Here is a 53854-nt window from a genome sequence, read left to right as displayed (position 1 = left end):
TACCATCACGGCGAACTGCGCCAGACCCTGCTCGACGCCGCCGCCGACTTGCTTGCCAACGGTGGCATCGACGCCGTCGGCATGCGCGAGATCGCGCGCCGCGCCAGTGTCTCGCACGCAGCGCCCTACCGCCACTATGCGAGCCGCGAAGCCTTGCTGGCCGACCTCGCCGCAATCGGCTTCGAGCAGCTCGCGGCCCGCTTTGCCGCGCTGCCGCCGCTGGCGACGCCCGACCGGCGCCTGGTCGACATGGCGCGTGCCTACGTCGACTTCGCGCGGCAACAGCCGCAATTGTGGCGGCTCATGTTCGGCAACGCCCTCGACAAGCTCGAGTATCCAGCCCTGCTCGAGGCCTCACGCCTTGTGCTGGCGACCTTGCGCGCGACGGTCGAGGCGCTTGGGGTGCCGGCCCCGGCGACACACCAGACCCTGGCCGCCTGGGCCTTCGCGCACGGTGTGGCGCGGCTCGTCCTCGATCATCGTCTCGATGCCCACCTGGACACGCCGATCGACGCCGACGCGCTCGTGCAGGAGGCTGCACGGATCTTCCTGCGCGGCCTGCGCACGCCGTGACCAATCGTCACAACCGGTACATGCGCGCAGCGCTACAGTCGCCCAGTTCCTGACAGCGCGGAGGTTCCATGTACTGGTTATGGATGTTCGTGATCGGCCTGCTGGTCGGCATCGTCGCCAAGTTCCTCATGCCGGGCCGCGACCCGGGCGGCTTCATCGTCACCGGCCTGCTCGGCATCGGCGGCATGTTCGTTGGCGGGTTCCTGTCCAACCTCGTGTTCGGTACCGGTGCGATCGGTGGCCCGATCCAGCCTTCCGGCTTCATCGGCGGCGTGATCGGCGCACTGATCCTGCTGGCCATCTACCGCGCGGTGAAGCGCCGCGCCTGAACCGGCGGGGCGCTGCGCCAACGCGCGGCGCCCCTCCAACCGCCTCAGCGCGCCTTGAAGCCGGCGGCGTCGAGCGCGGCGTTCCACTGCTCGATGCGCGGCTGCTGCGCCGCGAGCAGAGTGCTGGCATCGCCCTCGATGCGGATCGACTCGATCCTGTCGCCGCCACGGATCTGGTCGACGACGGCCTTGTCACTGGCGTCGACCACGGCGCCGAACACCGTGTGCTTGCCGTCGAGCCACGGCGTCGCGACGTGGGTGATGAAGAACTGGCTGCCATTGGTGCGCGGGCCGGCGTTGGCCATCGACAGCACGCCGCCACGGTCATGCCTGAGATCGGATCGTGTCTCGTCCTCGAACTGGTAGCCGGGGCCGCCGGTGCCGCTGCCATGCGGGCAGCCGCCCTGGATCATGAAATCGGCGATGACGCGGTGGAAGTTGAGGCCATCGTAATAGCCGCGTTGGGCGAGATTGACGAAGCTGGCGACCGTGACCGGCGTCTGCTGCGCATGCAAGCGCACGCGGATCAGGCCCTTCGAGGTCTGGATGTTGGCGATGAGGTCGTTGCTCATGGTGCGATCCCGCAGCGAAAAGGACGTGGATGATACCCGAGCCGCGCGTCCTGCCCGCTGGCGCCGGTGCCGTGCCCGTCCCGGCGCTGAACCGCCCCCGCGCCGGCTGCGATGGAATTTGCTGCAGTGCGGGCGCACAGACCCTATAATGTGCGGCTCCCCTTTCCATCCAGGCGGGCCTTTGCGGGCGCCGCCCATTCGCATGTCCATCGAAAACCTGCGCAACATCGCCATCGTCGCCCACGTCGACCACGGCAAGACCACGCTCGTCGACCAGTTGCTCAAGCAGTCGGGCACGCTCAGCGAGCGCACCGTGCTGGCCGAGCGCGTGATGGACAGCAACGACCAGGAAAAGGAACGCGGCATCACGATCCTGTCCAAGAACACCGCGATCAACTGGCGCGGCAACCGCATCAACATCGTCGACACACCCGGCCACGCCGACTTCGGCGGCGAGGTCGAGCGCGTGCTGTCGATGGTCGACTCGGTGCTGCTGCTCGTCGATGCCATGGACGGGCCGATGCCGCAAACGCGCTTCGTGACCCAGAAGGCGTTCCAGATGGGCTTCAAGCCGATCGTGGTCATCAACAAGGTCGACCGCCCCGGTGCACGACCGAACTGGGTGCTCGACCAGACCTTCGACCTGTTCGACCGCCTCGGCGCCACCAACGAGCAGCTCGACTTCCCGGTGATCTACGCCTCGGGCCTCAACGGTTATGCGGGGCTCGACGAGGGCGTGCGCTCGGGCGACATGACTCCGCTGTACGAAGCGATCATGCAGCACGTGCCCAAGCCGCCGGTCGACAGCGATGGCCCGTTCCAGATGCGCATCAGCCAGCTCGACTACTCCAGCTACGTCGGCCTGATCGGCATCGGCCGCATCCAGCGTGGCAAGGTGCGCACCAACATGCCGGTCAGCGTGATCGACCGCAACGGCGTCAAGCGCAATGCGCGCGTGCTGCAGGTGCTGGGCTTCCTCGGACTCGAACGCAAGGAAGTGGCCGAGGCCGAGGCTGGCGACATCATCGCCATCAACGGCATCGAAGGCCTCGGCATTTCCGACACCGTCTGCGCGCCCGAGGCGCCCGAGCAGCTGCCGGTGCTGACCGTGGACGAACCGACCATCAGCATGACCTTCCAGGTCAACAACTCGCCATTCGCCGGCACCAAGGACCACAGCGGCGGCAAGTTCCTCACCAGTCGCCAGTTGCGCGACCGCCTCATGCGCGAAACGCTGCACAACGTCGCCCTGCGGGTGGAGGACACCGACGATCCGGACAAGTTCAAGGTGTCGGGCCGTGGCGAACTGCACCTTTCGGTGCTGATCGAAACGATGCGCCGCGAAGGCTACGAACTTGCGGTGTCGCGCCCCGAAGTCATCATCAAGGACATCGGCGGCGTGCCGAGCGAGCCGATCGAGCAGCTTGTGGTCGACATGGAGGAGCAGTACCAAGGCGGCGTGATGGAGCGCCTCGGCATGCGGCGCGGCCAGCTCACGGGCATGGAGCCCGATGGCAAGGGCCGCGTGCGCCTCGATTACATGATCCCGGCGCGCGGACTGATCGGCTTCCAGACCGAGTTCCGCACGCTCACGGCCGGCACCGGCCTGCTGTTCCACGTGTTCGACCACTATGGCCCCAAGGCCGAAGGCGCGATCGCCAAGCGCCCCAATGGCGTGATGATCTCCAACGGTCAGGGTCAGGCACCGGCCTATGCGCTGGTCGGTCTGCAGGAACGTGGGCGACTGCTGGTCGGCGAAGGCGACGACATCTACGAAGGTCAACTCGTCGGCATCCATGCCAAGGACAACGACCTCACGGTCAATGCCCTGCGCGCCAAGCAGCTCACCAATATCCGTGCGGCCGGCAAGGACGACAACGTGCAGCTGACGCCGCCGATCCGCATGTCGCTGGAGCAGGCGCTCGAGTTCATCGAAGAGGACGAACTCGTGGAAGTCACGCCCAAGTCGATCCGTTTGCGCAAGAAGCATCTGACCGAAAACGACCGCAAGCGCGCCTCGCGGCAGGCGGCGTAGTCAACGCACCTCCAGTTCGCGGGGTTTGCCGCAAACCCCGCGCCAACCGATTGTGGCGGCCCCGGCCGGCGATTCGCGTTGGGGTTTTCACCGCCGAACTGCGTATCAGTCCCCCCGGAAGGTCCGTGTGAACGGGTCCATCGGGAAGTTCGCCGTGCTGAAACACCTTGCCACCTCTTTGCTGGTCCTGGCGTCGGGCGCCGCGCATGCGGCCATTTTCTGCCCCGGCAACGAAGCCGATTTCCGCCAGGCACTGGCGACGGCGGCGACAAACGGGGAGAACGACGAAATCCGCCTGCGCGTCGGCACCTACTACACCGGCGGCGTGAAGTTCTCGATGACCTCGACCGAAGCGAAAAGCCTCGCGATATCGGGCGGCTGGTCGGACTCGCTCACCCTGTTCTGTTCGATCCAATCGCCCTCGGCATCGGCGACCATTCTCGATGGGCAGCACATCACGGCCGTACTCGATATCAGCGCCTATGCCTTTGGTAGTGGCAGTGCTGCGGCAACGGTGTCGCTGAGCAACCTCACCCTGCGCAATGGCTACACCAACACGAACGGCGAAGCCGCCGGATTGCTGATCGGAACGGGCAACCAGACCCTGCGCCTCCAGAACACGATCCAGACCGGCCATGCGCACAATCTATACGGATCGATCTACAACAACGCCGTCACGCTGATCGGCTACGGCGACGTTTACGTCGTCAACAATGCGCTGAGCAGCCTGAGCAGCAAATACGCCAACCTCGGCATTTTTACCGTCAACGCAAGCCAGACGGTGTTCCTCACCAACAACACGCTTTCGCTCGCGGGCGCGGGCTTCAATACCCTGCTCGATGCGAACAACGGCACCGCGTACCGCATCGTCAACAATGCGATCGTCACGGCCGGCGGCTACGGCTTGGCTTTCAACAGCCGCAATGCCAGCGACCTCATCCGCACCTGGATGTACAACAACATCGGCACCTACAACGTCAACGGCATGTTCAACGGCATCGCGCCGCAGGCCGACGTCGGAAATTTCCCGAACGTCGATCCCAAATTCGTCAGTGCCACCGATCTGCGTCCCGCCGCGGGATCGCCGCTGGTCAACCTCGGCCTGAACTCGCCTTACGGCGGCGTTCCGTCAATCGATCTGGACGGCAACCCGCGCGTGGACCTGGGCATCATCGACGTCGGCGCATATGAATCCACGCGTGAAAGGATCTTTGCCAACGGCTTCGATTGATGCGCGGGCGCGCTGCTGCCATGCACGCCATGGGTCCACATCGCGTATCCACACGCACCGCCCTGCGGGGTCGCGCCAGGAAGCCCTGCTGGCGGGCGCCATGGAGTTGGCACGACAACGCCGCCCCCCTGCCGCGGCAGCGCGAAGTGTGGTAAATCGGCACGCGGGGAGCGATGGCGCAAGCGGTGTCATCCATGATGCGGGGCATGTCCAACCCATTCACCAGTGATCCACACGCGGCGGCGCAAACCGACGCGGCCCAGTCTGCCTGCGTTCCCGCTGCCGGCGCGCTGCCGGTGCCTGCCCTGCCTGGTCTCGACTCCGAACGGATCGCCACGCTGTCGCGGCTGTGCAATCCGATTTGGATTTTCGATATCGACGCCTCGCGCGTGCACTGGGCCAATGAGGCCGCGCTGGGAGTCTGGCGGTCGCCATCGCTGGCAGAACTGACCACGCGCGACCTGGGCAAGGACATGTCCGAATCAGTCGCGCGCCGCCTGCGCCAGTACCAGCTCGATTTCGCCAGCAGCGACGCGCGCTTCAGCGAACTGTGGACGTTGTACCCACGCGGCATCCCACGCACGATGCGCGTGATGTTCAGCGGCATACGGCTGGACGATGGTCGCGTAGCGATGCTGTGCGAGGCACTGGGCGAGCAGCAGGCCGATCCGGAAACGCTGCGCAGCGCGGAGGCCCTGCTGCACACGCCGGTGATGATCACTCTCTACGACCAGCGCGGTGTGGCGCTGTATCGCAACCCGGCTGCCCGCCATGACGTGGCCAGCGCCAGCAGCATGCTGCAACAGCACTTTGCCGACGCGAGCGAAGGCGCCGGGTTCGTCAATGCGTTGCGCAGCGACGGATCGGCGCTGCAACTGTGCCGGGTCAACAGCGCGGCCGGAGAGCGTTGGCACCGCATCTCGGCGCGCCGTTGCCGTGATGCAGTCAGCGGGCATGAGGCCTGGCTGTTCAGCGAGATCGACGTCAGCGACCTCAAGCGCGTCGAGGCACACGCCAATTACCTGGCCATGCACGACTCCCTGACCGGGCTGCCGAACCGCCATTTCATCGAGAGAACGTTCCGCGAACGCATCGACGAACTGCGTCCGACCGGCAAACAGGCGACGCTGATCTTCATCGACCTCGACAATTTCAAGAAGATCAACGACTCGCTCGGCCATACGGCGGGCGATCAGTTGCTGCTGGTCATGGCTGGCCGCTTGCGTGAAGCGGTGGGCGGCAACGATCTCGTGGCACGCCTGGGCGGTGACGAATTCATGATGTTCGCCAGCAGCGACGACGCCGCAACGACCGCGCATGTGCTGTGCCAGCGCCTGCTGAAGATCATCGCCCAGCCGCTCAAATTGGGCCACCACGAAGTGACCGTGACCGCATCAATGGGCGTGGCCCTGTATCCGCGCGACAGCAACGACCTGGGCGCGTTGATGCGACAGGCCGATCTGGCAATGTACAGCGCCAAGGATGCCGGCGGCGGCACCCTGGCCTTCTACTGCGAATCGATGCTGGCCAAGGCGCAGTCGAGGCTCACCCTCGAGATCGAACTGCAGCGCGCCCTCGATCGGCGCGAATTCGTGCTGCATTACCAGCCGCGTCACGACGTCATCACGGATCGGGTGGTCGGAGTCGAGGCGCTCGTGCGGTGGAATCACCCACAGCGTGGCCTGGTCGCGCCAGTCGAGTTCATTCCGGCATGCGAGGAGACCGGCCTCATCGTGCCGCTCGGCGAGCAGGTGCTGATGCAGGCCGTCGACTGCCTCGCACGCTGGCAGCGCAGCGGCATCGTGGCGACGGTCGCGGTCAACCTTTCACCTCGCCAGTTCAGCAACAGCGCGCTGATCGCCAGCTTGCGCCGCGCCATCGACACCAGCGGTTGCGACCCCACCGGCCTGGAACTGGAAATCACCGAATCGGTTCTGCTCGGCAACGACGCCGCGACACTCAAGCTCGTGCACGACCTGCGCGCACTCGGTTGTGGCGTGACCGTCGACGACTTCGGAACAGGCTATTCCAACCTCGCCTACCTGCAGCGGATTCCGCTGACCTGCCTCAAGGTCGACCGCTCGTTCGTCGCCCAGGCGGCGCCGACTCGACCGCTGGCCGAAGTCATCATCGCCCTGGGGCACATGCTCGGCCTGCGCGTGGTCGCCGAGGGTGTCGAGACCGAGGAGCAACTGCAGTGGTTGCGCACGACTTCGTGCGATGAGTTCCAGGGTTTCCTGCGCGCACCTGCGCTGACCGCCGCCGAGCTCGAGCGCTACATCACCGGCCACGCTCCAGCCTGACGTCGCGCTCATCCTGAGCGCCGATTGCCGGCCTGCGATTGGCCTCAGGCGCCGCCGTGACCGCGCTTGCGCACGATCAGCATCGCCAGTTCCAGCGACTGCTCGTAGTTGAGTCGCGGGTCGACCTGCGACTTGTAGGCGAGCGCGAGGTCATCCTCGGTCAGACCTCGGGCGCCACCGAGGCATTCGGTGACGTTCTCACCGGTGAGCTCCAGATGCACCCCGCCCAAGTGGGTCCCGGCCGCCGCATGCACGTCGAAGGCGGTTTCGAGTTCGGCGCGGATATTCTTGAAGCGGCGCGTCTTGTAGCCATTGGCGACGGCCTCGGTATTGCCGTGCATCGGATCGCACACCCACAACGGACTGCGCCCCTCGGCCTTGATCGCTGCCAGCAGTGCCGGCAGCGCGACATCGATCTTGGCAATGCCCATGCGGTGGATCAGCGTGAGGCGTCCCGGTTCACGCTCGGGATCGAGCACGTCGCACAGGCGCAGCAACTGGTCGGGCGTCACCGACGGACCCAGCTTGATTGCGATCGGATTGCGGATGCCGCGGAAGTATTCCACATGCGCGCCGTCGAGCGCCGCCGTGCGCATGCCGATCCACGGGAAGTGCGTGGACAGGTTGAACCAGCCCTGCTGCCGTGGCACCTGCCGCGTGAGCGCCTGCTCGTAATGCAGCAGCAACGCCTCGTGCGAAGTGTAGAAGTCGATGCGCTGGTAGCTGTCGATGCTGTTGCCGGCCAGCGTCTCCATGAAGCGCAGCGACTGGCCGATCGATTCGACCATCGCGCGGTATTCGTTCTGCAGCGGCGAATGGTCGACCCAGGCCAAGTCCCAGTATTCGGGATGGTGCAGGTCGGCAAACCCGCCGTCGATGAGGCCGCGCACGAAATTCATCGTCATCGCCGAATGCGCATGGCCGCGCACGAGGCGCTGCGGATCGGCGCGGCGCGCCTGCGCGGTGAAGGCGCTGTCGTTGACGAGATCGCCGCGATAGCACGGCAGCGTCTCGCTGCCGCGGGTTTCGGTGTCGGCCGAGCGCGGCTTGGCATACTGGCCCGCAAAGCGCCCCACGCGCACCACCGGCAGCTGCAGGCCATGCACGAGCACGAGGCTCATCTGCAGCATGACCTTGAGCCGGTTTGAAATCAGCGGCGAGGTGCAGTCGTCGAAACTCTCGGCGCAATCGCCACCCTGCAGCAGGAAGCGCCGGCCGGCGGCCGCTTCGCCGAGCAGCTTCTTGAGCGCGAGGATTTCCCACGAGGTCACCAGCGGTGGCAACTGACCCAGCTTGTGCAGCGCCTGCGCCAACTCCAGCGGATCATCATAGGTGGGCTGTTGCAGGCTTGGGCGCGTCTGCCACGACGCGGGCTCCCAGTCGGATGCCAGTCGCGTCGTCTGCGGACTCATGTGTGCCTGCGCCAACTGGTTCATGATTGCTGCACCGCGGAAAATTCGATCATGCCACAGCTTCCGGGTCGCGCCTACTGGCCGAAAATCCTCGTTGTGCGCTTGCGGAAACCAGCCCACAAGGCGGCACCGCCAAGGCTCAGATACGAGATCAGCGTCCAGCCCGGCATCGTGATGCCAAGCAGACGCCAGTGCGAATCCGAGCAGTCGCCCGATGCCATGAAGGCTTTGCGGATAGCCTGCGACAGCGGAAAGCGGTTATCGAACAGAGTGTAGAAGTCCATGCCGCAGGACGCGAACGGATCGGGCGGAGAAAACTGCATATGCAAATGATCAATCGCGATGGCGGCGCCGATCGCGGCGAACACGGCGACCAGCAGCGCGTAGATGCGGCGACCGAGGGCGCCCGGTCCGTGCAATGCGCCGAGCAGGAAGAACAGGCCCATGCCGACGAAGGCACCGCGCTGGAACATGCACTTCGGGCACGGCGTGATGCCCTGGTGCAGCTCGACCCAGAAATAGGCATAGGCGACCAGCGCCAGGCTGATGCCCGCGCCAAGCAGGTACTGGGCGCGGAAGGGCCATCGGAAAGGATTGAGTCTCATGTCCACTCCACGAACTGCGAACGTCCAAGTCTAGGTGGCAACCGGGTCAAAGGAAAAGCCGCTGCGCGACGACCCCGCGCATGATCCAGCACGTCAGCAACAGCCAGCCGCCGAACGTGGCCCATTCGATGCGCCGCGACGCCTGTTCGCGCAACGCCAGCCACAACACCAGCGGCACCATGACGTAGCGCAGCTCGATCAACCATGAGGCGGCCAGGAACAACGCCGCCAGCACATGCAGCCAACGCGCCCGCGCCGGCCGCAGCACGGTCGCTGCCAGCGCCGCCGCGCCGGCCGCGGCAAGCAGCGCCGCCAGCGCGCGCAACCACGGCTCCTGCACGATCGCCTGCACGAGGCGATTGTGCAGGTAGAAGTCGGGCAGTACGCCGTTGTACGGATTGCTGGCGGCGAAGCCGAACCAGAACCCGGCCAGCGCCGCCAGCGCCAGCAACGGTGGCCACGGCCGCTGGCAGCCTGCGCGCAAGCTGCGCACCAGTGCCGGCACGACCTGCAGTGGCAGCAAGGCGCCGAGGACCGCCAGCGCAAGCAGCACATTGCCGGCATGCAGGCTGAGGTCCGGATGCAGGGCGGCCTGGCTCGGCGACAGCGAAATCGATCCGTGACCGAGCCAGAAGGCCGCGAAGCCACCCACCGGCAACAGGTACGGCGCCAGCAAACGCAGGCTCGCACGCCACTCGACGATGGCGTCACGCAGACTCGTCTGCGGCAAGGCGAGCACAGCCAACAGGCCACTCCACAGCACCAGATGCTGACGCACGGCGACCAAAGCCAGCAGCAACAGCGCCGCCAGCCAATGGCGCGCCGACACGCTGGCCCAAGTCGCCCACAGCAGGAGAGCGAGCGCCAGCACGTCGGTGTAGGCGACGAAAAACAGCGGCGCCAGGATCGGCAGCGCGAGCATCTGGGCGGTGGCCAGCGTTTGCGTGCCAGGCCACAGCCGCGTACGCAAGGCATGGAAGCCTGCCGCCGCACACAAGCCAAACGCGGCGCTGGCCAGGCGAGCGCCTTGCAGCGACACCGCGGCCGACACCTTGAGTAGGGCCGCCACCAGCAGGTGGTAGCCGGGAAGCGTGGTCAGTTCCGGCAACAGCCGCCAGTCGCCCTGGGTGAACAGCCAAACCTGCGAGTAGTGCGTGATCTCGTCGGTGCAGGGACCGAGCCAGCGCATCGCCACGATGGCCGCCACGTACAACAGCCCGGCACCGATGCCGAGCAGCCAGTTTTCGCACGGCGTGCGCCGCGCGGACTCCAGAAACGAAAAACCCCGGACAGGCCGGGGCTTTTCGGGAACTGGCCGCTGCGTGTTCAATCCGCCGCCGGCGCCGCGTCAGTGCGCGGGCGATCGACCAGCTCGACATAGGCCATGGGCGCATTGTCGCCGGCACGCATGCCGCACTTGAGGATGCGCAGATAGCCGCCCTTGCGCTCGCGATAGCGCGGACCGAGCTCGACGAACAGCTTGCCGACCGCCTGCTTGTCGCGCAGGCGCGCGAAGGCCAGGCGGCGATTGGCCACGCCATCGACCTTGGCCAGCGTGATGAGCGGCTCGGCAACACGACGCAGCTCCTTGGCCTTGGGCAAGGTGGTGCGGATGAGCTCGTGCTTGAACAGCGACGACGCCATGTTCTTGAACATCGCTTCGCGATGGCTGCTGGTGCGATTGAACTTGCGACCCGACTTCTGGTGACGCATGACTGGAACCCTCGATCTTGATTGTTATGAGATGCCGGCACTCAGGTCCGGCATCCCGCGGTTACCCGCTTCTTGTATGGGAATCGACTTCTGGCGGTGGGATTGGTCAACGCTGCGCAATGCCAGCGATGCCCGGTTCCGCCACTCGATTCCCGCGACTACGTCAACCCAACTGCATGCCGTGGCTGATGCCCGGCGGCGGCCAGTTGTCGAGCTTCATGCCCAACTGCAGTCCGCGCTGGTACAGCACGTCCTTGATCTCGGTAAGCGACTTCTTGCCCAGGTTCGGCGTCTTGAGCAGTTCGACCTCGGTCTTCTGCACGAGATCACCGATGTAGTAGATGCTCTCGGCCTTGAGGCAGTTGGCGGAGCGCACGGTCAGTTCGAGATCGTCGATCGGGCGCAGCAGCACCGGATCGACACCACCCTTATCGGCCTTGGCATCGACGCTCTCGCGGCGCGAGAACTCACCAAACACACCAATCTGGTCCTGCAGGATCTCGGCGGCCTTGTGCACCGCATCCTCTGGCTCGATCGCCCCGTTGGTCTCGATATCGAGCACGAGACGGTCGAGGTTGGTGCGCTGCTCGAGGCGCGCATTCTCGACGTTGTAGGCGACGCGGCGCACCGGCGAGAAGGAGGCATCGAGCTGCAGGCGGCCGATCGGGCTGGCCTCCTCGTCGGGATGACGACGGGCGGTGGCCGGCTGGTAGCCGACGCCGCGCGCCACCTTCAGGCGCATGTTGAGCGCGATGTCCTTGGTCAGGTGGCAGATCACGTGCTCGGGGTTGACGATTTCGACGGTGTGGTCAACCGTGATGTCGGCAGCCGTCACGACGCCCTTGCCCTTCTTGCTGAGCGTGAGCGTGGTTTCGTCGACGCCATGCATGCGGATCGCGACGTCCTTGAGGTTGAGCAGCACCTCGATGACGTCTTCCTGCAGACCCTCGAGCGTGGTGTACTCGTGCAGCACGCCGTCGATCTCGACCTCGATGATCGCGCAGCCGGGAATGGACGACAGCAGCACGCGACGCAGCGCATTGCCGAGGGTGTGGCCAAAACCACGTTCGAGTGGCTCGGCATATACCTTGGCCACGCCGTTGCCGGCACGCTCGACTCGAATGCCGCGCGGACGCAGCACGTTGGTGGACGATCCCGCCATTGCATACTCCAGGAATCCTCGCGGATCCCGCACAGTGAAGTGGTGTTGCCGAAGCAGTCCCGACGAGGGAGCGCTTCTACTTCGAGTAAAGTTCGATGATGAGGCTTTCGTTGATGTCGGACGGCAGGTCCGAACGCTCGGGCAGCGCCTTGAGCAGGCCGCTCGCCTTCTTCACGTCGACCTCGACCCACGCCGGCGTCAGATCCATCTGCTGGGCGACGGTCAGAGCCTCCTGCACGCGCAGCTGGCTCTTGGCACGTTCCGACAGCGCGATTTCGTCACCCGGGCGCACCTGGTACGAAGGCAAGTTGACCTTCTTGCCGTTGACCTGCACACCGGCATGCGACACCAGCTGGCGGGCGGAGGCGCGCGTCACCGCAAAACCCATGCGGTAGACGACGTTGTCGAGCCGCCCTTCGAGCAGGCGCAGCAGGTTCTCGCCGGCATTGCCCTTCTGGCTCGAGGCCTTCTGGTAGTACGAACGGAACTGCCGCTCGAGCAGGCCGTAGATGCGCTTGACCTTCTGCTTCTCGCGCAGCTGCACGCCGTAGTCGGACAGGCGGCCGCGCTTGGCGCCGGCAGCACCGTGCTGGCCGGGCTTCTGCTCCAGCTTGCACTTGGAATCCAGCGCGCGCGCCGGACTCTTGAGACTGAGATCGGCGCCTTCGCGACGCGCCAGTTTGCATGTGGGACCGAGGTAGCGAGCCATGTGTCAAACCCTGCGCTTTTTGGGCGGACGGCAGCCGTTGTGCGGAATCGGCGTGACGTCGATGATGTTGGTGACCTTGAAACCGGCGTTGTTGAGCGAACGCACGGCCGATTCACGACCCGGGCCCGGCCCCTTGATGCGTACCTCGACGGTCTTGACACCGTAGTCGGCGGCCACGCGTGCAGCCTTGTCGGCGGCGACCTGGGCGGCAAACGGGGTCGACTTGCGCGAACCGCGGAAGCCGGCGCCACCCGCGGTGGCCCACGACAGGGCATTGCCCTGACGGTCGGTGATCGTCACGATCGTGTTGTTGAATGAAGCCTGCACATGAGCGACCGCATCGGTCACCACGCGCTTGATCTTCTTCTTGGTTTTGGCTGCAGCGGGTTTGTTCATTGGCCCGGATATCCTGAATTCGCTTACGACTTATTTCTTGATCGCACGCCGCGGTCCCTTGCGGGTACGCGCGTTGGTGCGAGTGCGCTGACCACGCAGCGGCAGGCCGCGGCGATGGCGCAGGCCACGATAGGTGCCCAGATCGATCAGGCGCTTGATCGACATGCCCACCTCACGACGCAGGTCACCCTCGACCGTGAACTTGGCGATCTCATGGCGCAGCTTGTCGACCTCGGCCTCGCTCAAGTCCTTGATCTTGGTGGTTGGATCGACGCCGGCGCCGACGCATACCGTCTTTGCCCGTGAGCGGCCGAGACCAAAAATGCTCTGCAAGCCGATGACGACGTGCTTTTGGGTCGGCAAATTGACACCCGCAATGCGTGCCATGCTGGAAATTCTCCAAACTGTGTTTCTGGATGCGCAGGGAACTTGACATTGTAGCCGGATCGGGATGCTGCGAAAAGCCCCCGAACCGCGGCTAACCCTCTAGCGTCTCGCCACTCAACGGCCGCGCAAATTCGCCTTCTTGAGCAGACTTTCATACTGGTGCGAGACCAGGTGCGCCTGGATCTGAGCCGTGAAGTCCATGACCACGACGACCACGATCAGGAGCGAGGTACCACCGAAATAGAACGGAACGTGCCACGCGTTGCGCAGGATGTCGGGGATCAGACACACCGCCACCAGGTACACCGCCGCGACGCCCGTCAAGCGGGTCAGCACGCCCTCGATGTAGTCCGCGGTCGCGCGGCCAGGCCGCAGCCCAGGGATCAACGCGCCCGAACGCTTGAGGTTGTCGGCCGTCTCCTGCGAGTTGAACGTCAGCATCGTGTAGAAGTAGGTGAAGATGACGATCAACAGCCCGTACAGCATCATGTGCAACGGCTCACCGGGACTGAGCGACGAAGTCAGCACCTGCAGCCAGTGGATTTCGTTGGCATTGTTGAACCAGCTCGCGGCCGTCGCCGGGAACATCAGCAGCGACGAGGCGAAGATCGGCGGGATCACGCCCGACATGTTGATCTTGAGCGGCAGGTGCGAACTCTGGTTCATGTAGGCCTTGCCGGCGCCGCCTTGGCGCCGCGCGTAGTTCACGGTGATGCGACGCTGGCCGCTCTCCATGAACACGACGAAGGCAGTGACCGCAAGCACGATCGCGAACACGATCAACACGCGCAATACCGGCATTTCGCCTGTCTGCGCCATGCCGAGCGTATGCACGACCGCCGCCGGCAGGCCGGCCACGATGCCGGCGAAGATCAGCAGCGAGATGCCGTTGCCGACGCCGCGCTCGGTGACCTGCTCGCCGAGCCACATCAGGAACAACGTACCGGCAGTCAGGCCGACCACGGTGCTGAGGATGAAGCTGGGGCCCGGCGCGATGACCACTCCGCCCTGCTGCTGCAGCATCGTCGCCACACCGAAGGACTGGAACAGACCCAGCGCGACGGTACCCGCGCGCGTATAGGTCGTGAGTTTGCGCCGGCCGGACTCGCCTTCCTTGCGCAACGCCTGCCAGCTCGGAATCACCGCCGCGAACATCTGCACGATGATCGAGGCGGAGATGTAGGGGATGACGCCCAGCGCAAACACCGACATGCGCTCGAGCGCACCGCCCGAGAACATGTTGAACATGTCGAGCAGACCACCCGACCGACCGATCAGGTCGGCCATCCTCACCGGGTCGACGCCGGGCAGCGGGATGAACGTGCCCAGACGAAACACGAACAACGCGCCGACGACAAACAGCAGGCGCTGCTTGAGCTCGGTTAGCTTGCCCAGTGAGGCCAACGGGTTGGACTGCGTCGCCACGGCTTACTCCACGCTGCCGCCGGCAGCCTCGATCGCGGCCTTGGCGCCGGCGGTCACCGCCACGCCCTTGAGCTTGATGGCGCGCTTGATGTCGCCCTTCTTGACGACCTTGGCCCGCTCGGCACGCTTCTCGACCAGGCCCGCTGCCTTGAGTGCGTCGAAATCGACGACGTCGGCCGCAAGCGCCTCGAGCTTGTACAGCAGAACCTCGCTCACCTCGTGCGACATCCGCGAACGGAAGCCGATCTTCGGCAGGCGGCGCTGCAGCGGCATCTGGCCGCCTTCGAAACCGGCCTTGACCTTGCCCTTGCCCGAACGCGCGAACTGACCCTTGTGGCCGCGGCCGGCAGTCTTGCCCAGGCCGGAGCCGATCCCGCGGCCGACACGGACACCGCTCTTGCGGGCACCGGCGGCTGGCTTGATGGTATTGAGACGCATGACTGGAAACTCCGGATGCTGTGGCGAGTTACGCGCTCTCTTCGATGCGCACGAGGTAGCTGACCTGATTGATCAGGCCACGCACCGAGGGTGAGTCGACCAGCTCGCGCACGTCGTTGATCTTGCGCAGGCCGAGCGCGCGCACGCTGGTGCGGTGACGCCCCTGGCAACTGTTGATGCTCTTGTACAGCCGCACGCGAATCTTCTTGCCGGCGGCGGTCGTGTTCTTACTCATTGCCCAGCACCTCGTCGACCGTCTTGCCGCGCTTGGAGGCAATGCGCTCCGGCGACACCATGGCCTGCAGGCCATTGATCGTCGCGCGCACCAGATTGATGGGATTGCGCGAACCCACCGCCTTGGCCAGCACGTTCTTCACCCCGACCACCTCGAGCACGGCGCGCATCGCGCCACCGGCGATGACGCCGGTACCTTCGGAGGCCGGCTGCATGAACACGCGCGCCGCACCATGATTGGCCTTGACCGCATGGAACAGCGTGCCGTTGTTGAGCTGCACCTTGACCATGCCCTTGCGCGCATGCTCCATCGCCTTGGAGATCGCGACCGGCACCTCGCGCGCCTTGCCGTAGCCGAATCCGACCCGACCCTCGCCGTCGCCGACCACGGTCAGCGCGGTGAAGCTCATCTGCCGGCCGCCCTTGACGGTCTTGGCCACGCGGTTGACGGCGATCAGCTTCTCGAGGAAGCCATCGCTGTTTTCACGTTCGTTGTTCGTTGCCATGATTCACCTGTGTGCCGCCTGCAAGGCAGAGCGGACTTTTGCTTGCGACTGGGTCGCTTGGAGTTGTGGGTACTGCGCAGGAACGCACTGCGTGGGCGCATCAAACCGCCCGCGCAGGTCAATCAGAACTTCAGGCCCGCCTCGCGCGCCGCATCGGCCAGAGCCTGGATACGACCGTGATAACGGAAACCGGAGCGGTCGAACGCAACCGTGTCGACGCCGGCCTTGAGTGCGGCCTCGGCGACCGCCTTGCCCACGGCCGCGGCCGCGCTCTTGTTCTTGGTGCCCTTGAGACCATCCTTGACGGCCTTCTGCAACGTCGATGCAGCCGCGATGACCTTGCTGCCATCGGCGCTTTGCACCTGGGCGTAGATGTGCTGCGCGCTGCGATGCACCGACAGACGCGGCACGCCCAGAGTGCGGATGTGCGCGCGCGTGGACTTGGCGCGGCGCAGTCTTGCGATGTTCTTTTCCATTGCTGTGACTCCAGAAGCGGATCGGCTTGGGGGTTAGGCTGCCTTCGTGGGTGCCGACCGCAGAGGGTCGCCAGGACACACGCAGGCCGCGTATCGGACCACTACGCCTTCTTGGCTTCCTTGAGGGTGATCTGCTCGCCCGCGTAACGCACACCCTTGCCCTTGTAGGGCTCGGGCGGACGGAATCCGCGGATCTTGGCCGCGACCTGACCGACCTGCTGCTTGTCGGCGCCAGCCACGAGGATTTCGGTCTGCGCCGGCACCGTGATGGTGATGCCCTCGGGCGCCTTGAACACGACCGGGTGCGAAAAACCCAAGGTCAGGTTGAGGTCCTTGCCCTGCAGCGCGGCACGGAAACCGACGCCGACCAGCTCCAGCTTGCGCTGGTAGCCTTCGGTGACGCCCGTGACCATGCTGGCCAGCAGCGCGCGACTGGTACCGGCCATCTTGATCGTATCGGCATCCTGCGCGGCAAACGTGACCGTGCCGTTGTCGACCGTGACGGCGACGCCGCGCAACGGCGCCATCGACAGGCTACCCTTCGGCCCCTTGACGGTGATCGTATCGGACTTGACCTGGCACTCCACGCCCTTGGGCAGGTGGACGGGCTTCTTGGCAACGCGTGACATGGTGAATCCTCCAGGAAGCCTCAGGCGACCAGGCCGATGACTTCGCCGCCCAGGCCCTTCTTGCGTGCCTGCGCGTCGGTCATGATGCCCGACGAGGTGGAAACGATCGAAATGCCCAGTCCGTTGAGGATCTTCGGCAGTTCGTCCTTGCCGCGATACACGCGCAGGCCCGAGCGGCTGACGCGCTCGATGCGCTCGATGACCGGCTTGCCTTCGTGGTACTTGAGGGCGATCTCGAGGCGCGGCTTGCCTTCAACCGTGCTGGCCTGGACGTCGGCCACGTAGCCCTCGTCCTTGAGCAGCTTGGCGATCGCCTGCTTGACGCGGGAAGCCGGCATGGCCACGGAACGCTTGCCCGTGGCCTGCGCATTGCGAATGCGCGTAAACATGTCGGCGATGGGATCAGTCATGCTCATGTTTCAATTCCTGATTGGCATCGATATCCGCTGGATGCGGGAGTGGGGATTGGTGCTTCGGAAGGCGCTCGCGCGATTCCCGAGCCACGATTCCCGGTCTGTTACCAGCTCGCTTTGCGCAAGCCCGGCACGTCGCCACGCATGGTGGCTTCGCGCAGCTTGTGGCGGGCCAGACCGAACTTCTTGTACACGCCGCGCGAGCGGCCGGTCAGTTCGCAGCGATTGCGCTGACGCGAGGGGCTCGAGTCGCGCGGCAGCTTTTGCAGCTTGACCGCGGCGGCGATCTTGTCGTCGTACGACGCCGTCGTGCTTGCCACGATCTTCTTGAGCTCCGCCCGCTTGGCGGCATGGCGCTTCACCAGCTTGGTACGCTTGATGTCGCGGTTGATCATTGAACGCTTGGCCATCGGTGTCGCCTGCGATTAGTTGCGGAACGGGAAGTTGAAGGCCTCGAGCAGCGCCTTGGCTTCTTCGTTGGTGCGCGCGGTCGTGGTGATCGCGATGTCCATGCCGCGCAGGGCATCGATCTGGTCGAAATCGATCTCGGGGAAGATGATCTGTTCCTTGATGCCCATGTTGAAATTGCCGCGGCCGTCGAACGATCGGCCCGAAATGCCGCGAAAATCGCGCACGCGCGGCAACGCAATGTTGATGAAGCGGTCGAGGAACTCGAACATGTTGGCGCGGCGCAGGGTGACCTTGCAGCCGATCGGCCAGTTCTCGCGGATCTTGAACGTGGCATGCGCCTTGCGCGACAGAGTCACGACCGGCTTCTGGCCGCAGATCTTGGCCATGTCGGCCACCGCGTTCTCCAGCACCTTCTTGTTGCCGACCGCCTCGCCCACGCCCATGTTGAGCGTGATCTTGGTCAGGCGCGGCACCTGCATCGGGTTGGTGTACTTGAAGCGCTCGGTCAGCTTCGGCACGACCTGTTCTTTGTAGATTGTCTCAAGACGAGTCACGGCAGCAGACCTCAGGCGTCGACCACTTCACCGGTGGAGCGGTACACGCGGACCTTGCGCCCCGTCTGGAGCGTCTTGAAGCCCACGCGCTCACCCTTGCCGGTGGCGGAGTTGAACAACATAACATTGGAAATGTGGATCGCAGCTTCACGCTCGACGATGCCACCAGGCTGGTTGGCCTGCGGATTCGGCTTGGTGTGCCGCTTGACCATGTTCACGTTCTCGACGAACACGGAATCACCCGTGACGCGCGCGACCGTGCCTTTCTGGCCCTTGTTCTTGCCGGCGATCACCAGAACCTGGTCGCCCTTGCGGATACGGTTCATGACATCACCTCTTACAGTACTTCCGGCGCCAGCGAGACGATTTTCATGAATCGTTCGCTGCGCAGCTCGCGCGTCACCGGCCCGAAGATACGGGTCCCGATCGGCTCGAGCTTGTTGTTGAGCAGGACGGCGGCGTTGCCGTCAAAGCGGATCAACGAACCGTCGGCGCGACGCACACCCTTGCGCGTGCGCACCACCACGGCGTCATAGACCTCACCCTTCTTGACCTTGCCACGCGGAATCGCGTCACGCACCGATACCTTGATGACGTCACCGATCTGCGCATAGCGGCGCTTGGAACCACCCAGCACCTTGATGCACATCAGTTCCTTGGCGCCGCTGTTGTCCGCCGCGGCCAGCGTGGTCTGCATCTGGATCATGTCGCTGTCTCCCTTTGCCCCACGCTCAGGCTTCGGCGCGCGTGACGACCTTCACCACGCGCCAGTTCTTGGTCTTGGAAAGCGGCCGGCACTCGGCAATGCGAACGACGTCGCCTTCGCGGCACTCACCGGCTTCGTCATGCGCATGCACCTTGGTCGAGCGGCGCACGATCTTGCCGTACAGCGGGTGCTGCACCTGGCGCTCGAGCAGCACGGTGACCGTCTTGGCCATCTTGTTGGACACGACGCGTCCTTCCAGGGTGCGGGTTTTCTTCTCGGTATCGCTCATTTCACTGCCCCTGCTTCTTCGCGCCGAGCAGGTGCTTGACCTGCGCGATCTCGCGGCGCACACGGCCGAACTGGTGGGTCTGCGGCAGCTGGCCGGAGCCCTTCTGCATGCGCAGGTTGAATTGCTCGCGACGCAGCTCGCGAAGATGCTCGGTGAGCTGCTGCTCGCTCTGTTGGCGGAGTTCCTTGAGTTCCATCACAGCACCGTACGCGCAACGAATTGGGTTTGGATCGACAGCTTGGCCGCGGCCAGGCGGAACGCCTCGCGCGCATCGCTCTCGGCGACGCCTTCGATTTCGTACAACATGCGACCGGGCTGGATCGGCGCCACCCAGTACTCCACGTTGCCCTTGCCGCTGCCCATGCGGACCTCGATCGGCTTCTTGGTGATCGGCTTGTCCGGGAACACGCGAATCCACAACTTGCCACCGCGCTTTACATAGCGCGTGATGCAGCGACGAGCCGCCTCGATCTGACGCGCGGTCAGATGTCCGTGGGTGGTCGCCTTGAGGCCGAACTCACCGAAGCTGACCTTGTTGGATACATAGGACAGACCGCGGTTGCGGGCCTTCTGGACCTTGCGAAACTTGGTGCGCTTGGGTTGCAGCATGACTTGGTCTCTGCCTGTGCGATCGTCCAGGATCGCGATAATCAAGAAGCGATCGTCCCGACCGCATTTCAGTATTCTTCATGCGACCATCCGGGCCGCGAAACTCACCAGGCGATCATCCTGATCGCGGGATTCAGATCGTCAGCTCTTCGGCGCGCGGCGCTGCGGGCGCTCGTCGGCCGCCTCGGCCTTGGCTTCCTGCTGGGCCGCGTGCAGATCGAAGATCTCGCCCTTGTACACCCACACTTTCACGCCGATGATGCCGTAGGTGGTCGACGCTTCCGCAAAGCCATAGTCGATGTCGGCGCGCAGCGTGTGCAGCGGAACGCGGCCTTCGCGGTACCACTCCGAGCGGGCAATTTCCGCTCCGTTGAGGCGACCCGCAACGTTGACCTTGATGCCCAGCGCACCCAGACGCATCGCGTTTTGCACCGAGCGCTTCATCGCGCGGCGGAACATGATGCGGCGCTCGAGCTGCTGCGCGATCGATTCGGCGACCAGCTGCGCGTCAAGCTCTGGCTTGCGCACTTCGCTCACGTTGATGTGCGCAGGAACGCCCATCACGTCGGAGACTTCCTTGCGCAGCTTCTCGATGTCCTCACCCTTCTTGCCGATGACGACACCCGGACGCGCGGAGAAGATCGTGACGCGGGCGGTCTTGGCGGGGCGCTCGATCTGGATCTTCGAGATACCGGCCTGGGCCAGCTTCTTCTTGAGCAGCTCACGCACCTTGAGGTCGGCACCCAGGTACTGCGCGTATTCGCGCTTGCCGGCGAACCACTTCGAGTTCCAGTCCTTGGAAATGCCAAGACGGATGCCGATCGGATTGACTTTATGACCCATGAGTATCGTCCCGTTTATTCGCCGACAACCACGGTGATGTGGCTGGTACGCTTGGAGATGCGCGAACCGCGACCCTTGGCACGCGCATGCATGCGCTTGATGATCGCCCCTTCGTCGACGAAGATGCGCGCCACCTTGAGCTCGTCGACATCGGCACCGAGATTGTTTTCGGCGTTGGCCACGGCCGACAGCAGCACCTTGCGGATCAGGTGGGCCGCCTTCTTGTCGCTGAATTGAAGCAGGTTGGTCGCCCGACCAACCGGCAGGCCACGCACCTGGTCGGCGACCAGGCGGGCCTTCTGCGGGGAGATGCGCGCGCTGCGCAGGATCGCTTTGGCTTCCATCGTATTCACCGTCACTTCTTGGCGTCAGCGGCTTTCTTGTCGCCGCCGTGCGCCTTGAATGTCCGCGTCACCGCGAATTCGCCGAGCTTGTGCCCGACCATGTTTTCGTTGACCAGCACCGGAACGTGCTGGCGACCGTTGTGGATGGCCAGCGTGAAGCCGACCATTTCCGGCACCACCATCGAGCGGCGCGACCAGGTCTTGATCGGCTTCTTGCTGCTGCCCGCAGTCTCCACCTTCTTCATCAGGTGGTGGTCGACGAACGGACCCTTCTTCAGTGAGCGTGCCATTGATTAACCCCTGCGATCGCGGACGATGAACTGCGTCGTGCGCTTGTTCTTGCGTGTCTTGTAACCCTTGGTCGGCATGCCCCACGGTGACACCGGGTGGGGATTACCCTGACCTGCCTTGGCCTCACCACCGCCGTGCGGATGGTCGACCGGGTTCATCACCGCGCCGCGCACCGTCGGACGCACGCCGCGCCAACGCGATGCGCCGGCCTTGCCCAGCTTCTCGAGGTTGTGCTCGGAATTGCCGACTTCGCCGATGGTGGCGCGGCAATCGGCCGGCACCTTGCGCATTTCGCCCGAACGCAGGCGCAGCGTCGCGTAGCCCTGCTCACGCGCGACCAGCTGCGCCGACGCGCCTGCCGAGCGCGCGATCTGCGCGCCCTTGCCGGGCTTCATTTCGATGCAATGCACGACCGAACCGATCGGGATGTTGCGCAGCGGCAGCGAATTGCCGACCTTGATCGGCGCGTCGCGGCCCGACATGAGCTGGTCACCCACCTTGGCGCCCTTGGGCGCGATGATGTAGCGGCGCTCGCCATCGACGAAGCACAACAAGGCGATGTGCGCGGTACGGTTGGGATCGTACTCGATCCGCTCGATCCGGCACGCGATGTTTTCCTTGTCGCGCTTGAAGTCGATGATGCGGTAATGCTGCTTGGAACCACCGCCCTTGTGGCGCGTGGTGATGCGCCCGTAGTGGTTGCGGCCACCGGTCTTGGACTGCGACTCGGTCAGCGGCGCATACGGCGCGCCCTTGTGCAAGCCCGGCGTGGACACGCGCACTACGGCGCGGCGTCCGGCGGAAGTGGGTTTGACTGTGATCAGTGCCATGATGTCTTTTCCTGATTTCCGTGCACGCCGGAGGCGCCCACGGCCACCGTCTTAGGGCTTGGCCGTCACGTCGATGGTGTGACCATCGGCGAGTCGAACGTAGGCCTTGCGCTTGTTGCCACGCGTACCGGCGCGATTGCGGAACGACCTGGACTTGCCCTTGAGGTTGACCAGGTTGACCGACGCCACTTCGACGCTGAACAGACCTTCCACCGCGGCCTTCACATCGGCCTTGGTGGCGGCTTGCACGACTTCGAACACGTACTGGTTGTTCTCCTGCAGACGCGCGCTCTTTTCGGAGATGTGCGGCGCACGCAGGATGCTGAAAAGTTGCTCTTTCACGCCAGCCACTCCTCGACACGCTTGAGGGACTCGACCGTCATCACGACCTTGTCGGCTCCAACCAGGCTCACCGGGTCGAGCGCAGCCACATCGACGATCTGCAGGTAGGGGATATTGCGCGCCGCGAGGAAAAGCGCCTCGCTGCCGCTTTCGGTGACGATGACCACGCGGCCACTCGCCGCCAGCTCGGCCAGCCGCGCGACCATCTGCTTGGTCTTGGGCTGTTCGATGCCAATCGACTCGACGACCGTGATGCGGTCCTGGCGCGCCAATTCCGACAGAATCGACGCCATCGCACCGCGAAACATCTTGCGGTTGATCTTCTGGGCGAAACTGCGCGGCCGCGCCGCGAACGTCACACCGCCGCCGCTGAAGATCGGCGCGGTCAGCGCGCCGTGACGGGCACCGCCGCCCTTCTGGCGCTTGGATTTCTTGGTCGTGCCGCTGACTTCCGCGCGCGACTTCTGCTTCTTGGTGCCGGCACGCCCCGCATTGCGGTAGGCGACCACCACCTGGTGCACGAGATCCTCGCGGAAATCCTTGCCGAACACCGCGTCGGAAACGCTGACGGGCTTGGCGCCAATGACATTGAGTTCCATGGCGTCTGCTCCTTACTTCGACTTGACCGCAGGACGGATCACCACATCGCCACCGGGCGCGCCGGGGACGGCACCCTTGACGGCGATCAGGTGACGCTCGGTGTCGATCTTCACCACTTCGAGGTTGATCGACGAACGCCGCACGGCGCCCATGTGACCGGCCATCTTCTTGCCCGGAAACACGCGGCCCGGCGTCTGCCGCTGGCCGATCGAGCCCGGCGAGCGGTGCGACAGCGAGTTGCCGTGCGTGGCGTCGCCCATCGTGAAATGGTGACGCTTGATCGTGCCCTGGAAGCCCTTGCCCTTGCTGACCCCGGCGACATCGACCTTCTGGCCGACCGCGAAGATCTCGTCAGCCTTGAGTTCGCCACCGACCGCGTACTTGCCCAGGTCGTCCGCATCGACGCGGAACTCCCACAGGCCGCGCCCGGCGGTGACCTTGGCCTTGGCGTAGTGGCCGGCCTGCGGCTTGTTGACCAAGCCCGCGCGCTTGTTGCCGGCCGTGACCTGCACGGCGCTGTAGCCATCGTTTTCGACGGTCTTCACCTGCGTCACGCGGTTCGGCGTCGCCTCGATCAGCGTCACCGGCACCGAACGACCATCTTCGGTGAAGACGCGGCTCATGCCGCATTTACGACCCACCAACCCGATACTCATGATCTATTGCCTCAGTGCAGCTTGATCTGTACATCGACGCCGGCCGCGAGATCGAGCTTCATCAGCGCGTCCACGGTCTTGTCATTCGGGTCGACGATGTCCATCACGCGCTTGTGAACGCGCGTCTCGTACTGGTCGCGCGCATCCTTGTCGGCATGCGGCGAAACGAGGATCGTGTAGCGCTCGATCTTCGTGGGCAGCGGGATCGGGCCGAGCACGGTCGCGCCGGTGCGCTTGGCCGTCTCGACGATTTCGCTCGCCGAACGATCGATCAATCGATGATCGAACGCCTTGAGCCGGATACGAATCTTCTGGTCCGCCATTGCCGTGTCCCTTGAATCTGAAAGAACAGTGTTCGGTGACAGCGAGGCTCTCTGAACCCCGCCCGCCGGTGCTTGATACGGTGCCGCCGGCCGACCCTTGCAAGCGTCGGCGACCAGCCGTGTCGCAAGCCAGTCGCCCAACTACAAAGATTGGGCGGACCGCTGCCGGCCGCCCAATCCTGAAATGTGCAACAAGACGGAACCGTGTTGCCGTTCCGTGGCCGCGAGCATCGCGGCCGACAATCCCTGTCTGCGAACTCGAAGCACGTCCTGCGCCTCATTTCGCTGTTGTCGCTGTCACGGCAACTGGCCGCGTCAGCAAGGAGCCGCGCACTATAGTGCAGTCCGCGGCAAAAGAAAAGCCCCTTGATGCAGGAAATCCGGCAAACCGGGCGGCGCCGGCAAACGATCGCCGGCACGCCCGGATTCCGGTGCCCGTATCCGTTACTGGATGACCTTCGCCACCACGCCGGCGCCGACGGTACGGCCGCCTTCGCGGATCGCAAAGCGCAGACCTTCGTCCATCGCGATCGGCGCGATCAGCGTCACCACCATTTTGATGTTGTCGCCCGGCATCACCATCTCGACGCCCGCCGGCAGCTCCACCGCGCCCGTCACGTCCGTCGTGCGGAAGTAGAACTGCGGGCGGTAGCCCTTGAAGAACGGCGTATGACGACCGCCCTCGTCCTTCGACAGCACGTACACCTCCGACTCGAACGTGGTGTGCGGCGTGATCGAACCCGGCTTGGCCAGCACCTGGCCACGCTCCACGTCGTCACGCTTGGTGCCGCGCAGCAGCAGACCCGCGTTGTCGCCCGCCTGGCCCTGATCCAGCAGCTTGCGGAACATCTCCACGCCCGTCACCGTCGTCTTCGTCGTCGGCCGGATGCCCACGATCTCGACTTCCTCGCCCACCTTGATCACGCCGCGCTCGATGCGCCCCGTCACCACCGTGCCACGGCCCGAAATCGAGAACACGTCCTCGACCGGCATCAGGAACGCCTTGTCCACGTCACGCTGCGGCTCGGGAATCCACGTGTCCAGCGCATCCACCAGCTTGATGATCGACGGCACGCCGATATCCGACTGGTCGCCTTCCAGCGCCTTCAGCGCCGAACCCTTCACGATCGGCGTGTCGTCGCCCGGGAAGTTGTACTTGGAAAGCAGCTCGCGAACTTCCATCTCGACCAGGTCGAGCAGCTCCGCGTCATCGACCATGTCGGCCTTGTTCATGTACACCACGATGTACGGCACGCCCACCTGGCGCGCCAGCAGGATGTGCTCGCGCGTCTGCGGCATCGGGCCGTCCGCGCTCGACACCACCAGGATCGCACCGTCCATCTGCGCCGCACCCGTGATCATGTTCTTCACGTAGTCCGCGTGGCCAGGGCAGTCCACGTGCGCGTAATGGCGCGTCGGGCTCTCGTATTCCACGTGCGAGGTCGAGATCGTGATCCCGCGCGCCTTCTCTTCCGGCGCCTTGTCGATCGCGTCATACGCCTTGAACTCACCGCCAAAGCGCTCCGCACCCACCTTCGTCAGCGCCGCCGTCAGCGTCGTCTTGCCGTGGTCCACATGACCAATCGTGCCCACGTTCACGTGCGGCTTCTTGCGCTCGAATTTTTCCTTGGACATGTCTTCAAACCTCGATCTGATGGAAGCTGATCTAAGTGCTGGCGAAATCGGGCAACGACCCGTCTGCGCGACCCGCCGTCGGTGAAATGGTGCTCACGACTGGAATCGAACCAGTGACCTCCTCCTTACCAAGGAGGTGCTCTACCGACTGAGCTACGTGAGCAGTTGCTTGCGCGGCCGCTCCTGACCGCAAAGAACAGACCGACATCCATGCCGGACATTTCAAGACCGTTGAAGCTGGAACCACCAACCTTGCGCGATGTTCAGTGGAGCGGGAGACGGGAATCGAACCCGCACCATCAGCTTGGAAGGCTGAGGTTCTACCATTGAACTACTCCCGCCTTGCATCAGGTGGAGCCGCGCCGCCGGGGCAACGCCTTGTCACTTCGTGTAGCTGGTGGAGGAAGGTGGATGACTCCGGGCGTCCTGCCCTCCGCCCCTCCGGGGTGTCCTTGGTGATTGGTGGAGGGAGGTGGATTCGAACCACCGAAGGCGTGAGCCAGCAGATTTACAGTCTGCCCCCGTTGGCCGCTTGGGTATCCCTCCGGAAAATCTCTTTCGTTCCTGTCGTTGTCCTGTTGCTCGCCTCACGCCTGCGATGCTGCGCATCGCCAGGGAGGTGGATGACTCCGGGCCTCCTGCCCTTCGCCCTCCGGGCCGCGCCGCTTCGCGTCGCGTTCAAGTTCGCTCCCGGCGAACTTGTCGAACCACCGAAGGCGTGAGCCAGCAGATTTACAGTCTGCCCCCGTTGGCCGCTTGGGTATCCCTCCGAAAATCTCTTTCGTTCCTGTCGTTGTCCTGCGACCTTCCTCGCTCCAGCTGTCCTGCGCGCACACCATCGCGTCGAGCGAGCCGCGCATTTTCGTGGCAGATCGCCACCACTGTCAAGGCGGCGGCTGTCGCTCAACCAAGCGCTCGGTGCGGCGCGCGCGGCGACTCAGCCGCCGTGGCCCGTGGTCTGCCCGGAATCCTCCGCCTCGATCGTCGTCGACAGCGCCAGCAGGCGCTGCGCGTACTCGGCCAAACGCCGATCGTCCGGGCTGACCGGCTGCCAGGGTGGCACCGGCGCCGGCTTGCCGTCGGGCGCATCGAGCGCGACAAACACGATCACACAGCGGGTGGCCCTGCGCTCGACCGACCCCTTGAGGTCGCGCGCGACCACATCGACGGCGAAATGCATGCTCGAGGTGCCGGTGTGCACGAGGGTGGCGCGCACGGTCACGAGATCACCGATGAGGATCGGCGCCACGAACTGGATGCCACCCACCGCCACCGTGACGCAATAGCGGCCACTCCAGCCGACGGCCGCCGCATAACCGGCCTGGTCGATCCACTTCATGACCATGCCGCCGTGAACCTTGCCACCGAAGTTCACATCGGTCGGCTCGGCCAGGAACCTGAACTCGACCTCGCGCTGTTGTCCCGGCATCGCTTCTCTCCTCGCCCCGCTCCATCGATCGTACCGCGGCGACTGGCGACCACCGCACCGAGCGTGCGGCGGCGCCCGCTCAGACGTTGAAACGGAAGTGCAACACGTCGCCTTCCTGCACGATGTAGTCCTTGCCTTCCAGGCGCAAGCGACCGGCATCACGCGCCCCGCTCTCGCCGCGGTACTTGATGTAGTCGTCGTAGGCGATGGTTTCGGCGCGGATGAAGCCGCGCTCGAAGTCGGTATGGATCACGCCTGCCGCCTGCGGCGCGGTGGCGCCTTTCCTCACCTGCCAGGCGCGCACCTCCTTCTCACCGGCAGTGAAATAGGTCTGCAGGCCGAGCAGCTTGTAGCCGGCGCGGATGACGCGGTTGAGCCCAGGCTCGTCCAGACCGAGGTCCTTGAGGAACTCGTCGCGGTCGGCTTCCTCGAGCTGGGCCATTTCCTCCTCGATCGCCGCACAGACCGGCACCACCTCGGCGCCCTCGCCGGCCGCGCGCTCGCGCACGCGATCCAGGTGCGGGTTGCCCTCGAAGCCATCCTCGCGCACGTTGGCGATGTACATGAGCGGTTTGAGCGTGAGCAGGAACAGGTCGCGCACGAGTGCCTTCTCCTCCTCGTCCAGACCCAGGCTGCGCGCCCCGCGCCCTTCATTGAGGCCCGCCGCCAGCTTTTGCAGCACGGGCCGCCGCGCCAGCGCTTCCTTGTCGTTGGCCTTGGCGGCGCGTTCGACCCGCGCCAGCGCCTTCTCCACCGACTCCAGGTCGGCCAGTGCCAACTCGGTGTCGATGGTCTCGATGTCGGCGATCGGATCGACGCGACCGGCCACATGCACGATGTCATCGTGCTCGAAGCAGCGCACCACGTGCGCGATCGCATCGACCTCGCGGATGTGGGCAAGGAACTTGTTGCCCAGTCCCTCGCCCTTGGAGGCGCCCGCGACGAGACCGGCGATGTCGACGAACTCGATCGAGGTGGGAATGATCTTGAGCGGCTTGGCGATCCCGGCCAGCGCGGCAAGCCGCGGGTCAGGCACCGGCACCACGCCTACGTTCGGCTCGATCGTGCAGAACGGAAAATTGGCCGCAGCGATGCCGGCATTGGTGAGCGCGTTGAACAGGGTCGACTTGCCGACGTTGGGCAGGCCGACGATGCCGCATTTGATACCCATGACTTGGTCCGAATTGAGGAAAAGGGAAGCGGGAATCGGCAACAACCAAGGTCCACGACGCGGCGCGCTGGTGCTGCGCCACGACGCGGGCAGCGGCTTCGGCTCGCCGCTCGGCCGCGCGCGCCATGCCAGCCGCGCTACTCTGCGGCTGCCGCCGTGTGCAGTCGCTTCATGGCCGCACTGAAGTCGCCGGCCGTCGCCAGCGGCAACACGTCGAGCGCATCGGCGATCGCGCGCAACATGGCGGCCTCGTCGGAAGCCGACGGCCGCCCCAGCACCCATCCCAGCACGCGATCCTTGTTGCCGGGGTGGCCAATGCCGATGCGCAGGCGGTGAAAACGGCCATGGCCCAGCTGCGCGAACAGGTCGCGCAGGCCGTTCTGGCCGCCATGGCCACCGTCGAACTTGAGTCGTGCCGTGCCGGCCGGAAGGTCGAGGTCGTCATGCACGACAAGCATCTGCTCGGGCTCGATCTTCCAGTAGCGCAATGCTGCGCCGACCGATGCGCCGCTCGCGTTCATGAACGTCAGCGGCTTGAGCAGCCACACCGGGCGCTCGGCCACGACGACCTTGGCGACCTCGCCGCGCAGCTTCGACTCGACGCCAAAGCGCACACCCTCGCGGGCGGCAAGCGCATCGGCGAACCAGAACCCGGCATTGTGGCGCGTGCGCAGGTGCTCGGCACCGGGATTGCCGAGTCCGACGATGAGGCGCAGAGGGTCCGACATTCAGGGCATTCCCGGCACGAACCAGCATCGATGTGCCATTGATCCGGCGCTCATGCCGGCGCTGGCCACGAGGAAGCCGGCCGGTGCCGGCATTCCTCGGGCCATGCTGCGCAACCGGACAGCACCGGATCCCGGCTCAGCGTGCCTGCGGGCACCGTCCGCGATGGCGCCATCGCGGCATCACTTCTTGTCGTCCTTCTTGGCGGCCGGTGCAGCAGCGGCGGCGGGCGCCGCGGCGGCATCGCCTTCGGTCGTGGCCGCAGACTCGGCTTCCTCGCGCATCTCGCGCACCACCACCACGGCGATGTCGTGCTCCTTGCCCAGGCGCAGCGACGGAATCTCGACGCCCTTGGGCAGCTTGATGGCGGACAGATGCACGATGTCGCCGATGTTGAGCGCCGACAGGTCGACGGCGATGAACTCGGGCAGGTCGCGCGGCAGGCACGACACTTCGACCTCGGTCAGCTCGCGCATGACGACGACGCCCGAGGTCTTGCCGGCCGGCGAGACTTCCTGGTTGAGGAAGTGCAGCGGCACGCGCACACGCAGGGCCTCGTTCTCGTTGACGCGCTGGAAGTCCAGATGCATCACGAGCTGCTTGAACGGGTGGCGCTGCATGTCACGCAGCAGGACCTTCTGCACGTCGCCGCCCAGGCTCAGGTCGAGGATCGAGGAATAGAACCATTCGTTCTGGCTGGCGTGCCAGACGTCCTTGTGCTGGATCTGGATGCTGACCGGCTGGAGCTCGCCGCCATAGACGATGGCGGGCACGAAGCCGGCACGACGCAGGCGGCGGCTCGCACCCTTGCCCTCGTCATTGCGCTTTTCGACATTGATCGTATGTGTAGTTGCCATTTTGGTATTGCCTTTCCTTCGAGTGATGCCGCCTCGCGGCGGCTGGATGCTCTCCCGCGACCAGGAGAGCGGTGCTGTGGCGGGAACGTGGCCCGGTGCAGTCGGCGGTCAACGTGGGCGGTTGCCCGCGTTGGCCGATTGCCGAGTCCGCGCTGGCGCCCGTGTATTCCTCAATCCACGTACAACGAACTGACCGACTGCCCGATCGCGATGCGACGGATCGTCTCGGCCAGCAGTTCGGCCACCGACAACTGGCGGATCCGCCGACAGCGCCGGGCTTCCTCGCGCAGCGGGATCGTGTCGGTGACGACCAGCTCGTCGAGCTGTGAATTCTCGATGTTGGTGATCGCCGCGCCCGACAGCACCGGATGCGTGCAGTAGGCGACCACCTTGCGCGCGCCGTTCTTCTTCAGCGCCACCGCCGCGGCACACAGCGTGCCGGCGGTGTCGACGATATCGTCGACGAGCACGCACACCTTGTCCTTGACCTCGCCGATGATGTTCATCACGGTCGCCTCGTTGGCGCGCGGACGACGCTTGTCGATGATGGCCAGATCCGCGTCATCGAGGCGCTTGGCGACCGCGCGTGCGCGCGCCACGCCACCGATGTCGGGCGACACCACGATCAGCTCGCCCTTGGCGTAGTAATGGCGCCAGATGTCGGCGAGCAGGATCGGCGAGGCATAGACGTTGTCCAGCGGCATGTCGAAAAAGCCCTGGATCTGGTCGGCATGCAGGTCGATCGTGAGCACGCGGTCGGTACCGACCACGCCGATCATCTGTGCCGCCACCTTGGCCGTGATCGGCACGCGAGCCGAGCGTGGCCGCCGGTCCTGCCGCGCATAGCCCAGGTACGGGATCACGGCCGTGACGCTGCCGGCCGAGGCGCGCTTGAGCGCATCCACCAGGGCCAGCAGTTCCATGAAGTTGTCAGCGGTCGGAGCACAGGTCGGTTGGATCACGAACACGTCCTGCTGACGCACGTTCTCCTCGATCTCGATCTGCACCTCGCCATCGCTGAAGCGCCCCACCAGCGCCTTGCCCAGCGGCAGGTTGAGCTCTTCGCAAGTGGCTGCCGCCAGCGCGCGATGCGCGTTGCCCGAGAAGACGAGCATCCTGGAGGTGTCCAAGTTGGTGTTCACGGCCGCGCTCCGCTGGTTCGACTGCCGGCGCTCCGTGGCTTGCGGAGTGCACCCGGGCTCGAGTCCGGCGCCCGCACCCGCGCCGCCGCAGGCAAGGCTGCGGACAACATCGAGGCTGACTGCACCGGAACCGCTGCGATGGGGTAAGCGACCATTGCAGCGAGCCCGAAAGTCTAGCACGAAAACGATGCTGCGCCGCCGCAACCACGGCGCCGCGGTCAACCGCGGACAGCGCCGGGCCGGCAGCCCGGATGCAGGCTGGCCGCCGCTGCCGGCCGCGTGGCGACGCGCTCGAACCAAGGCCCCAGCCGCGGCAAGCTGCGGTCGAAGTCCTGGCCGACCGACGCGGCGAAGTCGAGCCACACATAAAGCCAGATGTCGGCCAGCGTGAAACGCGCCCCGGCAAGAAATTCGCCGCCGCCGAGCAGGCCGTCGAACCAGGCGATGCGATCCTGCGCCACCCGTTTGAGCCCGACCGCGGCCTCGGGTGCGACCGGGATGCGGCCCTGGAACCGTGCCAGGCCTTCGCCGTAGTGATAGGCGTTGTGGATGTACTCGGTGATGTTGAGCTCCGCGCGCCGCTGCCATTGACGCGCAAGCGCCCGCTCGAGCGCGGTCGCGCCGATCAGCGCTGGCGCGGGGTGCAGTTCCTCCAGGTACTCCATGATCGCGATCGATTCGGCGATCGCGCTGCCGTCGTCGAGCAGCAGCGCCGGCGTCTGCCCGGCCGGATTGCGCGCGAGGTACGGCGCTTGCCGATTCTCGCCCGTGAACACGTCGACCTGCTGCACGGGCAGGCGCAGACCCTTCTCGAGCAGAAACATGCGCACGCTGCGCGGGGCGGGACTGAGCGCATCGAGCAGCAGCATGGCATCAGTGGAACGGCACCGGGCCGTCGCTGCTGGCAGTGGGGCGCATGAAGAAATCGTGCAGGTACTTCTCGCCCTCGTCGTCGAAGATCGTCACCACGGTCCTGAGCTCGGGGAACTGCTCACGGATGTGGCGCGCGGCAAGCAGGTGCGCGCCGGAACTGGGCCCGCAGAACAGGCCGCGCGTGCGCGCCAGTTGCCGCATCATCGCCACCGCGTCGGAACTGGCCACGCTGGTGGTGTCGCCCACCAGTGTGCGATGCTTGGCGAAGATGCCAGGCACGAAGCCATCGGAGATTCCCTCGATCTGATGCAGCGCGACCTCGCCGCACAGGATCGTGCGCGATTCGGTCGGCTCCATCGCGAACAGGCGCACGTTCGGGTTGACCTTGCGGAAGGCCTGGCCGACGCCGATCAGCGTGCCGCCGGTTCCCACCCCGTGCACGAACGCGTCGGGCACGCGACCTGCGGGCAGCTGGGCGAGGATTTCCGGGCCGAGCCACTCGCGGTTTTCCTCCACGTTCCATTCCGACTCGAACTGGCCCGGGAAGAAGAAGCCGGGCTGACGGCCGAGCTCGCGGGCGCGCTCGAGCGCATCGTTGACGTGGAACGTGCCGCAGAACAGCACCTCGGCGCCGAACGCGCGCGAGATCGCCACGCGCTCGCTCGACAGGCCCTCGGGCATCACCACGATCATGCGGTAGCCCTTGACCGCCGCCACCATCGAGAACGCATTGCCGGTGTTGCCGCTGGTCGCCTCGACGATGGTGTCGCCGGGCCGGAGCTGGCCGCTCTGCTCGGCGCGCTCGATGATGTACTTGGCGATGCGCGCCTTGATCGATCCCGACGGGTTGAGGAATTCGCACTTGGCGTAGATGCCGTCGATCTCGAGCAGCGGCGTGTCACCGATCGCATCGAGGATGCTGGTCGACAGCGTGGTGTGGCGTTTCGGGCGCGGGTCCATGGCTGGTCTCAGCGCTCGGCGGTGGCGTGCTGGTGCATGGCATCGATCGCCAGGGCCGAATGGGCATAGGCGCCGCCGGCACGCATCTCGGCCGCGACCCAGATCGCCTCCATGATCTCCTGCTCGCTCGCGCCGTGCCTGAGCGCGGCCTCGGTATGGCCGCGGATGCAGTATGGACACTGCGTGACGTGGGCGACCGCGACGGCGATGAGCTGCTTGGTCTTGGTCGGCAAGGCGCCCTCGGCGAACACGGCGGCGCTGAAGGCCTTGAACGCCTCGAGTGGCGCGGGGGCGAGTTCGCGCCGCTTGCGCGCGATGTCGAGGCTTGCCTGCGGATACATCGACTGATCCATGACGGTACTCCTGGTGGCCATGCCGGCAGGGTCCGTTGCGTGCCAGCGATGCCCTGGTGAAGGCGCCTGCGCTGCGCCGGCTCACAGTCCGGCGTTGTTGCGCTCCAGCACGCGTTCGGCGCGGTAACTTGAACGTACCAGCGGTCCCGATACCGCCTCGACGAAACCCTTGGCCAGGGCCAGATCGCGGTAGCTGCGGAACTCGTCGGGGCTGACGAAGCGCTCCACCGGCAGGTGGTGTTCGGTCGGCCGCAGGTATTGGCCCAGCGTCACGATATCGACACCGGCCGAACGCATGTCGTCGAACGCCTGCTCGATCTCCGCATCGGTCTCGCCCAGGCCCAGCATGAGGCTGGTCTTGGTCAGTGTCTGCGGTGCGTGGCGCTTGGCAAAGGCCAGCACGTCGAGCGTGCGCGCGTAACCGGCGCGCGGATCACGCACGCGGCGGGTCAGCCGTTCGACCGTTTCCAGGTTCTGCGCATAGGTCGCCAGGCCGGCATCGAGCACCGCGGCCACGTCCTCGTGCCGACCGCAAAAATCGGGCGTGAGCGCCTCGACCGCGGTCTCGGGCGCGCGCTGGTGGATCATGCGGATGCAGGCGGCGTAGTGGCCAGCGCCGCCATCGGGCAGATCGTCGCGGTCGACCGAGGTCAACACGACGTACTTGAGCTTCATCAGCGCCACCGCATCGGCCACCTGCACCGGCTCGAGCGGATCGAGCCAACCATGCGGGTTGCCGGTGCTGACCGCGCAGAACCTGCACGCACGCGTGCATACCGAGCCCATCAGCATCATCGTCGCGGTACCGCTGCTCCAGCACTCGGCGATGTTCGGGCAGCGCGATTCCTCGCAGACGGTGTGCAGCTTGTGGCCCCTGACGATGTCATGCACCGCCTCGTAGCGCGCACCGGCCGGCAAGCGGATGCGCAGCCATGGCGGCTTGCGCCCGACATCGGGCTTGCCGGTGTTGTCGTTGGGCCGCATGCCGCCATGCACGGCGCGGATGCCTTCCGGCGTGGTGTACTTCTCGCCGCTGTGCAGCGCGCGTTTGCTGGATTCGTGGCTCACTTGGTCCCCTGGCGTTCGAGCATCGGCAGCTTGTTGGCGACGCCGTTCCATTGATCGGCATCCGCCGGCGGCTCGATGCGGGCGGCGATCACCGGCCACGACGGCGCCAGTTCGGCGTTGATCTGCAGGAAGTTCTCCTGCCCTGCGGGCACATCGTCCTCGGCGAAGATCGCCTCGGCCGGGCATTCGGCCACGCACAGCGTGCAATCGATGCACTCGAGCGGGTCGATCGCGAGGAAGTTGGCGCCTTCGTGGAAACAGTCGACCGGACAGACCTCGACACAGTCGGTGTACTTGCACTTGATGCAGTTGTCGGTGACGACGTGCGTCACGGCCATCTCCTTGGAGCCAGCATGCGGCAGCGCGCAATTCTAATACGCTGCCCGCGCGCAGTGGGTCATCGCCTCGCTCATGGCTTGAGCGCCGACAGGTACAGCGCGAGGTTGGCGATGTCGGTGTCGCTCAGATCCCTGGCCATCGGCGCCATGATCGGATTCGGGCGCTCGCCATCGCGGAACTGCTGCAGCGTCGACACCAGGTATTCCTGCTTCTGGCCGGCCAGGTTCGGGTAAATCGGGGCCACCGAAATGCCGGTCGGCCCGTGGCACGCGACGCAGGTCGTCTCGTAGCGGGCCTTGCCGGCCGCCGGGTCGGCCGCCCGCGCGGCGCCGGCGAAACAACCGGCAGCCAGTGCGCAGGCGGCGATCATCGCGGACTTGTTCATCGTAGCGGCTCCGGCGCCGACTCGGTGGGACGGCGCCTCGTCGGCGTGCGTCGTGGCGGCGGGTCGGTACAGCGCTGCCCACAACGCGACCGTCGGGACCAGGCAGCCGGCCCAGAAGCCACCCCAGAAGGTGAGGTTGGGCAGGGTCGCCAGCGGCAGCAGCGACAGCACTCCGAGCGCGATGGCCAGCGCGATGTTGACGTTGCTGAACCAGCGCGCCGGATCGCTGCGCCGCGCCCACAGCGCGAGCACGAGGATCGCCAGCGCGAACGCGCCCAGCGGCAGGAAGCGCCGCTCCACCCAGGTTGGATGCAGGATCGTTGCCCAGGCGAGCACGAGACCGACCAGTGTGTTGATGAGGTTGGGAATCATGGGCGCGACTCCTCATCGCCATGCAGACGTTGCAGAAAACGCCAGGTGGCCGGCGGGATCACCGCATAGACCAGCGCGCTGGCGAGGATCAGCAGTTTCCAGCCCACATCGAGCGGAGTACGTACCGCGATCAGCAGCGCGATCGCGAAGGCCAGCAGCCAGCACGCCTGACCGGCGCGCACCAGGGCCGGGCGCGACCACAGCCGGCCAGCGCCGTAGAGGCCGCCGTAGCCGCCACCGGCCAGCACCAGCAGGCCCATCAAGGCCGCCGTCTCGAGCAGCGCGGCAGGGTTCATGCCGGCTCCGGCGCGGCCGCGATGGCCGGCGCGCGGCGTGGCGAGCGCAGCAGGTCGTACACCAGCGCGACGTAGCCGGCCGCGAACACCACGCCAAACAACATGCGCGCATACATGCCGGACTTGAACCACAGGTTCTCCGACGCCGTGGTGAATGCCATCAGCGTCGAGCCGCCGATCGCGCGGCCATAGAACGCTTGCGCCATGCCGGCGAGCAACAGCGCCATCACCATGCCGACCATGCCGAGGTTGAGCAGGCCAAAGCCCCAGCGCCAGGTGCGCCCGGCCAGCATCGGCACGCCAGTCACGCGCTGCCTGGCCACGTACATCACCGCGATCACGCCGCAGACGTAGGCGCCATAGAACGCAAAGTGGCCATGCGACACAGTCCACTGCGTGCCATGCGAAAACAGGTTGATTTGTGGCAGCGTCATCATGAAGCCCCAGATGCCAGCACCGATGAAGTTGCCCAAAGCCTCGGCGGTGATCCAGTAGAACGCCGGCTGGTTGTTGGTCTTGAGCCGGTGCATGCCGGCGTCGTACACCGCATGCACGACCATGCCCAGCAGCGGCAACGGCTCCAGCGCCGAGAAGAAGCCGCCGATCGCGAGCCAGTACTGCGGCGTGCCGATCCAGAAGTAGTGATGGCCAAGACCGAGGATGCCGGCGCCGAGCACGAGCATGACCTCGATGTACAGCCACGCCTCCACGATGCGCCGCGAGGTGCCCATCACGTCCATCAGCACCAGCGCCATGATGCAGCCGATCAACACCTCCCAGGTGCTCTCCACCCACATGTGCACCAGCCACCACCACCAGTACAGGTCGGTCGACATGTTGGTGTCGGCGGGAAACGCATCCAGGTACACCACCACCAGCGGAATGAGGTCGAGCACCATCACCCACATGATGCCGGTCATGCGACGCGCCTTGACGCAGGTGCCGACCACGTTCCACGAAAACACCAGCAGGATCGCCACGATGCCGATCGCGGCCCAGCGCGGCGCCTCCACGTACTTGCGCCCCTGGTTGATGAACCACAGCGTGAATTCGCTGGCGCTGCCGTACTGCACCAACAGGAACGTCGCCGCTACCAGCGCCACCGCCACGCAGAACACCCAGAACGTGATTTCGGCAGCTCGAATGCCGGCCATTTCGCGGCCCAGTTCCTTGGGCAGATACCAGTACACCGCGCCGACAAATGCCATCAGCAGCCAGATCACGAGCACGTCGATGTGCATGATCTTGGAGGTATTGAAGTTGAGCGTGTTGAACAGCATCGACGGGAACAGGTAGTACGCCGCCGACAGCAGGCCGAACACGATCATCACGCCGAACAACGCGATCGCCGCGGTGAAGTAGCGCAGCGCGAGTCGCTGCGAGCGGTACAGCGGTTCGGCGGCAGGCATGGTGTCGACGCTCATCGCATGCTCCTGCCGAAATTGGCCGGAAAGCCATTGGTGTCGATCGCCGACAGCCACTTGAGATAGGCCACCGTGGCGCGGGCCTCGTTCTCGGTAATGGCGAGATCGGGCATCGCGCGCGTCCAGGTCGGGTACCGGTCCGGATGCATGAGGAACGCGACCATCGCCTCCTCGCGCGTGCTCTTGCCGGTCATCGGCATCCAGATCTGCGACCAGGCCGGATCGAGCCAGGCCTTGGTGAGATCGGGGCCGTAATAGGCGCCATTGCCGAAGATCGTGTGGCAGTCCATGCAGGCCCGGCTCTGGATCACGAGTTTGCCGGTACGCATCAGCGCCGCAGCCTCGGTGGCGCTCACCGGCTGGCCGAACAGCGGCTCGGGCGCGCCGATCACGGGCACGTCGGCGCGCCGGTTCCAGTCGTACTGGTAGTCGATGTGCCGGTTGATCACGTCATAGGGCGGCACATTGATGCCACCGGCCCGGATGTAGCGCATGCTGTCGAGCGACAGGAAGGCGAGCACGACCAGCATGACCAGGGTCGTGCTGACGGCGCCGGCGCGCCAGAAGGAAGGATCCTCGATATCCACGTGTTTGCACCTCCGCTTCGCTGAGCAGCGGTTGCGGCGGCCGAAGACGAGCTGGCAGGAGCGAGATCGGGGGCCACACCGGATGTGCCGTGCATGATGATCCGGCCGGCGCCGTTTGTACATTGATCCATGTCAAAACAATGCCGGCCAATCGATGGGCGGCTTGGACACGGGTCCACGCGAAGCTCGCGACGATGATCTGCAACAGAGTTGGCTGGGGCGGCAGGATTCGAACCTGCGAATGCCGGGATCAAAACCCGGTGCCTTACCGCTTGGCGACGCCCCACCGAATCGGCATGGGCCTTGCGCCCCTGCCACCTGCACCTGCGGCACGCTCGCGTGCCTTGCCACCACGCCGGGCCGCGGCCCGACGGCCACCCGGTGTACCTGCGGGCCGCCTCAGTCGCGCCGCCACGCGCGGCGCGCGGCCAGCAGCGGCGACTCGTCGACGCCCTGTGCCACCCAGGCCCGGAACTGCGGCGGACACTGCCGCGCAATCGCCTCGGCCTGCGTCATCGACGCCACGGCGACGAAACCACAACCGCCACTGCCCGACAGTTGCGCATCGCCAAACCGGCCGAGCCAGTCCAGTGCCGCCGCGACCGGCGCAAACCGCTTCCGCACCACCGGCGCGAACACGTTGCCGCTGACCGCACCGGCGCGGAAGTCCGCTATTGTCGTTGGCGTGCTATTGCGCGTCAATTCAGGCACCTGGAACAAGGCGGCGGTCGGCACCGCGCACTGCGGGTCGACGATCACGTAGCTGCGCGCAGGCAGCTCGAGCGCGGTCAGGCGATCGCCCACCCCGGTTGCCCAGGCACTGCGGCCGCGCACGAACACCGGCACATCGGCGCCCAGGCGCCTGCCCAGTTCGGCCAGCGCATCCTCGCCCAGGGCCGTGTCCCACACCGCATCGAGCCCGACCAGCACGCTGGCCGCATCCGAGCTGCCGCCACCGAGTCCACCGCCGAGCGGAATGTGCTTGTCGAGCTCGATGTCCACGCCCCAGCGACAACCGGTGGCCGCGCGCAGCGCCTGTGCCGCGCGCACGGTCAGGTCGTCGGCTTCGGCGACTCCGGCCAGCGCGCGCACGCGCCGCACCTGCCCGTCGTCACGCCGGCGCAGTCGCACCCGGTCGCCGCGATCGAGCAGTTGGAACACGGTTTCGAGCTCGTGATAACCGTCCTCACGGCGACCGGTGATGTGCAGGAACAGGTTGAGCTTGGCCGGTGCCGGCCATTGGCTCCAGGCCGCAGGCATCGTGCTCACGGCTGCCAACTGCGGATCGCCAGGCGCACGCGCTCCTCACCGCGACTGGCGAACACGCGACGCGGCAACGGTGGCGACTGCGTCATGTCGTAGTCGCCGTAACGGATCGTCCAGCCGTCCTGCTCGATCTGCGCCGGCAGTCCCTGCGCATCGAATGCCATCTGCGCCGGTCCGGGCGCGCGCAATGCGCGCACCCAGGCCACCAGTTGCGCGAACGGCACCTGCCAGCCGAGCTCGCGCTGCAGCAGGTCCGCCGCATCGCGGCCCTGCAACGTGCCATCGCGCAGGCCGTCGAGCCGCGCCTGCGCGGCATCACCCGACAGCACCCAGGTGCGGCCGGTGACCGGCGCGTGCACGGTGAAACGGTAGTTCGCCCCATCCTGCTGCCAACTCAGCGAACCACTGCCGCTGTCGTGTGCATTGGCCACGCCCAGGCGCCCCTCGAGCACCCAATGCGTGCGCGCGGCCAGTATGCGTTCGCGTTCGCTCTGCGCTGCCGGAATCGCGCTGCTGGTGCTGCGGCGCGCCGGCGGCGTCACGCAGGCGGCAAGACTCGCCAGCAGCCCGGCCAGCAGCAGGCGCGCACCGAGCCGCCTCATCGCGTCAGCCGCTCGATGGTCTCGAGCAGCGCCTTGTTGTCGGCGTGTTTCCGCCGCGCTTCATCCCATACCTTGCGCGCCTCGGCCTGTTCGCCCTTGACCCACAGCACTTCGCCCAGATGCGCGGCGATGTCGGGATCGGCCTGCTTGGCATAGGCGCGGCGCAGGTCCCTCAGCGAGGCCTCGAGATCGCCGAGCCGGTACTGCACCCAACCGAGGCTGTCGATGATGGCCGGCTCGTCGGGCTTGAGTTCGAGTGCGCGGCGGATCAGTGCGAGCGCCTCGTGCTGGCGCTCGCTGTCACCCTTGGCATGGTCGGCGATGGTGTAACCGAGCGCGTTGAGCGCCTCGGCATTGTCGGGCTGCAACTCGACGATGCGGCGCAGGTCGGCCTCGCCGGCCGCGACCTCGCCCTGGTTGATGCGGTACAGCGCCCGCGCGTACAGCACGCGCGTGTCGTCGGGACTGGCCTGCAGCGCCTGCGCGTAGACCGCCAGCGCCTCGGCCGCGCGCCCGCGCTTGCCAAGCATGTCGGCCTCGAGCAGACGCACGTTGCGCTGCCGGTCGGGATCGCCCTGGCTCTGCGCCAGCAGCCGGTGCAGCGTCGCGACGGCGGCGTCGCCGCGGGCGGATCCGTCGAGCACGATCGCGCTGCGCAACTGCGCGTCGAAGTAGCGCTCGTCGTCGTCGCCGATCGCACGGTACCAGCCCAGTGCCGCCGCCGGGCGGTCGAGCATTTCGGCAAGCTGGCCGAGCAGGTACAGGCGTTCGCCGTCGCGCTGGCCCTTGGCCGCCTCCAGTTCGCGGTACAGCGCACTCATCAGCGTCTTGTCGTCGGCCCGCGCGGCGTAGGCGGCCCGCGCGGCATAGCTGGTCTGGTCCTGCTTGCCGACCGCCAGCACCGCGGCGGCGGCGGCATTGTCACCATCCTGCCCCAGCAACGCGGCGTAGCCGGTGCGCAGGCGGCGGCTGTCGGCATGGCGCCGCAACGCCTCGGCGTAGATCGTGCGCGCACGCACCACCTCGCGACCCGCGACGGCCAGCTGCGCGCTCCAGGCGTAGGCATCCTCGCCATGGAAGCGCTTGACCGCAGCGTCGGCCAGTCGCCGCGCCAGCGACGCATCGCCGAGCCGGAACGCGAGCTGGCTGACGGCGACCGCCGTGCCTTCGTTGAGCTCGGCGCGCGTGCCCGGCACGAGTCGCGCCAGCAGCACCGCGGCGGCGATCTTGTCGGGGGCATTCATGAGCATCTGCGCCACCAGCCGCCAGCCCTGCTCATCGTCGCGGCTGGCCAGCCGCTGCAGCACGGCCAGTGCCTCGTCGCCACGGCCCTCGCCGAGCGCGATCCAGGCTTGCGCCTGTTCGACGCCCGGTGCAGCCGGCGTCAGCGCCCGCCAGCGGACCAGCGATCGCTGCGCGAGAGCCCAGTCCTGCCGCGACAGTGCGAGCTGGGTCGCGACCTCGGCCACTGCCGGATCGTCGGACAGCTCGGCCGCCGCCGCATACCCCTGCGCTGCCGTGGCCAGGTCGTCGTTCTGCAACGCGAACTGGGCAGCCAGCACCTTGGCCAGGAGGTCGTGCTGCGCATCGACCGCACGCACCGACGACGGCGCCGGCGGCAGCGCACTGCGCGGCGCCGGTGCCGAGGCACACGCCGCGAGCAGCATGGCGAGCCCACTGCCCGCCACCCCGACGCCAACGCGGAAACGAAACAAGAATCGCATGCAACGCCTTGTCTTGCTTGATATCGAACAGCGGCGACCGCACAATTTGCGCGACCCGCCGCACGAGGTTCTAGCTTAGCCGATCCTGCGCGTGCATCCGGTCCTCCCGCGCGCGTGCCGCAGCGCAGCTCTCGAACCGACTCATGGCGCTGATTGCCGTTGGACTCAACCACCAGACCGCCCCCGTCGCGCTGCGCGAGCGTGTCGCTTTCACCGGCGAAGCGATGCCGCCGGCGCTGGGCGAGCTGGCCGCGCAACCGGGCGTGCAGGAAGCGGCCATCCTGTCCACCTGCAATCGCACCGAACTGTACTGCACGGTCGAAGCCGGCGCCGAGGGCGTGCCCGCCGACTGGCTCAACCGCCACCATGGCTTGACCCAGGCGCGGGTCGACGAGTTCCTGTACCGCCACGCCGATGCCGACGCGGTGCGCCACCTGTTCCGCGTCGCCACCGGCCTCGAGTCGATGGTGCTGGGCGAGCCGCAGATCCTCGGCCAGGTCAAGGATGCCTACAGCCGTGCCCGTGAGGCGCATACGCTGAAGTCGCCGCTCGAGCGCCTGTTCCAGAACACCTTCGCGGTGGCCAAGCGCGTGCGCTCGGACACCAGCATCGGTGCCAACCCGGTGTCGGTCGCATTCACGGCGGTACGCCTGGCCGAGCGCGTGTTCACCGACCTGCGCCAGGCCTGCGTGCTGCTGATCGGCGCCGGCGAGACGATCGAACTGGCCGCGCGCCACCTTGGCGACGCCAATGTGCGGCGCCTCATCGTCGCCAACCGCACGCTCGACAACGCGCAGGCGCTGGCGGCGCGTTTCGGCGCCTACGCGATCGCGCTGGCCGACCTCGACCGCCACCTGCCCGAAGCCGACATCGTGATCGCCTCGACGGCCAGCCGCGACCCGATCCTGCAGCGTGCCCAGGTCGAGGCCGCGATCACGCGCCGCAAGCGTCGACCGATGTTTCTCGTCGACATCGCGGTGCCGCGCGACATCGACCCGACAGTGGCGCAGATCGAGGACGTGTACCTGTACACGATCGACGACCTGCGCGGCATCATCGACGACAACCTGCGCTCGCGCCACGAGGCCGCGCTGCAGGCCGAGGCGATGATCGAACTGTCGGTCGACCATTTCATGGGCTGGTGGCACGCCTGGCATGCAGGCAATCCCGTCGTCGACCTGCGCCGCCAGGCCCGGGACGACCGCGATCAGGTGTTGGCCAAGGCGCGCAGCCTGCTCGCGCGCGGCCGCTCGCCCGAGGAAGCACTCGACTTCCTCGCCTACACGCTCACCAACAAGTTGCTGCACGCACCGAGCGCCCACCTGCGCGAAGCCGCGCTGCGCGGCGACGCGGAACTGCTGCAGGCCGCCAATCGCCTGTTCGACCTCGATCCGGCGACCGGCAAGCAGCGCGAGCGTTAGCGCGCCGGCGCAAACGCATCACGCCTGCGCGCTGCGCGACCGCGACGGAGCGAACCGCGGGACCCGCGGCAGCGAGCGGCAAACCGCATCCATCTCGCCTTGCCGTCCTGCCGCTCCGCCACCGCGCCCACGCCATCGCCGCCCTCGACCCGCGCTCCGCCGCAGCCTGCCTGCCAACCCTCACCGTCGACTCCCGCCGCATGCAAGCCTCGATCCGCCGCAAACTCGAACAACTGGCCGAACGCCACGAGGAACTGGAGCGCCTGCTGGCGAGCAGCGAGGTGCTCGGCGATGCCCGCCGCCTGCGCGAAGTCTCGCGCGAACACGCCCAGCTCGGCCCGCTGGCGGCTGCGCTCAAGGCCTGGGACGCCAACGCGCGCGCGCTGGCCGACGCCGAAGCGATGCTGCGCGATGCCGACCTTGCGGAACTGGCCGCGGCCGAGATTCCGGCGCTGGAGGCGGCCCGCGTCGCGCTCGAGGACGAGCTCAACCGCGCATTGATCCCGACCGATCCGCGCGACGAGGGCAACCTGTTCCTCGAGATCCGCGCCGGCACCGGCGGCGACGAGGCCGCGATCTTCGCCGGCGATCTGCTGCGCATGTACCTGCGATACGCCGAACGGCGCCGCTGGCAGGTCGACATCCTGTCGGCCAGCGCGGGCGAGCACGGCGGCTACCGCGAAGTGATCGCGCGCGTCGAGGGTAACGGCGCCTATTCGCGCCTCAAGTACGAGTCGGGCACGCACCGCGTGCAGCGCGTGCCGGCAACCGAGTCGCAAGGCCGCATCCACACTTCGGCGGCCACGGTGGCGATCCTGCCCGAGCTCGACGAGATCGACGAGGTACCGATCAGCGACGCCGACCTGCGCATCGACACCTTCCGCGCCTCGGGCGCGGGCGGCCAGCACGTCAACAAGACCGACTCGGCGATCCGCATCACCCACCTGCCCAGCGGCATCGTGGTCGAGTGTCAGGACGAACGCAGCCAGCACAAGAACCGTGCGCGGGCGCTGGCGCTGCTGCGCGCCCGCCTGCTCGACGAGGCACAGTCCAAGCAGACCGCCGCGCAAGCCGAAGCGCGGCGCCTGCAGGTCGGCTCGGGCGACCGCAGCCAACGCATCCGCACCTACAACTATCCGCAGGGTCGCATCACCGACCACCGCATCAACCTGACGCTGTACCGCCTGCCGGCGATCCTCGACGGCGATCTCGACGAACTCGTCGATGCGCTCACGCGCGAGGACCAGGCCGACCAGCTCAAGCTGCTGACCGGTCCGGCCTGAGCACGGCGCGCACGGCATCGCGAGCGGCGGCAGCGGTGGCAGGACCGGCGCGGGCAGGCAAGCCCGATGCTGCCGCTCAAGCTGTGGCGAGATGGCGCCGCGCCACCTCGGCGTACAGGGCCGGCAGGCGCTCGAGGTCGGCGATCGCGACACATTCGTCGACCTTGTGGATCGTCGCATTGCACAGGCCCAGTTCGATCACCTCGGCGCCGAGCGGCGCGATGAAACGCCCGTCGGACGTGCCGCCGCCGGTACTCTGTTCGGGTTCGATACCGCAGTGGCTGGCGATCGCGGCCAGTGCCGCCCGCCGCAGCGGACCATCGGGCGTGAGGAAGGGCTCGCCCGACAGATGCCAGTCGATGCTGAACCTGACGCCATGCCGGCGCAGGATCGCCTCGCTGCGCTCACGCAGGTCCTGCGCCGTGCTCGCGGTGCCGAAACGGAAGTTGCAGACCACGCGCAGGCGGCCCGGGATGACGTTGTCGGCGCCGGTCCCGGCCTCGATGTTGGAAATCTGGAACGAGGTCGGCGGGAATGCCGCATTGCCCTCGTCCCAGCGCGTCGCCACCAGTTCGGCCAGCGCCGGCGCGATGCGGTGGATCGGGTTGTCGGCTTGGTCAGGATAGGCGACGTGTCCCTGCACGCCCTCGACCCGCAGCCGCCCCGTCAGCGAGCCGCGGCGACCGATGCGGACGAGGTCGCCGAGCCGCGCCTTCGACGACGGCTCGCCGACCACGCAGGCGTCGATGCGCTGGCCGCGCTCGCGAAACAGATCGGCGACGCGACGCACGCCGTCGATGGCCATGCCTTCCTCGTCCGAAGTCACGAGCAGCGCCACCGTGCCACGATGATCGGGCTGCCCGCGGACGAAGTCTTCGAGCGCAACGACCATCGCCGCGACGCCCGACTTCATGTCCGCCGCGCCGCGGCCGTACAGGTGCAGCGTGCCGTCATGGCCGACCGCCTCCGGATTCTCGCGGCCAGGAACATCGCAGGAGCGAATACTCGGCTCGAACGGCGGCGATGACCACGCCTCGGCCGGACCGCTCGGCACCACGTCGGTGTGGCCGAGAAAAACGAACACGGGCGCGCCGCTGCCATGCGTCGCCCACAGGTTGTCGACGTCGCCGAAACGCAGATGCTCGATCGCAAAGCCCGCACGTTCGAGGCGCGCGGCGATGAGCGCCTGACAGCCCGCATCATCGGGCGTGACCGAGGCGCGGCGGATCAGTTCGCAGGTGAGGTCGAGCACGTCCGACATGGCCACTCCATTACTTGCCGAACAGCTTCTTGAAGCCGTTGTCGCTGAAGCCCTGGTGCACGCTGCCGTCGTCGAGCACGACGAGCGGACGCCGCACCAGCGCGGGATGCTCCTTGATGAGCAGCAGCCACTCGGCGTCGCTGCCGGGCGACTTGCGCGCCTCCGGCAGCGCGCGCCACGTCGTCGACGCGCGGTTGACGAATTTCTCCCAGCCGCCGACCGCCTTCGCCCATGCCTTCAGCGACTCGGCCGCAATGCGCTGCTCGCGATAGTCGATGAACGCGTACGGCAGCTTGAAGCGGTCGAGCCAGTTGCGCGCCTTCCTGCAGGTGTCGCAGTTGTCGAGGCCGTGGATCGTGGCGGTCATGCTCATGCCCTCAGCAGCTCGTTGAGCGCGGTCTTGGCGCGCGTCCTGGCATCGACCTTCTTGACGATCACGGCCGCATACAGGCTGTGGCTGCCGTCGCCGGCGGGCAGCGAGCCCGCCACCACGACGCTGCCGGCCGGCACGCGGCCATAGCTGATCGTGCCGCTGGCGCGGTCGTAGATCTTCGTCGATTGGCCGAGGAACACGCCCATGCCGATCACGCTGCCCTGCTCCACGATCACGCCCTCGACGACCTCCGAGCGGGCACCGATGAAGCAGTCGTCCTCGATGATGGTCGGGTTCGCCTGCAGCGGCTCGAGCACACCGCCGATGCCGACGCCGCCGGACAGGTGCACGTTGGCGCCGATCTGCGCGCAGGACCCGACCGTGGCCCAGGTGTCGACCATCGTGCCCGCGCCGACACGGGCACCGATGTTGACGTAGCTCGGCATGAGCACGGCATCGCGCGCCACGTGCGCGCCGCGTCGCACCAGCGCGCCAGGCACGAGCCGCGCGCCGGTCGCGCGCAGCGCGGCTTCGTCGGCATCGGCAAAGCGCAGCGGCACCTTGTCGAACGCGCCCATCGGCCCGCCGTCCATGAGCCGGTTCGGATGCAGGCGGAAGTACAGCAGCACGGCCTTCTTGAGCCAGGCATTGACCTGCCAGCCACCTGCGACCGGTTCGGCCACGCGCAGCGAACCATCCTCGAGACCGTCCATGATCCGTTCGATGGCCGGGCGCAGCTCGCGCTCGAACGCTGTCGCGGCCAGCGCATCGCGCTGCTGCCAGGCCGCGTCGATCAGGGTTTCCAGATTCTGCATGCCGCGATCCTCGTGATCATTCATTGAGATGGAGCCCCGAACGCCCGCGCCAACGCCACGCGCACGGCCTCGCGCGCCGGCGCGTCGAGCGCCTTGCCGTTGCCGTCGGTCAACGTGAAGAAATCCTCGACGCGCTCGCCGAAGGTGGCGATGCGCGCATCGTGCACGCGCACGCGCGCCTCGCGCAACGCCAGCGCGATCTGCGCCAGCATGCCGGGCCGGTCGCTGCCGACGAGCGCGAGCTGGGTCGCGTCGTCGCCATCGCTGAAGGCGACGTGTGGCGCGCTCTGGAAATGACGCAGGCGACGCGGCAACTGGCGCCGGGTCGCGCGCGGCTGCAGTTCGCGCGGCGCCAGCGCCTGCAGCAGCGCGGCGCGCAGCGCCGCGCTGCGTTCGCCGTCGAGCGGCGCGAGACTGCGCGCGTCGATGATCTCGAAGGTGTCGAACACCCGGCGTTGCGGCGAGACCAGCAGGCGCGCGCGCGTCACGCTGATTCCGAGCCGGTCGAGCGTGACCATGATCGTCGCGAACAGGCCGTCGCGGTCGGGGGCGCACACGAACAGGTCGCTGCTGCCGCGCGCCGGCGCGGAGTCGATCGCCACCACCACATCGTGCTCGGCACGACCGGCGATCGCGCGGGCCTGGAACAGGATCTGCTCGGCGCGGAAGCGCAGGAAGGCATCGTCGGGCAGATCGTCGAGCGCCACGATGACCGCGCTCGGCTGCGTCTGCTCGCGCGCCAGCGCGAGCGCGCGCTCGCGCTTGGCGGCGATGCGTTCGCCGGCGTGCTGCGGCTGCTGCAGGCCCGCGCGCAGCACGTAGCGCGCGGCCACGTGCAGGTCGGCCAGCAGGCGCGCCTTCCAGCCGTTCCACAGCCTCGGGTTGGTGCCGGCGATGTCGGCCATCGTCAGCAGGTAAAGGTAATCCAGTCGCGTGCGGTCGCCGACCGCACTGGCGAACCGGTGCACCACTTGTGGATCGGTGATGTCCTGGCGCTGCGCCGTGACGCTCATCAGCAGGTGATGACGCACGAGCCAGGCAACGAGCTCGACATCGTGGCCTGGCAGGCCCAACTGCAGGCAGAACTGGCGCGCCTCGACCTCGCCGAGCTCGCTGTGGTCGCCGCCGCGACCCTTGGCGATGTCGTGCAGCAGCGCGGCGAGCAGCAGCAGCTCGGGCTGGGGCAGTTCGGCGTACACGTGGTCGGCCTCGGGAAAGCGCTCGCGTGCACCGGCATCGGCGAAACTCGCCACGTTGCGCAGCACGCGCAGCGTGTGCTCGTCGACCGTGTAGACATGGAACAGGTCGTACTGCATGCGTCCGACGATGCGCCGGAATGCCGGCAGCAAGGCCGCCAGCACGCCATGGCGGTTCATGCGCGCGAGCGCCTCCACCGCCGGCGCGCCACGCCGCAGCAGGGCGAGGAAGGCATCGCGCACCGCCGCATCCTCGGCGAACGCCTCGCCATGGCTGGCCAGTGCCTGCTGCAGCAGGCGCATCGCCTGCGCAGTCAGCCCGTGCAGCTCCGGGTGGTCCAGTTGTGCCGCGAACAGCGCGATGACCGCCGCCGGTCGCTGCACCAGCAGCGTGCCGGCACGTGGTTCGATGCGCTGGCCGCGCGCGAGGAAATCGGCATCGAGCTCGCGCACCGCTGCATCCGGGCCGAGCAGTTCGGTGCAGCGCTCGACGAACTGCGCGCCAAGCCGCTCGACGATGGTGGCGGCGCGGTAGTAGGCCTGCATGAAACGCTCGACGCCAAGGTTGTCGGCATGTTCGTCCTCGAAGCCAAGCTGCGTCGCCAGCGTGCGCTGGTAGTCGAACAACAGCCGCTCCTGGGCCCGGCCTGCCGCCAGATGCAGCGCAAACCGGTAGCGCTCGAGCGTGGCCTGCGCGCGCAACAGGGCCTCGCGCTCGGTGGCATCGAGCAGGTCGCGTGCCACCATCAGGTCGAAATCGCCCGCGCCGGCGGTGCGGCGGCCAAGCCAGCGCATGAGGTCGAGCGTGCGCAGGCCGCCGGGACCGTCCTTGAGATCGGGCTCGAGGTTGTAGGCCGTGTCGTTGCAGCGCGCGAAGCGCGCCGCCTGCTCGGCGACCTTGGCGGCGAGGAAGGCCGCCGCCGGCCACAACGCGTGATCATCGACGATCGGCTGCAGCACCTGTCCGTCGCCGGCCAGCGCGCGCGCGTCGAGCAGGCTGGTGAACACGCTGACGTCGCTGGCCGCCAGCGCTCGGCATTGCGCAGGGTCGCGCACGGCGTGCCCGGGCCTGAGGCCAACGTCCCACAGGCAGGCGAACAGGGCCTCGAGCGCACGCGCCTGGCGCGCCAGCTCGGGCGCCTCGCCGAGCACGAGCAGGTCGAGGTCCGAATGCGGGAACAACGCGCCGCGGCCATAGCCGCCAACCGCCAGCAGGGTGCAGCCTGGCGCGTCGCCAAGGCAGGCACGCCAGACGTGGCCGACCAGCGTGTCGACCCAGGCGGCGCGGCGCCGGCTCAGCGCGGCAGCGTCGCCACCAGCGTGGAATGCCGCCGCCAGCGCACGCTCGCCATCGGCGAGCCACTGGCGCAGCGCAAGGCGGGCATCGGGGGAAACGCCGCTGCGCGGTGGCGCCGCGGGCAGGTGCGGCAGCGCAGGCAGCGACGCCGGCATTGCTCAGGCCGGCTCGGGCCAGGGGGTGAGGATTTCGTAACCGTCGTCGGTGACGGCGATGGTGTGTTCCCACTGCGCCGACAGCGAATGATCCTTGGTGACCACGGTCCAGCCGTCGGGCAGCAGGCGCGTGTACGGCTTGCCGGCGTTGATCATCGGCTCGACGGTGAAGGTCATGCCCTTCTGCAGGCGCAGGCCGGCGCCGGGATGGCCGTAATGCAGGACCTGTGGGTCCTCGTGATAGATCTGCCCGATGCCGTGGCCGCAGTATTCGCGCACCACCGAATAGCCGCGCCCTTCGGCATGCTGCTGGATCGCGTGGCCGATGTCGCCGAGCGTGGCGCCGGGACGCACCTGCTCGATGCCGAGCATCATCGCCTCGAACGTGGTGTCGACCAGGCGCCGCGCCAGTACCGACGGCGTGCCGACGAAGTACATGCGACTGGTATCGCCATGCCAGCCATCCTTGATGACCGTGATGTCGATGTTGACGATGTCGCCATCGCGCAGCGTCTTGGCCGGGCTCGGGATGCCGTGGCAGATCACATGGTTGACCGAGGTGCACAGGGTCTTGGGGAAGCCCTTGTAGCCGACGTTGGCCGGGATCGCCTTCTGCACATTGACGATATGGTCATGGGCCAGACGGTCGAGCTCCTCGGTGGTGACGCCGGGCCTGACATGGGGCACGAGCATTTCCAGCACTTCGGCGGCGAGGCGGCCGGCAACGCGCATCTGCTCGATCTGCGCGGGGGTCTTGACGGTAACGGGCATGGCTTCTCGATATGGGGTGCTGGCGCCGACGCGCCGGCCAAGCTATCATTCTACGGTTCCACACCGCGACTTTCACGGTTCGGGGTGGAGCGACAGATGCGGTCCGGCGGGCAATCCGCAAGGCCGCAACGGCAATCGTGCCGAATCCGCACACGCATCGTCACCGCGTCCGGGGTGCCCTGCAAGGGGTCGTTCGCGGCGGGTGCGTGGAGGTCAAACCCCGGAATTGCTGCAGGCCCTGCCGCCTGCCGCGCCTGTCCACGGGCAGGCATGGCAACGGTGCGTCCGCCGCGATTCCCTTGCATGAAGGAATACCTGCAATGCCTCAAGTCACCATGCGCCAGATGCTCGAAGCCGGCGTGCATTTCGGCCACCAGACCCGCTACTGGAACCCGCGCATGGCGCCGTACATCTTCGGCGCGCGCGGCAAGATCCACATCATCAACCTCGAAAAGACGCTGCCGCTGTTCAGCGATGCGATGAACTTCCTGTCGGCGATCGCGCAGAAGCGCGGCACGATCCTCTTCGTCGGCACCAAGCGCTCGGCGCGCGAGGCGATCAAGGAAGAAGCGGCCCGCTGCGGCATGCCCTACATCAGCCAGCGCTGGCTCGGCGGCATGCTGACCAACTTCCGCACCGTCAAGCAGTCGGTCAGTCGCCTCAAGGAACTGGAGACGATGGCGACCGACGGCAGCCATGACCGCCTGGTCAAGCACGAAGTGCTGCGCCTCACGCGCGAGAAGGACAAGCTCGAGAGCTCGCTCGGTGGCATCAAGGACATGGGCCGCCTGCCCGACGCGCTGTTCGTGATCGATATCGGCCACGAGGACATCGCGATCAAGGAAGCCAAGAAGCTCGGCATCCCGGTCGTCGCCGTGGTCGATACCAACTACGACCCGGCCCTGGTCGATTACGCGATCCCGGGCAATGACGACGCGATCCGCGCGGTGCAGCTGTACGCCGCCGCCGCCGCCGACGCCGTGCTCGAGGGCAAGGCTGCGGCACCGGCCGCCGCGGCAGGCGACCGCGACGAATTCGTCGAACTCGACGCCGACGGCAACCCGGTGGTGAAGAAGGAAGCGCGCGAGCGCGACGATCGCCGCCGCCCGTCCGGCCCGCGCAAGCCCGGCGCCGACAAGCGTCCGGCCGGCAAGGGCCGCCCGGCGCCGCCGCGCGGCCGTCCGGCCAAGGACGACGCCCCCGCCAGCCCCGACAGCGCCGAGTAAGCACGCGCGTGTCACGGCGACGCCATGGCGGTAACGCCCGGCGTCGCCGAACCCCTGCCCGATGGCCGCAGCGCGCTGCGCCGGCCGTCCGGCACCCCCGATCTGCGCGCCTGCGCGCATCCGCCACGAGGACACCATGGAAATCACCGCATCACTGGTCAAGGACCTGCGCGAGCGCACCGGCGCCGGCATGATGGAGTGCAAGAAGGCACTCACCGAGAACAAGGGCGACATCGACACCGCTGCCGAATGGCTGCGCAAGCAAGGCCTGGCCAAGGCCGACAAGAAGGCCAGCCGTGTCGCCGCCGAGGGTCGCATCGTGCTCGCCCAGGACGCCGGCAAGGCCGTGTTGGTCGAGATCAACTCCGAGACCGATTTCGTCGCCAACGACGACAACTTCAAGAATTTCGCCAGCACCGTGGCACAGGTCGCGCTGAGCTCGGGCGCGCATGACATCGATGCGCTCAAGGCCGCCAGGCTCGCCACCGGCGAGACGGTTGAGGAAGCGCGCGCCGCGATCGTCGCCAAGGTCGGCGAAAACGTGCAGGTGCGACGCCTGATCCGCATCGACAGCGCCAACACCGTCGCCGCCTACGTGCACGGCGGCCGCATCGGCGTGCTGGTCGAGACCAAGGGTGGTGATGCCGACTTCGCGCGCGGCGTGGCCATGCATGTGGCCGCGATGAATCCGCCCTACAACAAGGCCAGCGACGTGCCGGCCGAGTTCGTCGCCAAGGAGAAGGAGATCGAACTGGCGCGCATGAGCGAGAAGGACAAGGCCAAGCCGGCGGAAATCCTCGAGAAGATCATCGGCGGCAAGGTCGCCAAGATCATCAACGAGAACACGCTGTACGGCCAGCCCTACGTGCTCGACACCGACAAGAGCGTCGAGGCCGCCGCCAAGGCCGCCGGCGCCGACGTGCTCGGTTTCCATCGCCTCGCGGTCGGCGAAGGCATCGAGAAGGTGGTCGAGGACTACGCCGCCGAAGTGATGAAGCAGGCTGGCCTGGCCTGACCGGGCAAGCGCTCCGAAGGCAAAAAGGCCGCGCTCGTCGCGGCCTTTTTCATGGCCGGCGCCCCAGCGGCGGTGGCGCCTACCGCTCGTCGGGACCGCGGCGCCCGCCGCCGGCGGCCACCGGCAGCCGCCAGCCGCGCCACACCGCCATCATGCGCAGGCCGAAACACAGCGCCGCCGCGCCGCCGACGGTCACTGGCATCGGCCAGTGCGCGAGTTCGCCGACCACCACGAGTACCGCGCCCGCCAGCGCAGCCACCGCATACAGGTCGGCGCGCAGCACCATCGGCACATCGGTCAGCAGCAGGTCACGCGCCATGCCACCGCCGATGCCGGTCAGCATGCCCAGCAGCGCCGCCATCACCGGGTGCAGGCCGAACGCGAGTGCCTTCTCGGTGCCCGCCACCGCGAACAGCGCCAGTCCGGCCGCATCGAACATGCGCACGGGGTTGCGCAGGCGCTCGATCAGCGGGCACCACAGGAAGCTGACCACCCCGGCGCAGGCCGACACCGCCAGGTAGTGCCAGTTGGCGATCGCCGCCGGCGGCACGGCGCCGATCAGCAGGTCGCGCGTGATGCCGCCCGCGGTGGCTGCCGCAAACGACACCACCAGCACCCCGAACAGATCGAGTCGGCGCCGCACCGCCGCAGTGGCGCCGCTGAGCGCGAACACGAACGTGCCGCACAGGTCGAGCAGATCGATGAGGAGCTTCATGGACGGCATCACGCATTCCCTGGTGGCATCCCGGGCCGATGACACAACGCTGCGCAACGACCGAGGCAGTCGCTACAATACGTGAGTTTGCCCGACGGAACGCCTCATGAGCACTGAACTCAAGCACAAGCGCATCCTGCTCAAGCTGTCCGGTGAGGCGCTGATGGGCGACGCCGACTACGGCATCGACCCCAAGGTCCTGCAGCGGCTGGCCCGCGAGATCATCGAGGTGCAGCGCGCCGGGGTGCAGGTCGGGGTCGTCATCGGCGGTGGCAATATCTTCCGCGGCGCCGGTCTCGCCGCCGCCGGCATGGATCGCGTCACCGCCGACCACATGGGCATGCTGGCCACGGTGATGAACGCACTGGCGATGCAGGACGCGATCGAGAAGGCCGGCGGCTACGCGCGCACGATGAGCGCGATCAAGATCAACGAGGTGTGCGAGGACTTCATCCGCCGCCGCGCGATCCGCCACATCGAGAAAGGCCGCATCGCGCTGTTCGCGGCTGGTACCGGCAACCCGTTCTTCACCACCGACTCGGCCGCCGCGCTGCGCGCGATCGAGATCGGCGCCGACCTGCTGCTCAAGGCCACCAAGGTCGACGGCGTGTACAGCGCCGACCCGGCCAAGGATCCCAGCGCCACCCGCTACGAGCACCTGAGCTACAACGAGGTGATCGAGCGCAACCTGCAGGTGATGGACACCAGCGCGATCGCGCTGTGCCGCGACAACAAGGTGCCGCTGCGCATCTACGACCTGTCGCGTGAGGG

General features: G+C 66.8%; 64 protein-coding genes, 4 tRNA genes and 1 pseudogene (2 of these 69 cut by a window edge). 10 read left to right on the top strand and 59 right to left on the bottom strand.

Annotation, left to right across the window (positions count from 1 at the left end):
* Positions 1-573, top strand: partial view of a TetR/AcrR family transcriptional regulator gene (locus tag KF903_RS01050; RefSeq protein WP_291209905.1) — the 3' portion only. 48 nt of this gene lie to the left of the window's left edge; the window shows 573 of its 621 coding nt (coding positions 49-621); its start codon lies off the left edge, out of view; the stop codon is at positions 571-573.
* Positions 574-641: 68 nt separating this feature from the next.
* Positions 642-902: a GlsB/YeaQ/YmgE family stress response membrane protein gene (locus KF903_RS01045; protein WP_291209903.1), complete on the top strand. Its 261-nt coding sequence runs from the start codon at positions 642-644 to the stop codon at positions 900-902.
* 44 nt (positions 903-946) lie between these two features.
* Here the strand turns inward: KF903_RS01045 and KF903_RS01040 are convergent, their stop codons facing one another.
* Positions 947-1474 carry a peptidylprolyl isomerase gene (locus KF903_RS01040; RefSeq protein ID WP_291209901.1) on the bottom strand — a complete coding sequence of 176 codons (528 nt, stop codon included), beginning with the start codon at positions 1472-1474 and terminating at the stop codon, positions 947-949.
* A gap of 202 nt (positions 1475-1676) precedes the next feature.
* On the opposite strand from KF903_RS01040, the gene typA reads away from it, so the two are divergent.
* From typA to KF903_RS01025, 3 genes are all read left to right on the top strand, one after another.
* A complete protein-coding gene (gene typA / locus KF903_RS01035) occupies positions 1677-3509 on the top strand; it encodes a translational GTPase TypA (RefSeq protein ID WP_291209899.1) in 1833 nt (610 codons plus the stop codon).
* 127 nt (positions 3510-3636) lie between these two features.
* Entirely contained in the window at positions 3637-4740 is a 1104-nt protein-coding gene (locus tag KF903_RS01030; protein WP_291209897.1) for a choice-of-anchor Q domain-containing protein, read from the top strand.
* 206 nt (positions 4741-4946) lie between these two features.
* Positions 4947-7043, top strand: coding sequence for an EAL domain-containing protein (locus KF903_RS01025; RefSeq protein ID WP_291209895.1), 2097 nt, complete (start codon positions 4947-4949; stop codon positions 7041-7043).
* A gap of 44 nt (positions 7044-7087) precedes the next feature.
* On the opposite strand, the gene KF903_RS01020 is transcribed toward KF903_RS01025, so the two are convergent.
* The 52 genes from KF903_RS01020 to KF903_RS00765 all read right to left on the bottom strand — a co-directional run bounded on the left by KF903_RS01020 (position 7088) and on the right by KF903_RS00765 (position 41555).
* Positions 7088-8479 carry a 3-deoxy-7-phosphoheptulonate synthase class II gene (locus KF903_RS01020; protein ID WP_291209893.1) on the bottom strand — a complete coding sequence of 464 codons (1392 nt, stop codon included), beginning with the start codon at positions 8477-8479 and terminating at the stop codon, positions 7088-7090.
* A 50-nt stretch (positions 8480-8529) separates the two neighbouring features.
* The gene (locus tag KF903_RS01015) at positions 8530-9060 is read right to left on the bottom strand and encodes a disulfide bond formation protein B (protein ID WP_291210041.1); all 531 of its coding nucleotides are present in this window, start codon (positions 9058-9060) and stop codon (positions 8530-8532) included.
* A 46-nt stretch (positions 9061-9106) separates the two neighbouring features.
* The gene (locus KF903_RS01010) at positions 9107-10267 is read right to left on the bottom strand and encodes a hypothetical protein (protein WP_291209891.1); all 1161 of its coding nucleotides are present in this window, start codon (positions 10265-10267) and stop codon (positions 9107-9109) included.
* A gap of 119 nt (positions 10268-10386) precedes the next feature.
* Entirely contained in the window at positions 10387-10773 is a 387-nt protein-coding gene (gene rplQ, locus KF903_RS01005) for a 50S ribosomal protein L17 (RefSeq protein ID WP_291209889.1), read from the bottom strand.
* Between the two features lie 163 nt (positions 10774-10936).
* A complete protein-coding gene (gene rpoA / locus KF903_RS01000) occupies positions 10937-11935 on the bottom strand; it encodes a DNA-directed RNA polymerase subunit alpha (RefSeq protein ID WP_291209887.1) in 999 nt (332 codons plus the stop codon).
* 76 nt (positions 11936-12011) lie between these two features.
* Positions 12012-12644 (bottom strand): 30S ribosomal protein S4, encoded by a 633-nt coding sequence (rpsD, locus tag KF903_RS00995; protein ID WP_291209886.1) that lies wholly within the window; start codon positions 12642-12644, stop codon positions 12012-12014.
* A 3-nt stretch (positions 12645-12647) separates the two neighbouring features.
* Positions 12648-13040 carry a 30S ribosomal protein S11 gene (rpsK, locus tag KF903_RS00990; protein WP_291209885.1) on the bottom strand — a complete coding sequence of 131 codons (393 nt, stop codon included), beginning with the start codon at positions 13038-13040 and terminating at the stop codon, positions 12648-12650.
* 30 nt (positions 13041-13070) lie between these two features.
* Positions 13071-13427 (bottom strand): 30S ribosomal protein S13, encoded by a 357-nt coding sequence (gene rpsM, locus KF903_RS00985; RefSeq protein ID WP_291209883.1) that lies wholly within the window; start codon positions 13425-13427, stop codon positions 13071-13073.
* 114 nt (positions 13428-13541) lie between these two features.
* Positions 13542-14852 carry a preprotein translocase subunit SecY gene (gene secY, locus KF903_RS00980; RefSeq protein WP_291209881.1) on the bottom strand — a complete coding sequence of 437 codons (1311 nt, stop codon included), beginning with the start codon at positions 14850-14852 and terminating at the stop codon, positions 13542-13544.
* A 3-nt stretch (positions 14853-14855) separates the two neighbouring features.
* Positions 14856-15290, bottom strand: a complete 435-nt coding sequence (rplO, locus tag KF903_RS00975; RefSeq protein ID WP_291209879.1) for a 50S ribosomal protein L15 — start codon at positions 15288-15290, stop codon at positions 14856-14858.
* Between the two features lie 28 nt (positions 15291-15318).
* A complete protein-coding gene (gene rpmD / locus KF903_RS00970) occupies positions 15319-15525 on the bottom strand; it encodes a 50S ribosomal protein L30 (RefSeq protein WP_291209877.1) in 207 nt (68 codons plus the stop codon).
* Positions 15518-16030 carry a 30S ribosomal protein S5 gene (rpsE, locus tag KF903_RS00965; protein ID WP_291209875.1) on the bottom strand — a complete coding sequence of 171 codons (513 nt, stop codon included), beginning with the start codon at positions 16028-16030 and terminating at the stop codon, positions 15518-15520. Before rpsE ends, rpmD begins: the two co-directional genes overlap by 8 nt.
* Before the next feature lie 122 nt (positions 16031-16152).
* Positions 16153-16506, bottom strand: a complete 354-nt coding sequence (gene rplR, locus KF903_RS00960) for a 50S ribosomal protein L18 (RefSeq protein WP_291209873.1) — start codon at positions 16504-16506, stop codon at positions 16153-16155.
* 101 nt (positions 16507-16607) lie between these two features.
* Positions 16608-17135 (bottom strand): 50S ribosomal protein L6, encoded by a 528-nt coding sequence (gene rplF / locus KF903_RS00955; protein WP_291209871.1) that lies wholly within the window; start codon positions 17133-17135, stop codon positions 16608-16610.
* A 20-nt stretch (positions 17136-17155) separates the two neighbouring features.
* A complete protein-coding gene (gene rpsH, locus KF903_RS00950) occupies positions 17156-17551 on the bottom strand; it encodes a 30S ribosomal protein S8 (protein ID WP_291209869.1) in 396 nt (131 codons plus the stop codon).
* Between the two features lie 101 nt (positions 17552-17652).
* Positions 17653-17958 carry a 30S ribosomal protein S14 gene (rpsN, locus tag KF903_RS00945; RefSeq protein ID WP_291209867.1) on the bottom strand — a complete coding sequence of 102 codons (306 nt, stop codon included), beginning with the start codon at positions 17956-17958 and terminating at the stop codon, positions 17653-17655.
* Between the two features lie 15 nt (positions 17959-17973).
* Positions 17974-18513, bottom strand: coding sequence for a 50S ribosomal protein L5 (rplE, locus tag KF903_RS00940; RefSeq protein ID WP_291209865.1), 540 nt, complete (start codon positions 18511-18513; stop codon positions 17974-17976).
* Between the two features lie 11 nt (positions 18514-18524).
* A complete protein-coding gene (gene rplX, locus KF903_RS00935; RefSeq protein WP_291209863.1) occupies positions 18525-18839 on the bottom strand; it encodes a 50S ribosomal protein L24 in 315 nt (104 codons plus the stop codon).
* Positions 18840-18850: 11 nt separating this feature from the next.
* Positions 18851-19219 (bottom strand): 50S ribosomal protein L14, encoded by a 369-nt coding sequence (gene rplN / locus KF903_RS00930; RefSeq protein ID WP_291209861.1) that lies wholly within the window; start codon positions 19217-19219, stop codon positions 18851-18853.
* A gap of 25 nt (positions 19220-19244) precedes the next feature.
* Complete coding sequence (gene rpsQ, locus KF903_RS00925) at positions 19245-19508, bottom strand: 30S ribosomal protein S17 (RefSeq protein ID WP_291209860.1); 264 nt, start codon at positions 19506-19508, stop codon at positions 19245-19247.
* A 1-nt stretch (position 19509) separates the two neighbouring features.
* Positions 19510-19704 (bottom strand): 50S ribosomal protein L29, encoded by a 195-nt coding sequence (gene rpmC, locus KF903_RS00920; RefSeq protein ID WP_291209857.1) that lies wholly within the window; start codon positions 19702-19704, stop codon positions 19510-19512.
* Entirely contained in the window at positions 19704-20117 is a 414-nt protein-coding gene (rplP, locus tag KF903_RS00915) for a 50S ribosomal protein L16 (protein ID WP_291209855.1), read from the bottom strand. The genes rpmC and rplP overlap by 1 nt, the downstream gene beginning before the upstream one ends.
* A gap of 141 nt (positions 20118-20258) precedes the next feature.
* A complete protein-coding gene (gene rpsC, locus KF903_RS00910) occupies positions 20259-20960 on the bottom strand; it encodes a 30S ribosomal protein S3 (protein ID WP_291209853.1) in 702 nt (233 codons plus the stop codon).
* Between the two features lie 14 nt (positions 20961-20974).
* Positions 20975-21304 carry a 50S ribosomal protein L22 gene (gene rplV / locus KF903_RS00905; protein WP_291209851.1) on the bottom strand — a complete coding sequence of 110 codons (330 nt, stop codon included), beginning with the start codon at positions 21302-21304 and terminating at the stop codon, positions 20975-20977.
* An 11-nt stretch (positions 21305-21315) separates the two neighbouring features.
* Positions 21316-21594 (bottom strand): 30S ribosomal protein S19, encoded by a 279-nt coding sequence (rpsS, locus tag KF903_RS00900; protein WP_291209849.1) that lies wholly within the window; start codon positions 21592-21594, stop codon positions 21316-21318.
* Between the two features lie 3 nt (positions 21595-21597).
* Positions 21598-22425 (bottom strand): 50S ribosomal protein L2, encoded by an 828-nt coding sequence (gene rplB / locus KF903_RS00895; RefSeq protein WP_291209847.1) that lies wholly within the window; start codon positions 22423-22425, stop codon positions 21598-21600.
* A gap of 51 nt (positions 22426-22476) precedes the next feature.
* Complete coding sequence (gene rplW, locus KF903_RS00890) at positions 22477-22767, bottom strand: 50S ribosomal protein L23 (RefSeq protein ID WP_291209845.1); 291 nt, start codon at positions 22765-22767, stop codon at positions 22477-22479.
* Positions 22764-23366: a 50S ribosomal protein L4 gene (gene rplD / locus KF903_RS00885; protein ID WP_291209843.1), complete on the bottom strand. Its 603-nt coding sequence runs from the start codon at positions 23364-23366 to the stop codon at positions 22764-22766. The genes rplW and rplD overlap by 4 nt, the downstream gene beginning before the upstream one ends.
* A 12-nt stretch (positions 23367-23378) precedes the next feature.
* A complete protein-coding gene (gene rplC / locus KF903_RS00880) occupies positions 23379-24023 on the bottom strand; it encodes a 50S ribosomal protein L3 (RefSeq protein ID WP_291209841.1) in 645 nt (214 codons plus the stop codon).
* 11 nt (positions 24024-24034) lie between these two features.
* Positions 24035-24346 (bottom strand): 30S ribosomal protein S10, encoded by a 312-nt coding sequence (rpsJ, locus tag KF903_RS00875; protein WP_291209839.1) that lies wholly within the window; start codon positions 24344-24346, stop codon positions 24035-24037.
* A gap of 444 nt (positions 24347-24790) precedes the next feature.
* Positions 24791-25981 carry an elongation factor Tu gene (tuf, locus tag KF903_RS00870; RefSeq protein WP_291209837.1) on the bottom strand — a complete coding sequence of 397 codons (1191 nt, stop codon included), beginning with the start codon at positions 25979-25981 and terminating at the stop codon, positions 24791-24793.
* An 87-nt stretch (positions 25982-26068) separates the two neighbouring features.
* A tRNA-Thr gene (locus KF903_RS00865) sits at positions 26069-26144 on the bottom strand.
* A 104-nt stretch (positions 26145-26248) separates the two neighbouring features.
* Positions 26249-26322 (bottom strand) — tRNA-Gly (locus KF903_RS00860).
* Positions 26323-26441: 119 nt separating this feature from the next.
* A tRNA-Tyr gene (locus KF903_RS00855) sits at positions 26442-26527 on the bottom strand.
* A 391-nt stretch (positions 26528-26918) separates the two neighbouring features.
* Entirely contained in the window at positions 26919-27410 is a 492-nt protein-coding gene (locus KF903_RS00850; RefSeq protein ID WP_291209835.1) for an acyl-CoA thioesterase, read from the bottom strand.
* A 79-nt stretch (positions 27411-27489) separates the two neighbouring features.
* A complete protein-coding gene (gene ychF, locus KF903_RS00845; protein WP_291209833.1) occupies positions 27490-28581 on the bottom strand; it encodes a redox-regulated ATPase YchF in 1092 nt (363 codons plus the stop codon).
* Between the two features lie 137 nt (positions 28582-28718).
* Positions 28719-29309 carry an aminoacyl-tRNA hydrolase gene (gene pth / locus KF903_RS00840; protein ID WP_291209831.1) on the bottom strand — a complete coding sequence of 197 codons (591 nt, stop codon included), beginning with the start codon at positions 29307-29309 and terminating at the stop codon, positions 28719-28721.
* Between the two features lie 180 nt (positions 29310-29489).
* Positions 29490-30164: a 50S ribosomal protein L25/general stress protein Ctc gene (locus tag KF903_RS00835; protein ID WP_291209828.1), complete on the bottom strand. Its 675-nt coding sequence runs from the start codon at positions 30162-30164 to the stop codon at positions 29490-29492.
* Positions 30165-30334: 170 nt separating this feature from the next.
* Positions 30335-31279, bottom strand: coding sequence for a ribose-phosphate diphosphokinase (locus KF903_RS00830; protein WP_291210039.1), 945 nt, complete (start codon positions 31277-31279; stop codon positions 30335-30337).
* Between the two features lie 245 nt (positions 31280-31524).
* Positions 31525-32175, bottom strand: coding sequence for a glutathione S-transferase family protein (locus KF903_RS00825; protein WP_291209826.1), 651 nt, complete (start codon positions 32173-32175; stop codon positions 31525-31527).
* 4 nt (positions 32176-32179) lie between these two features.
* Positions 32180-33139: a cysteine synthase family protein gene (locus KF903_RS00820; protein WP_291209823.1), complete on the bottom strand. Its 960-nt coding sequence runs from the start codon at positions 33137-33139 to the stop codon at positions 32180-32182.
* Between the two features lie 8 nt (positions 33140-33147).
* Complete coding sequence (locus tag KF903_RS00815; RefSeq protein WP_291209821.1) at positions 33148-33492, bottom strand: carboxymuconolactone decarboxylase family protein; 345 nt, start codon at positions 33490-33492, stop codon at positions 33148-33150.
* A gap of 81 nt (positions 33493-33573) precedes the next feature.
* A complete protein-coding gene (gene lipA / locus KF903_RS00810) occupies positions 33574-34560 on the bottom strand; it encodes a lipoyl synthase (protein ID WP_291209819.1) in 987 nt (328 codons plus the stop codon).
* The gene (gene fdxA, locus KF903_RS00805; RefSeq protein ID WP_291209817.1) at positions 34557-34892 is read right to left on the bottom strand and encodes a ferredoxin FdxA; all 336 of its coding nucleotides are present in this window, start codon (positions 34890-34892) and stop codon (positions 34557-34559) included. The genes lipA and fdxA overlap by 4 nt, the downstream gene beginning before the upstream one ends.
* Before the next feature lie 77 nt (positions 34893-34969).
* Entirely contained in the window at positions 34970-35656 is a 687-nt protein-coding gene (locus tag KF903_RS00800; RefSeq protein ID WP_291209816.1) for a cytochrome c, read from the bottom strand.
* Positions 35653-35952, bottom strand: coding sequence for a hypothetical protein (locus KF903_RS00795; protein ID WP_291209814.1), 300 nt, complete (start codon positions 35950-35952; stop codon positions 35653-35655). Before KF903_RS00795 ends, KF903_RS00800 begins: the two co-directional genes overlap by 4 nt.
* Positions 35949-37376, bottom strand: a complete 1428-nt coding sequence (locus KF903_RS00790; protein ID WP_291209812.1) for a cbb3-type cytochrome c oxidase subunit I — start codon at positions 37374-37376, stop codon at positions 35949-35951. The genes KF903_RS00795 and KF903_RS00790 overlap by 4 nt, the downstream gene beginning before the upstream one ends.
* Entirely contained in the window at positions 37373-37963 is a 591-nt protein-coding gene (locus tag KF903_RS00785; RefSeq protein WP_291209810.1) for a c-type cytochrome, read from the bottom strand. Before KF903_RS00785 ends, KF903_RS00790 begins: the two co-directional genes overlap by 4 nt.
* 211 nt (positions 37964-38174) lie before the next feature.
* Positions 38175-38249 (bottom strand) — tRNA-Gln (locus tag KF903_RS00780).
* Positions 38250-38362: 113 nt separating this feature from the next.
* Positions 38363-39223 (bottom strand): 4-(cytidine 5'-diphospho)-2-C-methyl-D-erythritol kinase, encoded by an 861-nt coding sequence (ispE, locus tag KF903_RS00775; RefSeq protein ID WP_291210037.1) that lies wholly within the window; start codon positions 39221-39223, stop codon positions 38363-38365.
* A gap of 5 nt (positions 39224-39228) precedes the next feature.
* Positions 39229-39831, bottom strand: coding sequence for a lipoprotein insertase outer membrane protein LolB (gene lolB / locus KF903_RS00770; protein ID WP_291209809.1), 603 nt, complete (start codon positions 39829-39831; stop codon positions 39229-39231).
* A complete protein-coding gene (locus KF903_RS00765) occupies positions 39828-41555 on the bottom strand; it encodes a tetratricopeptide repeat protein (protein ID WP_291209807.1) in 1728 nt (575 codons plus the stop codon). Before KF903_RS00765 ends, lolB begins: the two co-directional genes overlap by 4 nt.
* A gap of 143 nt (positions 41556-41698) precedes the next feature.
* Here KF903_RS00765 and hemA point away from each other — a divergent pair, with 143 nt between their 5' ends.
* Together hemA and prfA are read left to right on the top strand one after the other, a co-directional pair.
* Positions 41699-42976, top strand: coding sequence for a glutamyl-tRNA reductase (gene hemA / locus KF903_RS00760; RefSeq protein WP_291209805.1), 1278 nt, complete (start codon positions 41699-41701; stop codon positions 42974-42976).
* Positions 42977-43176: 200 nt separating this feature from the next.
* The gene (gene prfA, locus KF903_RS00755) at positions 43177-44259 is read left to right on the top strand and encodes a peptide chain release factor 1 (protein WP_291209804.1); all 1083 of its coding nucleotides are present in this window, start codon (positions 43177-43179) and stop codon (positions 44257-44259) included.
* A gap of 76 nt (positions 44260-44335) precedes the next feature.
* On the opposite strand, the gene dapE is transcribed toward prfA, so the two are convergent.
* From dapE to map, 5 genes and pseudogenes are all read right to left on the bottom strand, one after another.
* On the bottom strand, positions 44336-45520 hold the full coding sequence (dapE, locus tag KF903_RS00750; protein WP_291209802.1) for a succinyl-diaminopimelate desuccinylase: 1185 nt from the start codon (positions 45518-45520) through the stop codon (positions 44336-44338).
* Positions 45521-45530: 10 nt separating this feature from the next.
* Complete coding sequence (locus KF903_RS00745) at positions 45531-45887, bottom strand: Spx/MgsR family RNA polymerase-binding regulatory protein (protein ID WP_291210035.1); 357 nt, start codon at positions 45885-45887, stop codon at positions 45531-45533.
* A 2-nt stretch (positions 45888-45889) separates the two neighbouring features.
* Positions 45890-46699: pseudogene (dapD, locus tag KF903_RS00740) on the bottom strand (2,3,4,5-tetrahydropyridine-2,6-dicarboxylate N-succinyltransferase); the annotation flags it as partial.
* A 29-nt stretch (positions 46700-46728) separates the two neighbouring features.
* Positions 46729-49356, bottom strand: coding sequence for a [protein-PII] uridylyltransferase (gene glnD, locus KF903_RS00735; protein ID WP_291209798.1), 2628 nt, complete (start codon positions 49354-49356; stop codon positions 46729-46731).
* A gap of 3 nt (positions 49357-49359) precedes the next feature.
* Positions 49360-50127 carry a type I methionyl aminopeptidase gene (gene map / locus KF903_RS00730; RefSeq protein WP_291209797.1) on the bottom strand — a complete coding sequence of 256 codons (768 nt, stop codon included), beginning with the start codon at positions 50125-50127 and terminating at the stop codon, positions 49360-49362.
* A 320-nt stretch (positions 50128-50447) separates the two neighbouring features.
* On the opposite strand from map, the gene rpsB reads away from it, so the two are divergent.
* On the top strand, positions 50448-51353 hold the full coding sequence (gene rpsB, locus KF903_RS00725) for a 30S ribosomal protein S2 (RefSeq protein ID WP_291209795.1): 906 nt from the start codon (positions 50448-50450) through the stop codon (positions 51351-51353).
* Positions 51354-51489: 136 nt separating this feature from the next.
* A complete protein-coding gene (gene tsf / locus KF903_RS00720; RefSeq protein WP_291209793.1) occupies positions 51490-52368 on the top strand; it encodes a translation elongation factor Ts in 879 nt (292 codons plus the stop codon).
* Between the two features lie 79 nt (positions 52369-52447).
* Here tsf and KF903_RS00715 read toward each other — a convergent pair whose 3' ends face one another.
* Complete coding sequence (locus tag KF903_RS00715) at positions 52448-53083, bottom strand: trimeric intracellular cation channel family protein (RefSeq protein WP_291209792.1); 636 nt, start codon at positions 53081-53083, stop codon at positions 52448-52450.
* A gap of 106 nt (positions 53084-53189) precedes the next feature.
* Between KF903_RS00715 and pyrH the strand changes: the two genes are divergently transcribed.
* Positions 53190-53854, top strand: the 5' portion of a protein-coding gene (gene pyrH / locus KF903_RS00710) for a UMP kinase (RefSeq protein ID WP_291209790.1). Its footprint extends 61 nt past the window's final position; the window shows 665 of its 726 coding nt (coding positions 1-665); the start codon lies at positions 53190-53192; the stop codon falls past the right edge of the window.

The organism is Dokdonella sp., from assembly GCF_019634845.1.
Lineage (GTDB): Bacteria > Pseudomonadota > Gammaproteobacteria > Xanthomonadales > Rhodanobacteraceae > Dokdonella_A.
The sequence above is the reverse complement of the archived record's forward strand: the minus strand, read 5'-3'. Positions and strand labels throughout refer to the sequence as shown.

Excerpts from the sequence above, each read along its gene's own strand:
- KF903_RS01045 (WP_291209903.1), top strand. The coding sequence starts at position 642 with ATGTACTGGTTATGGATGTTCGTGATCGGCCTGCTGGTCGGCATCGTC.
- KF903_RS01040 (WP_291209901.1), bottom strand. The coding sequence starts at position 1,474 with ATGAGCAACGACCTCATCGCCAACATCCAGACCTCGAAGGGCCTGATC.
- typA (WP_291209899.1), top strand. The coding sequence starts at position 1,677 with ATGTCCATCGAAAACCTGCGCAACATCGCCATCGTCGCCCACGTCGAC.
- KF903_RS01025 (WP_291209895.1), top strand. The coding sequence starts at position 4,947 with ATGTCCAACCCATTCACCAGTGATCCACACGCGGCGGCGCAAACCGAC.
- KF903_RS01020 (WP_291209893.1), bottom strand. The coding sequence starts at position 8,479 with ATGAACCAGTTGGCGCAGGCACACATGAGTCCGCAGACGACGCGACTG.
- KF903_RS01015 (WP_291210041.1), bottom strand. The coding sequence starts at position 9,060 with ATGAGACTCAATCCTTTCCGATGGCCCTTCCGCGCCCAGTACCTGCTT.
- rplQ (WP_291209889.1), bottom strand. The coding sequence starts at position 10,773 with ATGCGTCACCAGAAGTCGGGTCGCAAGTTCAATCGCACCAGCAGCCAT.
- rpoA (WP_291209887.1), bottom strand. The coding sequence starts at position 11,935 with ATGGCGGGATCGTCCACCAACGTGCTGCGTCCGCGCGGCATTCGAGTC.
- rpsD (WP_291209886.1), bottom strand. The coding sequence starts at position 12,644 with ATGGCTCGCTACCTCGGTCCCACATGCAAACTGGCGCGTCGCGAAGGC.
- rpsK (WP_291209885.1), bottom strand. The coding sequence starts at position 13,040 with ATGAACAAACCCGCTGCAGCCAAAACCAAGAAGAAGATCAAGCGCGTG.
- rpsM (WP_291209883.1), bottom strand. The coding sequence starts at position 13,427 with ATGGCACGCATTGCGGGTGTCAATTTGCCGACCCAAAAGCACGTCGTC.
- rplO (WP_291209879.1), bottom strand. The coding sequence starts at position 15,290 with ATGCGTCTCAATACCATCAAGCCAGCCGCCGGTGCCCGCAAGAGCGGT.
- rpmD (WP_291209877.1), bottom strand. The coding sequence starts at position 15,525 with ATGAGTAAGAACACGACCGCCGCCGGCAAGAAGATTCGCGTGCGGCTG.
- rpsE (WP_291209875.1), bottom strand. The coding sequence starts at position 16,030 with ATGGCAACGAACAACGAACGTGAAAACAGCGATGGCTTCCTCGAGAAG.
- rplR (WP_291209873.1), bottom strand. The coding sequence starts at position 16,506 with ATGGAAAAGAACATCGCAAGACTGCGCCGCGCCAAGTCCACGCGCGCG.
- rplF (WP_291209871.1), bottom strand. The coding sequence starts at position 17,135 with ATGTCACGCGTTGCCAAGAAGCCCGTCCACCTGCCCAAGGGCGTGGAG.
- rpsH (WP_291209869.1), bottom strand. The coding sequence starts at position 17,551 with ATGAGCATGACTGATCCCATCGCCGACATGTTTACGCGCATTCGCAAT.
- rpsN (WP_291209867.1), bottom strand. The coding sequence starts at position 17,958 with ATGGCCAAGCGTTCAATGATCAACCGCGACATCAAGCGTACCAAGCTG.
- rplX (WP_291209863.1), bottom strand. The coding sequence starts at position 18,839 with ATGAACCGTATCCGCAAGGGCGACCAGGTTCTGGTGATCGCCGGCAAG.
- rplN (WP_291209861.1), bottom strand. The coding sequence starts at position 19,219 with ATGATCCAGATGCAGACCACGCTGGCCGCGGCGGACAACAGCGGCGCC.
- rpsQ (WP_291209860.1), bottom strand. The coding sequence starts at position 19,508 with ATGAGCGATACCGAGAAGAAAACCCGCACCCTGGAAGGACGCGTCGTG.
- rpmC (WP_291209857.1), bottom strand. The coding sequence starts at position 19,704 with ATGGAACTCAAGGAACTCCGCCAACAGAGCGAGCAGCAGCTCACCGAG.
- rplP (WP_291209855.1), bottom strand. The coding sequence starts at position 20,117 with ATGCTGCAACCCAAGCGCACCAAGTTTCGCAAGGTCCAGAAGGCCCGC.
- rpsC (WP_291209853.1), bottom strand. The coding sequence starts at position 20,960 with ATGGGTCATAAAGTCAATCCGATCGGCATCCGTCTTGGCATTTCCAAG.
- rplV (WP_291209851.1), bottom strand. The coding sequence starts at position 21,304 with ATGGAAGCCAAAGCGATCCTGCGCAGCGCGCGCATCTCCCCGCAGAAG.
- rpsS (WP_291209849.1), bottom strand. The coding sequence starts at position 21,594 with ATGGCACGCTCACTGAAGAAGGGTCCGTTCGTCGACCACCACCTGATG.
- rplB (WP_291209847.1), bottom strand. The coding sequence starts at position 22,425 with ATGGCACTGATCACAGTCAAACCCACTTCCGCCGGACGCCGCGCCGTA.
- rplD (WP_291209843.1), bottom strand. The coding sequence starts at position 23,366 with ATGGAACTCAATGTCATTGGCGCCAAGCCCGTCAGCGTTTCCGACGCG.
- rplC (WP_291209841.1), bottom strand. The coding sequence starts at position 24,023 with ATGAGTATCGGGTTGGTGGGTCGTAAATGCGGCATGAGCCGCGTCTTC.
- rpsJ (WP_291209839.1), bottom strand. The coding sequence starts at position 24,346 with ATGGCGGACCAGAAGATTCGTATCCGGCTCAAGGCGTTCGATCATCGA.
- tuf (WP_291209837.1), bottom strand. The coding sequence starts at position 25,981 with ATGTCCAAGGAAAAATTCGAGCGCAAGAAGCCGCACGTGAACGTGGGC.
- KF903_RS00850 (WP_291209835.1), bottom strand. The coding sequence starts at position 27,410 with ATGCCGGGACAACAGCGCGAGGTCGAGTTCAGGTTCCTGGCCGAGCCG.
- ychF (WP_291209833.1), bottom strand. The coding sequence starts at position 28,581 with ATGGGTATCAAATGCGGCATCGTCGGCCTGCCCAACGTCGGCAAGTCG.
- pth (WP_291209831.1), bottom strand. The coding sequence starts at position 29,309 with ATGTCGGACCCTCTGCGCCTCATCGTCGGACTCGGCAATCCCGGTGCC.
- KF903_RS00835 (WP_291209828.1), bottom strand. The coding sequence starts at position 30,164 with ATGGCAACTACACATACGATCAATGTCGAAAAGCGCAATGACGAGGGC.
- KF903_RS00830 (WP_291210039.1), bottom strand. The coding sequence starts at position 31,279 with ATGCTCGTCTTCTCGGGCAACGCGCATCGCGCGCTGGCGGCAGCCACT.
- KF903_RS00825 (WP_291209826.1), bottom strand. The coding sequence starts at position 32,175 with ATGCTGCTGCTCGATGCGCTCAGTCCCGCCCCGCGCAGCGTGCGCATG.
- KF903_RS00820 (WP_291209823.1), bottom strand. The coding sequence starts at position 33,139 with ATGGACCCGCGCCCGAAACGCCACACCACGCTGTCGACCAGCATCCTC.
- KF903_RS00815 (WP_291209821.1), bottom strand. The coding sequence starts at position 33,492 with ATGGATCAGTCGATGTATCCGCAGGCAAGCCTCGACATCGCGCGCAAG.
- KF903_RS00800 (WP_291209816.1), bottom strand. The coding sequence starts at position 35,656 with ATGATTCCCAACCTCATCAACACACTGGTCGGTCTCGTGCTCGCCTGG.
- KF903_RS00795 (WP_291209814.1), bottom strand. The coding sequence starts at position 35,952 with ATGAACCCTGCCGCGCTGCTCGAGACGGCGGCCTTGATGGGCCTGCTG.
- KF903_RS00790 (WP_291209812.1), bottom strand. The coding sequence starts at position 37,376 with ATGAGCGTCGACACCATGCCTGCCGCCGAACCGCTGTACCGCTCGCAG.
- ispE (WP_291210037.1), bottom strand. The coding sequence starts at position 39,223 with ATGCCTGCGGCCTGGAGCCAATGGCCGGCACCGGCCAAGCTCAACCTG.
- lolB (WP_291209809.1), bottom strand. The coding sequence starts at position 39,831 with ATGAGGCGGCTCGGTGCGCGCCTGCTGCTGGCCGGGCTGCTGGCGAGT.
- KF903_RS00765 (WP_291209807.1), bottom strand. The coding sequence starts at position 41,555 with ATGCGATTCTTGTTTCGTTTCCGCGTTGGCGTCGGGGTGGCGGGCAGT.
- hemA (WP_291209805.1), top strand. The coding sequence starts at position 41,699 with ATGGCGCTGATTGCCGTTGGACTCAACCACCAGACCGCCCCCGTCGCG.
- prfA (WP_291209804.1), top strand. The coding sequence starts at position 43,177 with ATGCAAGCCTCGATCCGCCGCAAACTCGAACAACTGGCCGAACGCCAC.
- dapE (WP_291209802.1), bottom strand. The coding sequence starts at position 45,520 with ATGTCGGACGTGCTCGACCTCACCTGCGAACTGATCCGCCGCGCCTCG.
- KF903_RS00745 (WP_291210035.1), bottom strand. The coding sequence starts at position 45,887 with ATGACCGCCACGATCCACGGCCTCGACAACTGCGACACCTGCAGGAAG.
- glnD (WP_291209798.1), bottom strand. The coding sequence starts at position 49,356 with ATGCCGGCGTCGCTGCCTGCGCTGCCGCACCTGCCCGCGGCGCCACCG.
- map (WP_291209797.1), bottom strand. The coding sequence starts at position 50,127 with ATGCCCGTTACCGTCAAGACCCCCGCGCAGATCGAGCAGATGCGCGTT.
- rpsB (WP_291209795.1), top strand. The coding sequence starts at position 50,448 with ATGCCTCAAGTCACCATGCGCCAGATGCTCGAAGCCGGCGTGCATTTC.
- tsf (WP_291209793.1), top strand. The coding sequence starts at position 51,490 with ATGGAAATCACCGCATCACTGGTCAAGGACCTGCGCGAGCGCACCGGC.
- KF903_RS00715 (WP_291209792.1), bottom strand. The coding sequence starts at position 53,083 with ATGAAGCTCCTCATCGATCTGCTCGACCTGTGCGGCACGTTCGTGTTC.